At 35.4% G+C, this 57671-nt stretch carries 53 protein-coding genes, 2 pseudogenes, 2 riboswitches and 1 other annotated feature (2 of these 58 only partly in view); of the genes and pseudogenes, 15 read left to right on the top strand and 40 right to left on the bottom strand.

What is annotated here, in order from left to right; genetic code table 11:
* Both MHH42_RS02450 and MHH42_RS02445 read right to left on the bottom strand, forming a co-directional pair.
* Positions 1 to 1166 carry the 5' portion of an amino acid permease gene (locus MHH42_RS02450; protein WP_097873166.1) on the bottom strand. 274 nt of this gene lie to the left of the window's left edge, so 1166 of the gene's 1440 nt are visible here — the first part of the coding sequence; its start codon is at positions 1164 to 1166; the stop codon falls past the left edge of the window.
* 106 nt (positions 1167 to 1272) lie between these two features.
* Positions 1273 to 1527: a biotin/lipoyl-containing protein gene (locus MHH42_RS02445; RefSeq protein WP_000859494.1), complete on the bottom strand. Its 255-nt coding sequence runs from the start codon at positions 1525 to 1527 to the stop codon at positions 1273 to 1275.
* 301 nt (positions 1528 to 1828) lie between these two features.
* Between MHH42_RS02445 and MHH42_RS02440 the strand changes: the two genes are divergently transcribed.
* Both MHH42_RS02440 and MHH42_RS02435 read left to right on the top strand, forming a co-directional pair.
* On the top strand, positions 1829 to 3232 hold the full coding sequence (locus MHH42_RS02440; protein ID WP_000556687.1) for a sigma-54 interaction domain-containing protein: 1404 nt from the start codon (positions 1829 to 1831) through the stop codon (positions 3230 to 3232).
* Positions 3233 to 3313: 81 nt separating this feature from the next.
* Entirely contained in the window at positions 3314 to 3517 is a 204-nt protein-coding gene (locus MHH42_RS02435) for a hypothetical protein (RefSeq protein ID WP_000063850.1), read from the top strand.
* Between the two features lie 48 nt (positions 3518 to 3565).
* Here the strand turns inward: MHH42_RS02435 and truA are convergent, their stop codons facing one another.
* From truA to MHH42_RS02405, 6 genes are all read right to left on the bottom strand, one after another.
* A complete protein-coding gene (gene truA / locus MHH42_RS02430) occupies positions 3566 to 4303 on the bottom strand; it encodes a tRNA pseudouridine(38-40) synthase TruA (RefSeq protein ID WP_000553129.1) in 738 nt (245 codons plus the stop codon).
* 56 nt (positions 4304 to 4359) lie between these two features.
* Entirely contained in the window at positions 4360 to 5739 is a 1380-nt protein-coding gene (gene rlmD, locus MHH42_RS02425; protein WP_000615220.1) for a 23S rRNA (uracil(1939)-C(5))-methyltransferase RlmD, read from the bottom strand.
* 10 nt (positions 5740 to 5749) lie between these two features.
* The gene (locus MHH42_RS02420) at positions 5750 to 6613 is read right to left on the bottom strand and encodes a DNA-3-methyladenine glycosylase family protein (protein ID WP_000269448.1); all 864 of its coding nucleotides are present in this window, start codon (positions 6611 to 6613) and stop codon (positions 5750 to 5752) included.
* A gap of 59 nt (positions 6614 to 6672) precedes the next feature.
* Entirely contained in the window at positions 6673 to 7455 is a 783-nt protein-coding gene (gene pdaA / locus MHH42_RS02415; RefSeq protein ID WP_000875966.1) for a delta-lactam-biosynthetic de-N-acetylase, read from the bottom strand.
* Positions 7456 to 7581: 126 nt separating this feature from the next.
* Positions 7582 to 9102: a class I fumarate hydratase gene (gene fumA, locus MHH42_RS02410; protein WP_097895491.1), complete on the bottom strand. Its 1521-nt coding sequence runs from the start codon at positions 9100 to 9102 to the stop codon at positions 7582 to 7584.
* Between the two features lie 356 nt (positions 9103 to 9458).
* Complete coding sequence (locus MHH42_RS02405; protein ID WP_000513558.1) at positions 9459 to 9641, bottom strand: SE1561 family protein; 183 nt, start codon at positions 9639 to 9641, stop codon at positions 9459 to 9461.
* Between the two features lie 213 nt (positions 9642 to 9854).
* Here MHH42_RS02405 and yfkAB point away from each other — a divergent pair, with 213 nt between their 5' ends.
* Positions 9855 to 10982: a radical SAM/CxCxxxxC motif protein YfkAB gene (yfkAB, locus tag MHH42_RS02400; protein ID WP_000156031.1), complete on the top strand. Its 1128-nt coding sequence runs from the start codon at positions 9855 to 9857 to the stop codon at positions 10980 to 10982.
* Between the two features lie 39 nt (positions 10983 to 11021).
* Here the strand turns inward: yfkAB and MHH42_RS02395 are convergent, their stop codons facing one another.
* On the bottom strand, positions 11022 to 11819 hold the full coding sequence (locus MHH42_RS02395; protein ID WP_002093842.1) for a YfkD famly protein: 798 nt from the start codon (positions 11817 to 11819) through the stop codon (positions 11022 to 11024).
* An 81-nt stretch (positions 11820 to 11900) separates the two neighbouring features.
* Positions 11901 to 12956 carry a calcium/proton exchanger gene (gene cax / locus MHH42_RS02390; RefSeq protein WP_002093843.1) on the bottom strand — a complete coding sequence of 352 codons (1056 nt, stop codon included), beginning with the start codon at positions 12954 to 12956 and terminating at the stop codon, positions 11901 to 11903.
* Positions 12957 to 13135: 179 nt separating this feature from the next.
* Here cax and MHH42_RS02385 point away from each other — a divergent pair, with 179 nt between their 5' ends.
* The 3 genes from MHH42_RS02385 (at position 13136) to MHH42_RS02375 (ending at position 14388) form a co-directional block, all read left to right on the top strand.
* A complete protein-coding gene (locus tag MHH42_RS02385; RefSeq protein WP_000550219.1) occupies positions 13136 to 13552 on the top strand; it encodes a pyridoxamine 5'-phosphate oxidase family protein in 417 nt (138 codons plus the stop codon).
* Between the two features lie 154 nt (positions 13553 to 13706).
* Entirely contained in the window at positions 13707 to 13853 is a 147-nt protein-coding gene (locus MHH42_RS02380) for a BH0509 family protein (protein WP_000817786.1), read from the top strand.
* 106 nt (positions 13854 to 13959) lie between these two features.
* Complete coding sequence (locus MHH42_RS02375) at positions 13960 to 14388, top strand: EamA family transporter (protein WP_000100302.1); 429 nt, start codon at positions 13960 to 13962, stop codon at positions 14386 to 14388.
* 11 nt (positions 14389 to 14399) lie between these two features.
* Here the strand turns inward: MHH42_RS02375 and MHH42_RS02370 are convergent, their stop codons facing one another.
* On the bottom strand, positions 14400 to 14993 hold the full coding sequence (locus tag MHH42_RS02370; RefSeq protein ID WP_000434869.1) for a DedA family protein: 594 nt from the start codon (positions 14991 to 14993) through the stop codon (positions 14400 to 14402).
* Positions 14994 to 15394: 401 nt separating this feature from the next.
* Between MHH42_RS02370 and MHH42_RS02365 the strand changes: the two genes are divergently transcribed.
* Entirely contained in the window at positions 15395 to 18157 is a 2763-nt protein-coding gene (locus tag MHH42_RS02365; RefSeq protein ID WP_000151398.1) for a tetratricopeptide repeat protein, read from the top strand.
* A 42-nt stretch (positions 18158 to 18199) separates the two neighbouring features.
* On the opposite strand, the gene lepB is transcribed toward MHH42_RS02365, so the two are convergent.
* The 3 genes from lepB to MHH42_RS02350 form a co-directional block, all read right to left on the bottom strand.
* On the bottom strand, positions 18200 to 18736 hold the full coding sequence (gene lepB / locus MHH42_RS02360) for a signal peptidase I (RefSeq protein ID WP_000983289.1): 537 nt from the start codon (positions 18734 to 18736) through the stop codon (positions 18200 to 18202).
* Positions 18737 to 19013: 277 nt separating this feature from the next.
* Positions 19014 to 19694: a lysoplasmalogenase gene (locus tag MHH42_RS02355; protein ID WP_001102002.1), complete on the bottom strand. Its 681-nt coding sequence runs from the start codon at positions 19692 to 19694 to the stop codon at positions 19014 to 19016.
* A 123-nt stretch (positions 19695 to 19817) separates the two neighbouring features.
* Complete coding sequence (locus tag MHH42_RS02350; RefSeq protein WP_000845698.1) at positions 19818 to 20768, bottom strand: DMT family transporter; 951 nt, start codon at positions 20766 to 20768, stop codon at positions 19818 to 19820.
* 271 nt (positions 20769 to 21039) lie between these two features.
* Here MHH42_RS02350 and MHH42_RS02345 point away from each other — a divergent pair, with 271 nt between their 5' ends.
* Positions 21040 to 22965 carry a heavy metal translocating P-type ATPase gene (locus tag MHH42_RS02345; RefSeq protein WP_001083762.1) on the top strand — a complete coding sequence of 642 codons (1926 nt, stop codon included), beginning with the start codon at positions 21040 to 21042 and terminating at the stop codon, positions 22963 to 22965.
* 188 nt (positions 22966 to 23153) lie between these two features.
* On the opposite strand, the gene MHH42_RS02340 is transcribed toward MHH42_RS02345, so the two are convergent.
* Genes MHH42_RS02340 through MHH42_RS02330 form a run of 3 tightly spaced genes read right to left on the bottom strand, consistent with a single transcriptional unit; the run spans position 23154 to position 25060 of the window.
* Positions 23154 to 24020 carry a YihY/virulence factor BrkB family protein gene (locus tag MHH42_RS02340; protein ID WP_001226534.1) on the bottom strand — a complete coding sequence of 289 codons (867 nt, stop codon included), beginning with the start codon at positions 24018 to 24020 and terminating at the stop codon, positions 23154 to 23156.
* Positions 24021 to 24026: 6 nt separating this feature from the next.
* Entirely contained in the window at positions 24027 to 24542 is a 516-nt protein-coding gene (locus MHH42_RS02335) for a DUF4075 domain-containing protein (RefSeq protein ID WP_001085404.1), read from the bottom strand.
* Positions 24543 to 24595: 53 nt separating this feature from the next.
* On the bottom strand, positions 24596 to 25060 hold the full coding sequence (locus MHH42_RS02330; protein ID WP_000250904.1) for a low molecular weight protein-tyrosine-phosphatase: 465 nt from the start codon (positions 25058 to 25060) through the stop codon (positions 24596 to 24598).
* A gap of 175 nt (positions 25061 to 25235) precedes the next feature.
* Here MHH42_RS02330 and MHH42_RS02325 point away from each other — a divergent pair, with 175 nt between their 5' ends.
* Together MHH42_RS02325 and MHH42_RS02320 are read left to right on the top strand one after the other, a co-directional pair.
* Positions 25236 to 25460: a DUF1128 domain-containing protein gene (locus tag MHH42_RS02325; protein ID WP_000366197.1), complete on the top strand. Its 225-nt coding sequence runs from the start codon at positions 25236 to 25238 to the stop codon at positions 25458 to 25460.
* Positions 25461 to 25652: 192 nt separating this feature from the next.
* Positions 25653 to 28319: a cation-translocating P-type ATPase gene (locus MHH42_RS02320; RefSeq protein ID WP_000049586.1), complete on the top strand. Its 2667-nt coding sequence runs from the start codon at positions 25653 to 25655 to the stop codon at positions 28317 to 28319.
* A gap of 175 nt (positions 28320 to 28494) precedes the next feature.
* Here the strand turns inward: MHH42_RS02320 and MHH42_RS02315 are convergent, their stop codons facing one another.
* The 8 genes from MHH42_RS02315 to MHH42_RS02280 all read right to left on the bottom strand — a co-directional run bounded on the left by MHH42_RS02315 (position 28495) and on the right by MHH42_RS02280 (position 38755).
* On the bottom strand, positions 28495 to 29577 hold the full coding sequence (locus tag MHH42_RS02315; RefSeq protein WP_001064417.1) for a toxic anion resistance protein: 1083 nt from the start codon (positions 29575 to 29577) through the stop codon (positions 28495 to 28497).
* Positions 29578 to 29595: 18 nt separating this feature from the next.
* Positions 29596 to 31227, bottom strand: a complete 1632-nt coding sequence (locus tag MHH42_RS02310; protein ID WP_000492834.1) for a YceG family protein — start codon at positions 31225 to 31227, stop codon at positions 29596 to 29598.
* 109 nt (positions 31228 to 31336) lie between these two features.
* On the bottom strand, positions 31337 to 32128 hold the full coding sequence (locus MHH42_RS02305; protein ID WP_000025680.1) for a TerC family protein: 792 nt from the start codon (positions 32126 to 32128) through the stop codon (positions 31337 to 31339).
* A gap of 73 nt (positions 32129 to 32201) precedes the next feature.
* Positions 32202 to 32780 (bottom strand): TerD family protein, encoded by a 579-nt coding sequence (locus MHH42_RS02300; protein ID WP_000236645.1) that lies wholly within the window; start codon positions 32778 to 32780, stop codon positions 32202 to 32204.
* 80 nt (positions 32781 to 32860) lie between these two features.
* Complete coding sequence (locus MHH42_RS02295) at positions 32861 to 33445, bottom strand: TerD family protein (protein ID WP_000146728.1); 585 nt, start codon at positions 33443 to 33445, stop codon at positions 32861 to 32863.
* Between the two features lie 23 nt (positions 33446 to 33468).
* The gene (locus tag MHH42_RS02290; protein ID WP_001121599.1) at positions 33469 to 34065 is read right to left on the bottom strand and encodes a TerD family protein; all 597 of its coding nucleotides are present in this window, start codon (positions 34063 to 34065) and stop codon (positions 33469 to 33471) included.
* 128 nt (positions 34066 to 34193) lie between these two features.
* Positions 34194 to 35072 (bottom strand): ROK family protein, encoded by an 879-nt coding sequence (locus MHH42_RS02285; RefSeq protein ID WP_000759854.1) that lies wholly within the window; start codon positions 35070 to 35072, stop codon positions 34194 to 34196.
* Between the two features lie 62 nt (positions 35073 to 35134).
* The gene (locus MHH42_RS02280) at positions 35135 to 38755 is read right to left on the bottom strand and encodes an SH3 domain-containing protein (protein ID WP_340892856.1); all 3621 of its coding nucleotides are present in this window, start codon (positions 38753 to 38755) and stop codon (positions 35135 to 35137) included.
* A 232-nt stretch (positions 38756 to 38987) separates the two neighbouring features.
* On the opposite strand from MHH42_RS02280, the gene MHH42_RS02275 reads away from it, so the two are divergent.
* Complete coding sequence (locus MHH42_RS02275) at positions 38988 to 39758, top strand: LPXTG cell wall anchor domain-containing protein (protein ID WP_131202420.1); 771 nt, start codon at positions 38988 to 38990, stop codon at positions 39756 to 39758.
* Between the two features lie 115 nt (positions 39759 to 39873).
* Here MHH42_RS02275 and proS read toward each other — a convergent pair whose 3' ends face one another.
* Together proS and MHH42_RS02265 are read right to left on the bottom strand one after the other, a co-directional pair.
* Positions 39874 to 41304: a proline--tRNA ligase gene (proS, locus tag MHH42_RS02270; RefSeq protein ID WP_340892854.1), complete on the bottom strand. Its 1431-nt coding sequence runs from the start codon at positions 41302 to 41304 to the stop codon at positions 39874 to 39876.
* Between the two features lie 47 nt (positions 41305 to 41351).
* Positions 41352 to 41557 (bottom strand) — a binding site (T-box leader).
* Positions 41558 to 41650: 93 nt separating this feature from the next.
* A complete protein-coding gene (locus MHH42_RS02265; RefSeq protein WP_000383863.1) occupies positions 41651 to 41944 on the bottom strand; it encodes a YesK-like family protein in 294 nt (97 codons plus the stop codon).
* Between the two features lie 153 nt (positions 41945 to 42097).
* Here MHH42_RS02265 and MHH42_RS02260 point away from each other — a divergent pair, with 153 nt between their 5' ends.
* Complete coding sequence (locus MHH42_RS02260; protein WP_000356455.1) at positions 42098 to 43411, top strand: alkaline phosphatase family protein; 1314 nt, start codon at positions 42098 to 42100, stop codon at positions 43409 to 43411.
* Positions 43412 to 43518: 107 nt separating this feature from the next.
* Positions 43519 to 44802, top strand: coding sequence for an MFS transporter (locus tag MHH42_RS02255; protein ID WP_000738837.1), 1284 nt, complete (start codon positions 43519 to 43521; stop codon positions 44800 to 44802).
* 43 nt (positions 44803 to 44845) lie between these two features.
* Here MHH42_RS02255 and MHH42_RS02250 read toward each other — a convergent pair.
* The 8 genes and pseudogenes from MHH42_RS02250 to MHH42_RS02215 all read right to left on the bottom strand — a co-directional run bounded on the left by MHH42_RS02250 (position 44846) and on the right by MHH42_RS02215 (position 48658).
* A pseudogene (locus tag MHH42_RS02250) lies at positions 44846 to 45154 on the bottom strand (hypothetical protein).
* A gap of 48 nt (positions 45155 to 45202) precedes the next feature.
* Positions 45203 to 45454, bottom strand: coding sequence for a helix-turn-helix transcriptional regulator (locus MHH42_RS02245; RefSeq protein ID WP_080001328.1), 252 nt, complete (start codon positions 45452 to 45454; stop codon positions 45203 to 45205).
* Between the two features lie 56 nt (positions 45455 to 45510).
* Complete coding sequence (locus tag MHH42_RS02240) at positions 45511 to 46743, bottom strand: MFS transporter (protein ID WP_000645356.1); 1233 nt, start codon at positions 46741 to 46743, stop codon at positions 45511 to 45513.
* 67 nt (positions 46744 to 46810) lie between these two features.
* Complete coding sequence (locus MHH42_RS02235) at positions 46811 to 47392, bottom strand: TetR/AcrR family transcriptional regulator (protein ID WP_001231936.1); 582 nt, start codon at positions 47390 to 47392, stop codon at positions 46811 to 46813.
* An 80-nt stretch (positions 47393 to 47472) separates the two neighbouring features.
* On the bottom strand, positions 47473 to 47616 hold the full coding sequence (locus MHH42_RS02230; RefSeq protein ID WP_016107458.1) for a hypothetical protein: 144 nt from the start codon (positions 47614 to 47616) through the stop codon (positions 47473 to 47475).
* Positions 47617 to 47742: 126 nt separating this feature from the next.
* Entirely contained in the window at positions 47743 to 47982 is a 240-nt protein-coding gene (locus MHH42_RS02225; RefSeq protein ID WP_016107457.1) for a hypothetical protein, read from the bottom strand.
* A 12-nt stretch (positions 47983 to 47994) separates the two neighbouring features.
* A complete protein-coding gene (locus tag MHH42_RS02220) occupies positions 47995 to 48309 on the bottom strand; it encodes a thioredoxin family protein (protein WP_001091216.1) in 315 nt (104 codons plus the stop codon).
* Between the two features lie 15 nt (positions 48310 to 48324).
* Positions 48325 to 48658, bottom strand: a pseudogene (locus tag MHH42_RS02215) (DnaJ family domain-containing protein).
* Between the two features lie 371 nt (positions 48659 to 49029).
* Between MHH42_RS02215 and MHH42_RS02210 the strand changes: the two are divergent.
* Positions 49030 to 51054 carry a glycosyl hydrolase family 18 protein gene (locus MHH42_RS02210; protein ID WP_097854202.1) on the top strand — a complete coding sequence of 675 codons (2025 nt, stop codon included), beginning with the start codon at positions 49030 to 49032 and terminating at the stop codon, positions 51052 to 51054.
* Positions 51055 to 51618: 564 nt separating this feature from the next.
* Here the strand turns inward: MHH42_RS02210 and MHH42_RS02205 are convergent.
* The 5 genes from MHH42_RS02205 to MHH42_RS02185 form a co-directional block, all read right to left on the bottom strand.
* Entirely contained in the window at positions 51619 to 52368 is a 750-nt protein-coding gene (locus MHH42_RS02205) for an ABC transporter ATP-binding protein (RefSeq protein ID WP_000016055.1), read from the bottom strand.
* Positions 52365 to 53363, bottom strand: coding sequence for an ABC transporter substrate-binding protein (locus tag MHH42_RS02200; RefSeq protein ID WP_016107455.1), 999 nt, complete (start codon positions 53361 to 53363; stop codon positions 52365 to 52367). The genes MHH42_RS02205 and MHH42_RS02200 overlap by 4 nt, the downstream gene beginning before the upstream one ends.
* Complete coding sequence (locus MHH42_RS02195; RefSeq protein ID WP_016107454.1) at positions 53360 to 54133, bottom strand: ABC transporter permease; 774 nt, start codon at positions 54131 to 54133, stop codon at positions 53360 to 53362. The genes MHH42_RS02200 and MHH42_RS02195 overlap by 4 nt, the downstream gene beginning before the upstream one ends.
* Complete coding sequence (locus MHH42_RS02190) at positions 54105 to 54425, bottom strand: MTH1187 family thiamine-binding protein (protein ID WP_000082906.1); 321 nt, start codon at positions 54423 to 54425, stop codon at positions 54105 to 54107. The genes MHH42_RS02195 and MHH42_RS02190 overlap by 29 nt, the downstream gene beginning before the upstream one ends.
* 101 nt (positions 54426 to 54526) lie before the next feature.
* A riboswitch (TPP riboswitch) is annotated at positions 54527 to 54628 on the bottom strand.
* Positions 54629 to 54689: 61 nt separating this feature from the next.
* A complete protein-coding gene (locus MHH42_RS02185) occupies positions 54690 to 56429 on the bottom strand; it encodes a methyl-accepting chemotaxis protein (protein ID WP_340892848.1) in 1740 nt (579 codons plus the stop codon).
* 140 nt (positions 56430 to 56569) lie between these two features.
* Positions 56570 to 56654: riboswitch (cyclic di-GMP riboswitch) on the bottom strand.
* Positions 56655 to 56936: 282 nt separating this feature from the next.
* Between MHH42_RS02185 and MHH42_RS02180 the strand changes: the two genes are divergently transcribed.
* A protein-coding gene (locus MHH42_RS02180) for an anaerobic C4-dicarboxylate transporter family protein (protein WP_016107452.1) crosses the window boundary here: on the top strand, positions 56937 to 57671 show its 5' portion. It continues 579 nt past the right edge of the window; the window shows 735 of its 1314 coding nt (coding positions 1-735); its start codon is at positions 56937 to 56939; its stop codon lies beyond the right edge, outside the window.

The raw sequence follows: 57671 nt of genomic DNA, 5'->3' as shown, positions 1-57671 counted from the left end.
GTCCTTCTAGCTAATAAGTTAGATAAAGCAATCGATGCCCAAACTAATATTGCTCCGAACCCTGCAATTGAAAGAAGCCATAAATAAACTGTATCTTCCGCATAAATACCTGATAATAATGAGAGGCATCCTACAATCGTGCTTACAATCAACGCATAAATAGGAACACCGTTTTTAGATAACTTACCAAAAATCGTGCTAATCATTCCTTGATTAGACATAGACCATAGCATACGGGAAGTTGCATATAATCCTGAATTCGCAACCGATAATACCGCTGTAATAATAACAAAATTTATAATATCAGCCGCATAGGGAATACCAATTTTATCAAATACGACTACAAATGGACTTTCTATTACGCCTGCTTGCTGCCAAGGAAATAGTCCTGCAAGAATAAAAATAGATAGTACAAAGAAAACGAGTATGCGCCAAACTGTATTATTAATTGCCTTCGGGATCGTTTTCTCTGGATTTTCACTCTCACCAGCTGCAATTCCAACTAGTTCTGTTCCTTGGAAAGCAAAATTAACTGCAATCATTGTAATTAAAATTGCTGATAATCCATTTGGAAACAACCCTCCATAATCAGTAAAACTAGAAAACATCGGTGCTGGTTCGTTTCCTTTCATATCTAGAAAACCGAACATCGCTGCCCCGCCCAAAATAATAAATGCAATGATTGTAATTACTTTAATACTTGCAAACCAAAATTCAACTTCCGCAAAACTTCTTGAAGATAACGCATTAATAGCAAAGAGCAGTACTGCGAACACTACACACCAAATCCATGACGGTACATCGGGAAACCAGCGTTTCATCAAAATACTAACTGCAATTAATTCAATGCCTATCGTAGCAGACCAGTTTAGCCACGACATCCAGCCGACTACATAACCCGCTGCAGGCGAAATGTGCTTTGTTGCATACGTTTGATAAGATCCTGCATCAGGCATTGCAACCGCTAACTCTCCTAGACAGAGCATCGTTAAATACATAACAAACCCGCCAACAAGATACGCTATAATCGCTCCTCCAGGTCCAGCTTCATGAATTGTATAACCAGATCCTAAAAAAAGACCCGTACCAATAACCCCTCCGAGTGCAATCATAAATATGTGCCGACTTTTCAATTCCCTTTTTAATCCTTGGCTTTGATCCATCACATAAATCCCCCCTTTTCATTTTTTAAAACCCATTAATTGTAAGCGCTTTTAAAATTCTTCATCGTAAAATTAATTATTAAAAAGTGCAAAATACATATCACTTATATTAATCACTACCTGTTATTAAAAGGTCATCCCTTACTGTTATTAATAGTTTTTGATCAGCGATAGCTTGTCCTTCTACCACTTCTAAAGATTCGATATAACCACTGATGCCTACCTTAATTTCTACTTTCTGTTTATCTATCGTTTCAATTAACGCTAATTTCTCCCACTCATATACGTAAGAACTTTCAGTAACAAATAATTTCTCTACTTTCCCGTAACAAGGACTATACACGCCTTCTATAACCGTCTTCACTTAATAAATTCCTCCTCTTAATTAATTTGCACTGAAATGTCGCATACCCTATGAAAAGTTCTAATTCATCCACTCCTTTCATTTAAAGATTTCAATTATTATTTATGCAAGATACGTACCAACCTCAATATCTATATAAAAATTAAGATTTCGTACAAAAAAATCTACATAACCGCAAAATTTTTCTATCATTTAAAAAGTTTTGAAAGAAAATAGCAAAAAAATTTTGCGATTTTATGAGAATTTTAATAAAATTATAAAAAATCAGTCTTCATAGGGTGAAACGAGGAGAAGATGATACATGCATACAGAAGAAATTAATTTTAAACAAATTATTGAAATGAATGCGCTATATGAAGCTTTACTCAATGAACTCGATATCGGGATTCATATTATTAATGAGGAAAGTAAAACGATTATCTATAACCGCAAAATGATGGAAATTGAATCAATGAACCGCTTAGATGTGCTATATAAAAGTCCCTTAGAGGTATTTGCATTTGAAGAAAATAAAAATAGTACTCTTATAGAGGCATTAAAATTTGGAAAAACAAAAAAAAATATAAAACAAACGTATTTTAACAATAAAGGACAAGAAATTACGACGATTAACGATACTTTCCCTATAATAGAAAATGGAAAAATTAAAGGTGCTATTGAAATTTCAAAAGAGATTAGTCACTTAAAGCAACCAATAAAAATGAGCCCTTCTCGAAAACAAAATACTAAATTCACCTTTGACCACATAATTGGTGATTCTGGAGCTATTCAATCAATCATTGCAGAAGGAAAGAGGGTAATTCGTACATCCTCATCTATACTTCTTGTAGGAGAAACAGGGACTGGCAAAGAACTATTTGCACAAAGTATACATAATGAAAGTCAGCGTTCAACAAAACCGTTTATTTCACAAAATTGTGCAGCTATACCTGATACCCTAATGGAAAGCTTATTATTTGGTACGAATCGAGGTGCCTTTACAGGAGCAATAGATAAATCTGGTTTATTTGAAGAAGCAAATGGTGGGACTTTGTTGTTAGATGAAATCAACTCATTAAGCCCAACGCTTCAAGCTAAGTTACTACGGGCTATACAAGAAAAAACAATACGAAGAATCGGAGGCGCACAAGAAAAAGAAATTGATGTTCGTATTATAGCAACTATTAATGAAGACCCTCTTGAAGCTATTGCACACAATCGGTTAAGAGAAGATTTATATTACCGATTAAGCGTCGTTACTTTATGTCTTCCACCTTTACGGGAACGAAAAGAAGATATTCCAGCTCTTGTTCAGCACTTTATCGAAAAGTACAATATTCAATTCGGGCTCAGCGTAACGGATGTAGATGTACATGTAAGAGAATTCTTTTATGTATACGATTGGCCCGGAAACGTACGAGAATTGGAACATATAATTGAAGGTTCAATGAACTTAATAGAAGATGAAAATATCATTACAGCGTTTCATATACCCACTCACTTTCGCGAACGAATAAAAAAAGAATTCAATATGCAACCTTCACTAACTAATTACAATGCTGATACACCTAAAACTTTAAAGCACACGATAGAAGAAATAGAAAAAAACTACATCACTCAAATTCTTAAAGAGAATAATGGTAATATCTCACAAGCAGCAAAATTTTTAGGATTGAGTAGACAAAACTTACAATATCGAATTAAAAAACTTCATTTACAAATATGAAATGAACCTTTCTCCAATCGTAGAAAAATTGGTAAAATATGTTAAACTAAACATATAACATGCTAGAAAGGGGCGATATATATGAGTAATGATAAAAAATTAAAGTTAATACAATACTTATACTTTTTCCCTACTATTCTCTGTATGATGTTATTCATTAATGCCGATGTAAGCAGCTCTCCTTATGCAAAGCTATTAGGAACAATTTTCGGCTCCTTTGCAGCTATTATGCTTGCTGCTTTTTGGAATTTGAAAATACGTATGAAGAAAGAGAAATCTTCTTAACAGCAAAACATAAAAAAATCGAGCCTACACAGCTCGATTTTTTACTGATTAAAACTCAACACTCTCCAAATACAAACCACTTGCCTCAGCAAGACAATTAATTTGATTGCGCTGTTTTTCCTCTAAAATGTTCGGAATTGCTTCAGCATCTAATTGTCCTAATCCAACTTCAATTAATGCTCCAACAATTTTTCGCACCATATTATGAAGGAAGCCGTTACCACTTACTCTAATTTGTACAAATCCTGCCTCTTCAGAAACCTCAAGCGTATATACTTCTCGAACCATAGACTTTTTCTTAGATTTTGCATTTGAAAAAGCAGTAAAATCATGTGAACCAACTAAATGTTTCGCAGCTTTTTTCATGCTTTCCACATTTAATTTTTTATTCACGTGCATGCTGTGTTTACGCATGAATGGGTTCGTATGCTCTTCATTCCAAATCTTATAAAGATATGTTTTCGCCTTAGAGTTGTAACGAGCATGGAAACGATCTGGCACTTCTTCCACACTTGTAATACTAATATCATTTGGTAAATATTGATTTAAATACTTTTTCACTTTATGTTCCACTAACTTCTCATCACTCTTAAAGTTAGCCACTTGATTCAAAGCGTGTACACCAGCATCCGTTCTACTACAGCCGATAATTTCAATTTCTTTCCCGACCATTTCAGATATGACACTCTCAATTTTCCCTTGAATCGTATTATCATTATTACCGAGACGTTGCCACCCTTTATAACGCGCACCGTCATACTGAATCGTTAATTTATAATTGTGCATAGTATTCTCCTTCATAGAAAATATTCCCTCATATCGTGAGGGAATATGAATAAACTTTACTTTTTAACAAGTCTTACTACATTTTCTACATGAGCTGTATGTGGGAACATATCAACTGGCTGCACATATTCCACTTCATAACTCTTCATTAATGCATTCACATCACGTGCTAACGATGAAGGATTACAAGATACGTACACAACTCGTTTCGGCTGTACTTTTAAAATTGTTTCCAATAATTTATCATCGCAACCTGTACGTGGTGGATCGACAACAATTACATCTGGACGCCATCCTTCTTTTACCCACTTTGGTAACCATTGTTCAGCTTTACCTGCTTCATACTTCGTGTTTGTAAATCCGTGACGTTTCGCATTTTTTCTTGCATCTGCAATCGCTTCTGGAATTACATCCATACCACGTACTTCCGCCGCATCATTCGCAAGCCAAAGACCAATTGTACCAACACCACAGTACGCATCTACAATTTTCTCATTCCCTGTTAAAGCAGCTGCTTTTTTCGCTTCATCATATAAAACAACCGTTTGCTCTGGATTCAGTTGGAAGAATGCACGTGCTGATAATTCAAATGATAAATCACCAAGTGTTTCTTGAATTACTTCTTTTCCAGCTAATTTAAATGTTTTGTCGCCAAAAATAACAGATGTTTTACGCCAGTTTACGTTTTGCATAATTGATTTAACAGCTGGCATCTGTTTTTGTACTTCTGCAATAAATTGTTCTTTATTTGGCAGTTCTTCTTTTGTTGTAATAAGTGTAACTTGTACTTCCCCTGTTTGAACTGCAGTACGTGTTACAATTGTGCGTACTAAACCTTTTTGTTTTTTCTCATTGTAAATAGAAACATTTAGTTTTTCTAATATACGTCTTACAACTTTTGTCGCTTCATTCGTTGCTTTATGTTGAATCATACAATGGGCAATATCAATTAACTGATGTGAGTTTTGTTTATATAACCCTGTAATAACTTTCTCGTCTTTACGCCCCACTTGTAATTGACTCTTATTACGATAATGCCATGGATTTTCCATACCAAGCGTCGGACGAATTTTCTCTTCCAAAGTGTTATTCATGTACTTCTCAAATGCTTGTACAACGATATCACGTTTTTGATTTAATTGTTCTTTATAATCTAAATGTTGTAGCTGACAGCCACCGCACTCCTCATATACTGGACATGGCGCTTTCACACGATGTGGTGAAGCTTTACGAACCTTTTTCACTTTCGCTTCAGCGAAGCCACGCTGAATTTTCGTTGTCTCAGCAACGACTTCTTCTCCTGGTAATGCCCCTGGAATGAAAACAACTTGTCTCTTAAAATAACCAACGCCTTCTCCGTTAATCCCAAGACGTTTAATTGTCACAGGAAACGTTTGACCAACTTCCAACTTACTCTCATGTTGCTTTTGTATCATGATTACACCTCTACTCTATACTTTTCCATAAATATAACGCTGCATAACTGCAGTATGGTTCACACTCTTGTTTCACGTTTTCTAAAAATGCATCATCAGGTTTATCATCTAATTGAAATACACCTTGCACTGCACGCTGAATCCCAATGTCCGCTTTCGGAAACATATTTTTCCGCCCAAGCCCAAACATTAAAAAGTTTTGCACTGTCCATGCACCAATTCCCCTAATTGGCAACAATTGTGCTGAAACTTCTTCTTCCGTCCCAGTTTCTATACTCGCTAAATCTAATGTACCACGGGCAATACGTTCTGCTAATCCTACTATATATTCAGCCTTTCGCTGACTAAACTTCTGCTCTCTCAATTCTTCTATTGAAATATTTGCTACTATTTCCGGAGTGGGGAAAAAGAATACACCGTTCTTCTCTGTTCCATACCGTTTCACAAATTGTTCTGTTAGCACAGTAGCAAATTTCAAATTTATTTGTTGGTGAATGATACAGCGAAGAAGACAAGCAAAATAATCAAATTCTAAAATAATTGGAGTATAAGCATATGTTTCAAATAGTGGACGTAATGATGTGTTTAAAAAATGATTTTGTATATCTTGAAACGGTTCATTCCAATGAAAAATGGCCCTCATTCGTTTCATGACTTTCTCCGGATCTCCTGTCTGACTAGAAATCCAAAACTGTGGATTTTGAACAGTACCAATCCCTTGCAAGCGAACAACAACCTGTTCCTCGTCTATACAAAGCGGGACATAAATGACTTTCTCATCTAATTGAATGACGTTGAGAGGATCAAAAGATAAACGTTTTAATACTTCTTCAAAATGATACGGATACTCTAACGTAACATGTTCGCTCCACATACGTTTCCCCATCCTTTTTACACATCATTATAGCATGAGAAAACCGCAAGCATACATGCTTACGGTTGATTGCTTTTCACTAAGTCATCTAGACTTTTAAAATGATACCCTTTCTCGCGCAAATCATCAATGATTTTCGCAAGTGCTTCTGCATTATCTTTTGATATTGCATGAAGTAATAAAACAGATCCTGGATGAATCATCGTCATTACATTGTTATGCGCATATTGCCACCCTCTTTGCTGATCCACTTTCCAATCAAGAAATGCAAGTGACCAAAATACATTATAGTAGCCCATTTCTTTCGTAAGAGCTAATGTTCTTTCACTAAATACGCCGCGCGGAGGACGTACATATTTCACTTCTTTTTGCCCTGTTACTTTTTTTATTTCCTCTGTTACACTCGTTAATTCTTCACGAAGTTTTGCATCGTTTACTGCTGTAAAATCTGGGTGACTCCAAGAATGATTCCCAATAATATGCCCTTCATTTTTCATTCGTAACAACAAATCTTTTTGGGTTTTAATATAATGCCCTGTTACAAAGAAAGTGGCTGGTACCTTCTTCTCTTTTAATACATCTAAAATCTGGCCTGTATAACCATTTTCATATCCATTATCAAATGTTAAATAAATATCTTTTTTCTTCGTATCCCCTAAATAAAATCCGCCATTTTTTTGTAGCAATTCTGTATAAAGTTTCCCTGCATCTGGTACTATTTCATTTTTAGGACGCGGAATTCCCCAGTTATGTGGAGTGTTTGTATAAGCCAATGTTGAAACTGGAACAAGTGCCATCATAATTGAAAAAATGAGACCTATATATAACCATTTATATTTCATAAATAGTCTCCTTTCCATATATAATCGTACCTGTAGTTTCTGTTTCTCTGCTTTCTTTCATGCTGAACATGTTTTTCTATATATACCAAAAAAATGCACCTCGAATCATTCGAGGTGCATTTTTGTTTACTTAAATACTGGCTCTTTAAAGCTCGCTAATTTTTCAAGCGATGTTTTATCAACATCAGCATGTAAACTATTACCATGAGAGTCCATCGTTACAACTGCTTTAAAACTTTCAATGCGTAAATGCCACATTGCTTCTGGAATACCAAATTGTAAGAAATCAACATCTTTCACTTCTTTAATACATTCCGCATAATATTGCGCCGCACCACCAATTGCGTTTAAGTACACGCCGCCGTGTTCTTCTAATGCTGCTAATGTTTTTGCACCCATGCCGCCTTTACCAATTACAGCACGAATACCAAATTTCTTCATAATATCCCCTTGGTATGGCTCTTCACGAATACTTGTCGTTGGTCCTGCTGCTTTAATTTGCCAATTGTCATTCTCGTCTTTCACTACAACTGGACCACAGTGATAAATAACTTGTCCATTTAAGTCTACTGGACAATCGTTATCCATTAAATGTTTATGGATTGCATCACGACCTGTATACATCATGCCATTAATTGTTACAACATCACCAACGCGAAGTTCACGAATTTGCTCTTCTGTAATTGGTGCTTGCAATACAATTTCACGTTGCTCTGTTTTTTCTTGCACTTCTTGCTCCAGTGTATCGTCGCCTTCTTGATATAGCCAATCCATAATTTCTCCTGTTTCAGGATGGATTTTTACACCAAGGCGGCGATATGCCCAACAATTATACGCAACAGATACGTAGAAGCTAGCTGGCAGGCGATTATATACGCCAATTTTACAACCAAGTAAAGTTGTTTCTCCGCCGAATCCCATCGTACCAATGCCAAGCTTATTCGCATTTTCTAATACATATTCTTCAAGTTTTTGTAACTCTGGTACAGGATTGATGTCATCTAATGTACGGAATAATTGATTTTTCGCTAATTCGTAACCTGATGTTCGGTCTCCCCCGATACCAACACCAATTACACCTGCACTACATCCTTGACCTTGTGCTTGATATACAGCATGAAGAAGGCATTTACGAATTCCTTCTAAATCACGGCCTGCGCGTCCAAGTCCTTCTAATTCACACGGTAAGCTATATTGAATATTTTTATTCTCACAACCGCCGCCCTTTAAAATTAAACGTGCATCAATATAATCTTTTTCCCATTGCTCAAACTTAATAACTGGTGTACCTGGTCCTAAATTGTTTCCACTATTGTCTCCAAAAAGAGAATCAACAGAGTTGGGACGAAGTTTACCATCTTTTGTCGCCCGCTCAAGCGCACTATAGATAGCTTCCTTCAGTTTTAATTGATTCACACCAACTGGTGTATAAATTTTAAAAGTTGGCATCCCTGTATCTTGGCAAATCGGCGAGATGTTATCATCTGCCATTTTAATGTTATTCGTAATTGTGCCAAGTGCCATCGCTGAACGAGTCCCTGCGTTTTCTCGCTCTTTCGCTTGTTGAATCGCACGACGAACATCTTTCGGTAAGTTCGTTGACGTTTCAACAACTAGTTGATACATGCTTTCTTGAAGCTTTTCCATTGTTACTTCCCCCTCAATTGTGAACGCTACCAAAACGTTACGAGATGAAAATTCCATCGTTATACTCTTCAGCCCTTTATTTATCCCGCATGAACGGGCAGTAAGACTCCCACCTCGAAATTTGACTAGAGCAAAGAAGTTAGGTTGGAGCCCTACTGCCCGTAAACGCCCGATTGGTGAAGGCTAATAATCAGTGGGGAATAAACTTCCCCACTGATTAAAGTTTCACTTTATTTCATGCTATTAAAGTATAAATGAGATTTTTCACAACTTGATTATACCTTTTTTTCTATATTCCTTCTATTATCCGTACAGAAAAAGGCTACCAATTTTGTATTGGCAGCCTTTTTAATATATTATTCGTCTTTTTTAAATTGCTCACATTTTAATTCTAATTCATCTAACATCGCAAGAAGACGATCTACATCTTCTAACTCTACTTCTTCAGGTTCAATTGTATCAATTACTTCAATGAACATATTTAAACGCTCTTTTAAATATACTAATTGTGTATCTTTATCTTGAATTGCTTTTCCCATGAAGGCACTCTCCTTTTAATTCGAGTTGCTTTTATTATACCGCAAAAATGATTGCTATGGGCATGAAATTTCATCAATTTTGTCACGATTATCCGCTATAATGTAAGCCCTCTCTCTTTTTCCGCTAAAAAGTTTCACTTTATAAAAAGTACATATTCTTCTATTATAGAGAATGGACAAATTGTTATTTCAATAGTCAAAGGAGTATTTCATATGACGATATCACAAAAAATGAAGCCGATTACTCCTTCTTACGATCCATGGGAAGCGTATATGGACCTTGAAGAGTACGGCAAACTACTATTAACAAACGTTGAGTTTACAACGACAACGTTATGCAATATGCGTTGCGAGCATTGTGCTGTTGGTTACACATTACAGCCGAAAGATCCAAATCCGCTTCCGATGGAGCTTTTATTAAAACGATTAGATGAGATTCCTCATTTACGTTCTTTAAGTATTACTGGCGGAGAACCTATGCTTTCAAAGAAATCCGTCGACAACTATGTAACACCACTCTTAAAATACGCTCATGAACGAGGCGTTCGCACTCAAATCAACTCAAACTTAACTATAGATTTAGCACGTTACGAACAAATTATTCCTTATTTAGATGTGCTGCATATTTCTCATAACTGGGGAACAATTGATGACTTCGTTGAAGGCGGATTTGCAATGATGGAGCGTAAACCTACTTATGAACAACGTGCAAAATTATTCGAACGAATGATTACCAATAGTAAAGCTCTATCCGATGCAGGTGTACTCGTATCAGCTGAAACGATGTTAAACAAAAGAACTCTACCACACATTGAACATATTCATCGTCAAATCGTTGAGGAAATGGGTTGTAAACGTCATGAAGTGCATCCGATGTATCCAAGTGACTTCGCTAGCACACTTGAAATTTTAACAAAAGACGAAATTCGAAAAGCTATTGAACATTTATTAGAAATTCGTGACGAAAATGTATGGATGTTATTTGGAACATTACCTTTCTATGCATGTAGTGATGATGAACGCGATTTAGCTACATTTAAGAAATTACATGAAAGTAAAAATGTAACTGTACGTAATGATCCAGATGGCCGTTCTCGTTTAAATGTAAATATTTTCGATGGAAATATTATTGTGACGGACTTTGGTGATGTTCCGCTTCTAGGAAACATACAAACAAACACATTACAAGAAGCATATGAGAAATGGAGCGCTTCAAAAACAGCAAAATCATTAAGCTGTCATTGCCCTGCGGTGAAATGTCTTGGACCGAATGTTCTTGTAAAGAACAGCTACTATCCAACAGAAGATTTCTTATCAAAAAAATCAAACCTTATGTTATAAATAAAAACGTCAGCTTATATGGGCTGACGTTTTCTTATTTCATTGCGCATGCGACGAGGAAATAAATTTAAAAAACAAATGATCATGAATTGGAATAGCTGCTCCAATTCCTTGAGAGGTAACATTTTTTACAACAAGTCTTTTTTGATTTCCTTTTAAAACAAGGTACACTTCTCCAAACGTTACTTTTCCTTTTTCATTTACTGCTGGCGTATAAGCATATAAATATCCAAGTTGACTCGGACTAATATTATACACACGCTCATGTCCTGTACCATAACCAATGGTCGTTTTAAATGAAAGTGGCAACTGTACTTTTTCAAGCGCTTTTAGCAGCATCATTTTTTTCACATCTGTAGCATCTTTCATATCTGCTGTTAAATCGCCTTCAATCGTCTTTTGAGTTTCTTGCTTATAACGAAGTGGATATAAGCGATCTCCTCCTCGATTATCGTACACATTACGATTCACTTGTTTATATTCCCAATTAATCGATGTATCTACCGATTCATAATTTAAAGCCCATTGACCTAAATAAATTTTCGCGCGGTACCCTACTGCAAGCGGTGCATTTGAAATTGTCGTTTCATTAAACATCCGAATTAAGTCCGGATTTTCAATTTTAATATTTGCTGTTTTCAATAGTTCTTGAGCAAATTTACTAGGCTGCAAGCGCGGCAAATCTTGCGCATCGTTTGGAAACGTATTGTCTTTTGAAATATTTAAAACAGATGAAGGCATTTTTGTTTCTACCGTTGTCTTTGCAAAACTACTGTTAGGAAATAATAAAATAAACGAGACCATGGCTGAAAGACATATGCTGTATACTCGTTTCACCTGTCTGGCTCCTTCCTACATAAAGGTATATATACTACTTTGTTTATTGTTTTCTCTGAGCACAATTGTTATGCCTATTTTTCATAATAAATAAAAACCAATTCCCATAATGACGTACGCAGCTAATAAAGTGCCTCCTTCAAACCAGTTTGTATCCCCATCATTGGAGATTGCAATCGTTAAGAAAACAGCTGTAATCATGGACACAAGTTCTGGTATTGTAAACACTAAAGGCATCCTTTGTACAAAAAACATAGAAAGCAATACTAATACAGGAGCAACAAACATCGCAATTTGTAATGTAGAACCTACTGCAATTTCAACTGCAATATTTACTTTATTTTTATAAGCCATAATAATTGCAGATGCATGTTCCGCTGCATTTCCAACAATTGCAACGATAATAACCCCTATAAATAACTCTGACCAGCCAAATGACTTCGCAACCGTCTCAAATGTATGCACGAGAGCCTCCGACACATAAGCTACTGCAATCGTCGCTATCGCTAAAATAAGGAGTGCTTTACCTTTCGACCACTCTGGCTCTTCTTCATGCGCTACTTCGTCACTTTTATGTTGATATACACCACGGTGCGTAACTAACTTAAATAGCAATGCAGCAAGGTACATAATAATCATAATAATAGATACGCCAATACTTAATTGATACGTCTTTCCCGCATCCATCTTCATTGAAAAAATTTCTGGAATAACAAAGGCTACGACAACAGCAAAAATTAATAAAGCTGAATTATGTCTTGCGTCGTAAACATTAAAGCTTTGTCTTTTATATTTTAATCCACCTATAAAAAAGGACAGCCCTCCTACTAATAGTAAATTTCCAAGTACAGAACCCGTTAACGAAGCTAACACAACTTCAATTAATCCTGCCTGAAGTGCGAAAATTGAAATGATAAGTTCAACGGCATTACCGAAAGTTGCATTTAATAATCCACCTATTCGAGGTCCAGAGACAATTGCCAAACTTTCTGTTGCTCTCCCCATAAACCCCGCTAATGCGATAATTGTAATGCAATATACAGCAAACATAATCGTTTGAGGCCAATGCATTGTTTTTCCGAGTACAGAAAGTGGTACACCTATAAGCGCTACTATAAGAAATATTTTATTAAACATGCTTTCCATCCTTCCATCGTATGTATTTCTCCTCATCATTAATATTATTCTTCTCCTAACTTGTCCGATTTCATCACAATTACGTTTAAAAAATCAGATTGAAGAAAACAGTATGAAAGATATTTAATTTATCTTGTTTAAACGGAGAAAATTATAAATTATGAAAAGAGGTTAAAAGTATGCACTTAAAAGAAAAAATTGCAACGATTATTCAAGGACAAAGAACAGGTGTGTTATCTACTGTACGTAATGAGAAGCCACACAGCGCTTTTATGATGTTTTTCCATGAAGATTTTGTACTATACGTTGCAACAGATCGACAATCAAAAAAGATAACAGATATCGAAAACAATCCAAATGTACATGTACTGCTTGGACGAGAAGGAAAAAAATTAGATGAAGATTATATAGAAGTTGAAGGCTTAGCTTCAATCGAGGAAGACTCAACATTAAAAAACAAGTTTTGGAATAATAGCTTAAAACGCTGGTTACTTGGTCCTGAAGACCCTAATTACGTATTAATAAAAATCAATCCTGACACAATTTATTACATCGATGGTGCAGGTACCACGGAGCCCGAGTTTTTACGACTATAAAATAAAACAAGCCCCCCTTAGGTGGGCTTGTTTTGTCGAAAAGTTCTTCTGAAAAAAACAATAAAATAGGTGGAACTTTCTAAAGATTCTGTTATATAATAGCAGTAACTTAAATAAACTGTATTAAAACAGACTGAGAGGAGAAATAAAATTGATGAAAAGAGAAGAACGTAAAAACATGATTGAGTTTATTGAAAAGAAAAAAGGAATTGAGCGTGACGAATTATTGTTTATGACAGACGATGAAGTAGAACATATTTATAATGTAACGTACTTTTTATATGAGGAAATTGCAGAGTAGTATAATAATCCCCACCTTATTAAAAATATAAGGTGGGGATTATTTCGTTATTAATACATGAGAATGATTTTCATGTATAATAATGTAAGATTGGAGGAATTTTACTATGAGCTCATGGCTATTATTCGCATTATTATCAGCAATTGCTGCTGCCCTTGTATCTATTTTTGGAAAGATTGGTTTAGATGGAATCGATGCTAATGTTGCTACGACTGTTCGTTCTATTATTATGGCACTATTTATGATAGGCGTTATTATTATACAAGGTAAATTTCAAAATATCGGCGACGTACTGCTAAATAAAAAAGCACTGCTATTTATCACATTAAGTGGGGTTGCAGGTGCTTCGTCATGGCTATTTTATTTTCTTGCCTTAAAAACAGGAAAGGTCTCTCAAGTAGCCCCTATCGATAAATTAAGTGTAGTGTTTTCTATTATTCTTGCGATGATTATACTCGGTGAAAAGTTAAACTTTATGACTGGTATCGGTGTAGTCTTTATTACAGCTGGTGTACTATTTATTGCTTTCAGCTAAAAAAACCGCTATTAGCGGTTTTTCTTTTTCTTTATGTAAAACCATACAATGCATGTAACAACTGCTGAAATGATTAAAATCCATATTCCATAATGATGTAAACTATACTCGACAAATCGCCACTTCTCTCCTAACTTCCAGCCAAGTCCGATAAAAACACTTATCCAAATGAGCGCACCACCGTAAGCGTACAAGCAAAAACGCCAAAGTGTTAAATTCGAAACCCCAGCAAAATATGCTGTTAAATGACGTACTCCTGGTATAAAGTAACCAATCATTAAAAGAAATGGACCGTATTTTTCAAATAAAACATGTGTTTTTTCAATGTGATGTTCTTTAATTCTAACTTTCGGCCCATATTTTTTTAAAACAGGCAGACCGAGTTTTAAACCTAATATGTAACTTAATGTAATACCTAACATCGCACCCGCCATCCCACTTGAAAAAGCAGCAGTTCCTGACATAACGCCTTTTGAAACATTATAACCAACAAAGGTCAATAAAAACTCGTCTGGTATCGGTAATCCGACAATCCCACCAGCCAATGCTATAATAATTCCAAAATACCCATAATGCGCGATTAACTCGCCAATATGTTGTTCCATTCGGAAGACACATCCTATGCACGATCGTTATTCCACATTTTGCCCGTTCTCTCTTTAAGACAAACATGGTATACATATTCACTATACATTGTTTTTATAATGAACTCTACTTCTACCCATTCTTTTAACAGCGATCAAGTGAAACTTTAATCAGTGGGTATTTTGTCTATCTCCACTGATTATTAGCCCACACCAATCAGGATTAAAAAATAAAAATTCATATGCTTGTTTTTTTGTTACAATAAAGGAAAGCTACTTTTCGCAACGGTTTAACTCTCAAGAAAAATGATACATCTAGCAAAAACATAGTTTGGTCTATATAATACAACTTCTATCTATTAAAAAACATGTACCCTTTTACATACAACATCATTTTTCTAAATTATACAGGGGGAACGAACATGACCATTGAAAATCAATTTATCCAAAAAGTTTACTATAAAACATTTTTAACAGAAGAAATTTCTACTCCAGTATCGGAAGTACTCGGTGAAGCATACATAAATGAATCTAAAAATGAATTCTCCAACATTTCTAATATTCGCTTTGCTCAAGGTGAATTTTATTATCAAAATAAAGATTTTGAAGCAGCCATATTTAAGTGGGAGAAAGTAAATAACGACCTTGAACTTTGGGCAACCAAAAATATTGCTGATGCCTATTTTGAACTCGGATTCTTACCAAAAGCAGAAGAAATTTATCAATCTATTCAAACTGAAGGTACAACTCTTACGATGGAAGTTTCCTTGCAACTTCTTTCTCTTTATATCGAGCAAGATCGTTTAGGATTAGCTTTTAAGACGATTAGTGAAGCTGTGGCATTTCAACCAGACTATCCGAATATTACTGCAATCGCACGTTCTTTCTATGAAAAACAAGAAGATTGGAACAACGCTATCGAACTTGCAGTTCAAGAGGGAATTCGAACAAAGTCATTACATTGGTTCGATACTTTAATCCATTACGTAAACCAAGGATTTACTAAACAAATCAAACCAGAATATTTCTATGATTCTTTAAAAGCTTTATATGCAATTGACCAAGTCCAATTTAAAGAGTTTGTTATTGCCCTTTGGAACAGCTATCAAAATGAACCATTATACCTTTCTTGGATCCAAAGCATGAATCATTTATTTTTACATATTGAAACAGATAACAATGACAATTGGAATGAAATTTCTATCCGCTACCAAGAAACATACTTTGCATTAATTACTGGCGATCATTTTATGCATGAATTAAACGGTCTTGTTCCTGATTTATTAACAAATTGGTTTAGTTTAACAAAAGCAAAGGATTCCTTACTTGTTTCTGCCGCCGTATTAGCATGGAATGAAGTTGCACCTACAACTTTAGAATCATTACTCGTAAAAAGTGCTGGAGCCTTACTTTCTAATTCATCAGCTGAAACAAATGTAGATATGGAAACCGTTTCTCATCTATTCGAAACAATTGCTGAATGGGCCGAGAAAAATGATGTAGATTTAAGTCATCAATTTACGCTACTCGTCCATGAACTATGTGATTTACATGTTAATAAACTACTAATAGCTGGAACAAGTGACCATGATAAAGCGTCATTCGTTAATTCAATATTAGGAGAGAACATCTTAACTGAGACTTTAACAGCTCCTATTCTATTTAAAGACGATAGTCAAACTGCAATAACGGAATTCAATGATCTAGATGTAAAAAACATCTCGAACTTTGATGAAGTCCATCAAATAATGGATACATCTTCCCAGTCAGAACTTGAGAAAAAATGTATAGAAATTAAGTTACCAAGTAGATTTTTAAGAAAAAATAAGTTTGCATTTCTTGTTACACCATCTGTTCAAGGACAATTGGATAAAAACAGCTCATACTTTGAATACTTACAGGCAGCAGAGAGCCTTATTTACATATTAAATTCTGCCTCACCATTACATGGCGAAGAACTTGATACATTACTTTATTTACGTGAACAAGTGCCAAACTTACAAATTCATTTCGTATTACACACAAATAATACGACTACCAATGAAAATCTAATTAGTAAACTTACAGTCCATTTCCCAAATGCAAAATTCTTCCCGTACTCTCCTTCCCAAGAGAGTAGCCAGCAACTTGGGGATGTAACAGAGTCCATTCTCTCTAATCTTGCAGAACGTGACATAGAGAAAGAACGTATAGAAAAGCTAATATGGTTTACTCAAAAGACAATCGCTTACCTTGTAAATGAACGTGTAGAATTAGAACATACATTAGTGAAATCAGTACGCTGGAATAAACATATATCTGTAAAACTTAATGGATTTATTAACAATCTTACCGCTCTTGAAAAAGACAAAATCCGTTCTATTACAGAATCTTATCTTTTAACGAAAGAAGAAATTACACAAGATATACATTCTCAAATTCCTGAATTATTACAGAGCTGTTCTGACCTTGTTCAAGAAGATAGTGATTTCAAATTAGTTCATGAAGAATTAAATGCTGCGATGAACGAACGAATTGACAAACATGTACAACAAGTGCTTCTTCCTAAATTTACTGGGTCTATTCAAGACTGGATTGAAACAGCACATAATGAATTTATTCAAGCTCAAGCTTATTTAGATGAAATGAGTGAAACGTTCAATAAATTATATAAAGAAGAACGTATGAAACTTCCTTGCGATTTCAAATTACTAGATGATTGGCATCGAGATGTCGTACGAATGACAAATAGAATTACAGTAACGAACATCAACATTTTATTACGCTTCACACCGACACAATTTTTCTTAAAGAGTGCCGGAAAATTATTTGGTAATATGCAAAAAAACCAATCTATGCTCGCAAACAAATATAAACAATATATTGAAACGGAAGACTATACAGAAATTGCCCAAACAATTTCAAAACAATTCTTCCTTCAATTTGAAGTATTTGAAGGTGCACTAGAGCGTGATATCATGATGTTCTTTAAAGATCCACTTAGCGTATTGAAACAAAATGTAGAAGCCGCTCAACTTGAAATACAAGAAGACGAACAAACATTAGCAACGCTAAGAAGCAACCCAGAAACTTATCATGATCCTTTAGCATTATTTAAACTACAACTATTGCAACACAAATTTGTTATAAGTACTAACCAAAACAATGAAGACGTCTTTGTATCTAACGAGTCTCCTACTGTTTAACATAAAAAACCAAGCAAACTGAAATTTGCTTGGTTTTTTACTTTAATTTATTATTTTCACATGTTCAAATGGATAATAAATTGCCGCTAACTTTCCTAATACATCTGCTCTATCAATAAGTCCTAAACCATTTCTACTATCCCTACTGATTAAGCGATTATCTCCCATAACAAAAATCTTATTTTTAGGGATTGTAATAGGTCCAAAGTCCTCTGTTAAATTCATCAGTTTTTTTTCAGCTTGTTTTTTATTACTATGCAAATACTCCTCATTTTTCACCTCATGATTCACATATAATTGGTCATTTCTCATCTCAATTACATCACCCGGTAACCCAATCACTCTTTTCACATAAAAATTATCCGTCTTCACAACAATAATGTCTTCTCTACCATAACTTTCAAATTGCTTTGCCAACTTATTAACAATTATCTTATCCCCATCTTGTAACGTTGGCCTCATAGATGCTCCTTTTACAGTTGTAGGGAAAAACAAAAAGATTTTTGCCAAAAACGCTAATAAACATGCACTTGCAATTATTCCAAAGAACTCACGCAAACGTTTTTTCTTTTGCATCATTCCACCATCTCATTGTCTTTTTATTTATATTATAAATACTTCAGATAGTTGTTTTCCATAAAATTCTAAATTATATAATTATAATATTACAAATTTTAAAACGCTATTCCTTACAAGTTTATTATTTTGATATATCATATTTTATATTTATTAAGCAGAAATTTTCCTATGAATTTTACACTTAACAAATACTAAAACTAATTAAACAAATATATTAGAATATCAAAGAAAAAGATACTCTCAAAATAGTCTATCTACTATTTTTGAGAGCATCTTTTTATAGTCCTACATATACAATACACATCTGAGCAGCGACATATGTAAACCAAATCCAAAGTGGTTCATACTTCAGCTTGCGGCCACCAATATCTGTCACACCAATAATAAAATCAGAAATCACAAACAGCAAACCACCAAGCGCTGGTATCCACCATATTCCTGTATTCTCATAGTATAAGGCGAATGCAAAGCAAGCCATTCCCCCAACCCACAAGCCGTAAATTAGGGCTCCTATCGTAAACAGTTTGTCCTGTTTTTCATTTCGAATAAAAAAGAACCACCCTATAATTAGAAAGAGTCCGTATACGAGTAAACCAATCCAAAAACCATTCCATGAAATACCTGTTTGCAAAAATGCTTTTACATAAAAACAATGGGCAAGAGCAAAAGTAACCATCCCTCCAATTAATCGATGGCCAAAGGGAATCAAACCTGCCATAAATAAATCTCCTAAAGTCGATAAAGTCATTCCTAATGCAACCCAGCTGCTATACTCTATCGATGGATCTTGTAGCCATATCCAAATCGCACTACCTGTTAAAGAAAAACTAAGAATAAGACGAACTGCTAAAGGTAACGGCATATTTTCTCTTGTTCTTTTTGTCTGTCCTATTGCATAAATTGCTCCTGTTAAAAAAATAATTATTTGTCCGATTAACACAATGTAAAGTACATTCATAATATGTTCTCCTCAATAAATGCTTTAATGTATCTTTTTTCGTTATATATAGTCTGTTCTCCTTTTTCTACATAAAAAAAGAAGAACAATACTGTTCTTCCATTTTAATCGCTTTTTTGTTCTCTACGCTACTTGTTTTTTTTGCTCCATTTTCTGCTTAGCCGGGGTACGATTTACGACAATGATTCCCGCTGCTACACATGCTAGACCGAATAATACAAATGAATGAATTGCTTCTCCTAAAATCATGCTCGATAATAACACACCAAAGACAGGTATGAAGAACATATACATCGAGACTTTTCCTACTTTGTTATACTTCATAATTGTATTCCATATACAAAATCCCGCTGCCGATAAGAACGATAAATATATGAGCATAAGTATCGTATATAGGTTAAAAGTAAATGGCATCGCTCCAACTTGTAATGCACCTATACATAGTAACCCAACTGATCCAAAAATCATTTGGTATGCTGTCATATACCCAATATCTAACGTTTTACTACCCTCTTTTGCTAATATATTTCCATACGAATACATCATCGCTGCCCCAAGAAGTAATAAGCTACCTATTCCAAAATGGAATGATAAACTTCCATCACTCGGTACATTCACTAAAATGACACCACAAAATCCGATTGATACGCCCATTATTTTTCTCATATTGAGAGCATCATCTTTATATAAAAAGTGTGCGAGTAAAATTTGAAAGAATGATGATGTTCCTGAAATAATCGCTCCTTCAATTCCTGAGCTATAACTCATTCCAATATAAAAACATATATATTGAAGAAAAGTTTGGAACAAACCAATTTGAACTAACTGCTTCCCTGTTCCTTTTTTGAACTGCATATCTTTTCCTAGCGCTTTAAAAAATAATAAGAGCATTATACCAGATAAGAAAAAGCGATAACCAGCAAATAATATTTGTTCTCCGACTTCTTGTGGCCGAATCCCAAGTTCAGCATAGCTTAATTTAATAAAGGGAAATGCGCTTCCCCATAAAAAGGTTGCTACTATCGCAGCAATAAATACACCAATCGGATGAGTAAAAAATTTCTCTGTCTTCACTTGTTGTCTTCCTTTCCGATCTTTTTATGAACAATATTCATATATACCAAAGGAACTGTAAAAACACAAGTTTTCGGTTTATACTTGAAACAAAAACATATCATCTCTCAAAAACATATGCTATACTATAGAATAATTACAACATAATAACTATTAAAATCAGATTTAACAGAAATGCTGCTATCCGTTACGGATGGCAGCTTTCGTCGTTTTATAGGGGTTTCGATTTTGATTCTTTTTCTCAATAAGAATTTGAAAGGGGCGAGTAATAATGAACTCGGAAGTAAAAACATTACCATCAAAACAGAACGTACCTAATCCATCTTGGATTCAAACACTAAAAAAGCACTATGAACTTATATTTGCAATCTTATCTGGTATTTTCATTTTAGCTGGCTGGTTATTCACAAAAAATGAGGCGATAAGTGTAGGTATTACTTTCTATATCCTCGCTTATGTAATTGGAGGATTTGCAAAAGCGAAAGAAGGCATTGCAGACACAATTGAAGAGAAAGAGCTAAATGTTGAAATGCTCATGCTCTTTGCTGCTATCGGTGCTGCCATGATTGGCTATTGGGCAGAGGGTGCTATTTTAATCTTCATCTTTGCGCTAAGTGGTGCAATGGAATCTTATACGTTAAGTAAAAGTCAAAAAGAAATTTCAGCACTTCTTGATTTACAGCCTGAAGAAGCATTACGTATTTCAAATGGAACCGAGGAACGTGTTCCTGTTGGAGAATTACAAATTAACGACATTATTTTAATTAAACCCGGTGAACGTGTTCCTGCTGATGGCACAATTCATAATGGTGAAACAAATATTGATGAAGCTGCTATTACAGGAGAACCTATTCCGAATGAGAAAAAATTCGGCGATGAAGTGTTTGCTGGAACTGTGAATTTACGTGGTGCTATTGAAATTACAATTACAAAGCCGAGCGATCAAACATTATTCCAAAAGATTATTCGTCTCGTTCAAAGTGCACAAAGTGAAAAATCACCATCACAACTATTCATCGAAAAATTTGAAGGAACATACGTAAAAGGTGTACTACTCGTTGTTGCGCTTATGATGTTCGTTCCTCACTTCTTACTGGATTGGAGTTGGAATGAAACATTTTATCGCGCTATGATTTTACTTGTAGTCGCTTCTCCTTGTGCACTAGTTGCAGCTATTACACCCGCAACTTTATCTGCAATTTCTAACGGAGCGAGAAACGGTATTCTCTTTAAAGGCGGCATTCATTTAGAACGTCTAGCTTCAGTAAAGGCGATTGCCTTTGATAAAACAGGAACATTAACACAAGGAAGACCTACTGTAACAGATGTATATGTTCGAGAAGGTATAGCAGAAAGTGAAGTACTTTCTATTACAGCATCAATTGAAAGTCACTCTACACATCCTTTAGCTGAATCCATTGTTAAATATGCAAAACATGCTTATGATATTTCGATAAAAAAACCCGAAAACGTTGAAGATGTAACTGGTTTTGGATTAAAAGGAACATTAGAAAATAAAGCTTATAAAATTGGTAAAGCTGATTTTATCGGGGAAGAAACAAAGACATTTCATAATGGTATTTCTACCTCCCTTGAAAAAGAAGGGAAAACTGTCGTTTATATAAGTGATGAAGATGGTATCCTTGGACTTATCGCTTTAAAAGATACACTCCGCCAAGAAACCATTGCTGCTATTCGCGATTTACAAAGCATTGGTGTGGAAGCAATCATGATTACTGGCGATAATGAAGAAACCGCAAAAGCCATTGCTGCTGAAAGCAATATAAAAGAATATTATGCATCCTGTTTACCAGAAACAAAAGTTGAAACGATTAAAAAGTTAAAAGAAAAATACGGTACAGTAGCAATGGTCGGAGATGGTATAAATGATGCACCCGCGCTCGCTACTGCTAGCATTGGTGTTGCAATGGGTGAAGGAACAGACGTAGCTTTAGAAACTGCAGACGTTGTACTTATGAAGAACGAATTGTCTCGACTTTCCCAAGCCATCCGTTTATCAAAACGAATGAACCGTATTGTAAAGCAAAATGTAGTATTTTCTCTAGCTGTAATTGCACTGCTAATCTGTTCAAACTTCTTGCAATTTTTAGCTCTTCCATTTGGTGTTATTGGGCATGAGGGAAGTACAATTCTTGTCATTTTAAACGGGTTACGATTATTAAAAGGAAACAAATAAAAGCGGGTCCCTCATAGAGGACCCGCTTTTTTTAATGGTAGCTATTATGCCCGTTCGCACTACTACTTGTTTTATGCTTCGGATGCGAACTGCTCTTTTGTTTATTGTTGTTTTTATTATTGTGGTTCTTTTTATTATTACTCATGAAATATCCCCCCTGTTCCTTTTTATTATGGAACAAGAGCTCATTATTCATTACGGGAATTATTGTCACCCGTTCTATAGTGATGGAGTAGACCATTAATTTCACCGCCAAGTAAAATTACCCATCCAGTTAAGTAAAACCATAACATTAAAATAATAATTCCACCGAGACCACCATATGTATTGGCGTAATTCGCAAACTTATCTACATAATAAGCAAATGAGTACGATACCACAATCCACCCTACAGTAGCAAATATTGCTCCTGAAATGACTTCTCTTCTTTTTAACTTTCGATCTGGTGCAAATGTATATAAAAAACTAAACAAGGCAAATAGTACGAAGAAACTCGCTACTAATCGTGTAATACTCCATACGTAAGAAAAACTATCCGATAAACCAATTGCTTTAAATACCGCTGCCCCAATCACTTGTCCGAACACTGGGACAATTAGAGCAAACACAATCATAAAAATGATGGCTAATGTAAACACAATTGATAAAGCTCTTGTTTTAATAAAGGAACGTGTTTCGGTTACATCATACGCACGGTTAAAAGCATTCATAACCGCATTTACTCCATTTGAAGCAAACCATAGCATCGACAGTAAACCAAATGATAATAAACCACCATTTTGCTCATTTACAACTTTATCTACGTTTACTTCAATTAAGTACATTGCATCTTCAGGTACGTACGGTTCTAATAAATTGAGCACACTTTCTGTTTGAAGGTCAATAAATCCAAGAAGCGTAATTAAGAAAACAAGCCCAGGAAAAATAGCAAGTAAGAAGAAATAAGCGAGCTGTGCTGCCAAGCCCGCTACATCATCACGCATCGTCCGATCGTATAAATCTTTACCGAACGAATAAGTGCGATTTCTTCTTACCTTTTCTAAAATTTTTCTCATATATGTTTAAACGCTTTTCTTCTCTTCTTTATCTTGCTTTAACTCAATGTACGCTTCAGTTTTTTTTTCCTCTGCATGTGAGTCTTTCATAAATAATTCACGTGCTTCTTTCATACCACCATCTTCAGCAACTACTGGCTCTTCTTCTGCTTTAAGCTCATCTACCTTTGGAGATACAGCTTGAATTTCAATCGTTTCTGGCTTTTCTTCTCGCTCAATTTTTTTCTTACTAAAAATTTCTTTCGTTTCTTTTAACGTCTCTACAACTGACGGCGTCAATTTTTTAATTTCTGCTACTTTCGCTTTCACTACATTGAAATCAGCAAGTTCGCGTCCTTTATCTGTAACAGTTTGCACTTTTTCTTTAATCTTTGCATTTTCACCAATTTCAATCATCTTTGTTTTTGCTTTTTCAGCAGTGTTTTTTACCTTTTCACGGTTTTCTTTCTTTAACATGGATACAGCTACACCTGCCGCTACACCAAGCGCAATGTTTCGAGCAATATTATTTTTCTTTGCCATATTCCTTCACCCTTTCATTTCTTATGTTAGAAAGTATTTCTTTCTAAGCTTCCTCATATTCCTTGTTCATTTCGAATGAAAGCTAATAGCTTTGCACACCCTTCTGTTACAAGGTCATACACTTCTTGAAAGTTCCCTGTATAGTAAGGGTCAGGAACGTCTGTCCAGCCACCGTCTGGAACAAAGTCGGACAGCCTACCAATATAGCCTCCAGTTTTACCTAAACTTTTTAAATCTGCTATATTCTTGTTGTCCATGGCAATAATATAATCAAACTTTGTTAAGTCTTCTTTTTCTACTTGCCTTGCTTTAATTCCTTCAAAAACGACTTCATTTTCTTTTAAAATTTTTTGTGTTCCTTTATGTGGCGGATGACCAATGTGCCAATCTCCAGTTCCTGCAGAATCAATGACAATTTTCTCTTCAAGTCCCTCTTTTACGACAAGATCTCGAAAAATCGCTTCTGCCATTGGAGAACGGCAAATGTTCCCAAGACAAACAAATAATACTTGAACCATATTTTTGTTTCTTCCTTTCTTGGTGCATTTCTTAATATATACTTATAGTATAAACAACCAATTATTAAATATAAAGGAAATCCCTACTAATTTAATAGGATTGAAAAGATTCATTAACGAAAATGATAAAAAAATGTTAAGATAGCCTTATGTTATTTTAAAGGGGGACACTTCGGTGGATTTATCCGTAAAGTCAGAAGAAAACGTTGAATATATGGTCGAAGCTATTAAAGAAAAATTACGTATGGTTAATGCTGGAGCGATGAGAGCTGCTAGCTTTAACGAAGAAATGTACGAGGACTTACGTGACATCTATGAGCATGTTATGAAACGTGAAACATTCAGCATTAGTGAAATGCAAGCTATTACAGAAGAATTAGGTACATTAATTAAAAAGTAAAAAAGCCTCTCTTATATGAGGCTCTTTTTTATTTCCAACAAATTCATGACAACTCTTCTCTTTTCCTCAACCAACTGTAAAATATTGTACAATAGAAGTAGAAGCTCATCTTAGATTTTTTCTCCGTACATACTACTCACAAATAATAGCAACACTACCATTGCTAACTGTTTTTACTGGAGGTGCTTACTTATGAGCAAATGGTACAGTAAGACGAAAGATCAAATATTAACGGATCTTAAAACAAATGAACAAAGTGGTTTAACCGCTGACGGTGTAAATGAACGCTTAAAACAATTTGGTTCAAATGAATTAACAGTAAAACAAAAACGTACTTTATGGCAGCGGATTTTTTCCCAAATTAATGACGTCCTCGTATATGTTCTTCTTATAGCTGCCCTTATTTCTGCCTTTGTAGGTGAATGGGCAGATGCAAGCATTATCGCGCTCGTTGTCATATTAAATGCAGTTATTGGTGTCATCCAAGAGTCAAAGGCTGAGCAAGCTTTGGAAGCACTAAAAAAAATGGCAACACCTAAAGCTATCGTAAAACGAGACGGCGAACTAAAAGAAATTCCATCTGAACAAGTCGTTCCAGGTGATATCGTCATGCTCGATGCTGGACGTTATATACCATGTGATTTACGACTTATCGAAACAGCAAATTTAAAAGTTGAAGAATCTGCTCTAACTGGTGAGTCCGTCCCTGTTGATAAGGATGCACTTTATCATCCTTCTATGCAAACTGATGAACAAGTGCCACTGGGCGATCAAAAAAACATGGCCTTTATGTCGACGCTAGTAACATACGGACGTGGCGTTGGTGTTGCTGTTGAAACTGGTATGAACTCACAAATTGGTAAGATTGCTACCCTTTTACATGAATCAGATGATGATATGACACCACTTCAAAAAAGCTTAGCACAAGTAGGAAAATATTTAGGCTTTGTCGCTGTAGCCATTTGCGCTATTATGTTTCTCATCGGTTTTTTACAAGGACGCGATACGTTAGAAATGTTTATGACTGCAATTAGTTTAGCTGTAGCGGCTATTCCTGAAGGACTACCAGCTATCGTTTCCATCGTTCTTGCAATTGGCGTGCAGCGTATGATTAAACAAAACGTTATCATTCGTAAACTACCAGCTGTTGAAGCTCTCGGGTCTGTCACAATTATTTGTTCAGATAAAACAGGTACATTAACGCAAAATAAAATGACCGTTACTCACTTTTATAGTGATAACACATACGCTCAGTTAGAAAATTTGAATGTAAATAATGATGTACACCGTCTATTGTTAGAAAATATGGTGTTATGTAATGATGCGTCTTATAGTAGTGAATCCCAAACTGGGGACCCTACTGAAATTGCCCTTCTCGTTGCTGGAAGCACTTTTAACATGCAAAAAGATCATTTAGAAAATAAACATGAACGTGTTAACGAGCTACCTTTTGATTCTGATCGTAAAATGATGTCAACAGTGCATACATACGATGAAAGCTACTATAGTATGACGAAAGGTGCTATTGATAAACTTTTACCTCACTGCACCCATATCTTTATAAATGACAAAGTTGAGGTCTTCACAAATTCTGATAAAAATCAAATATTAGAAGCTGCCGGGGCAATGTCTCAAGAAGCTTTAAGAGTACTTTCATTCGCATTTAAACAATATAATGCGAACGATGTGGATATTAATCATCTCGAAGAAAATCTCATCTTTATCGGTCTTGTCGGTATGATTGATCCACCACGCACAGAAGTAAAAGATTCCATTACAGAGTGTAAAAAAGCTGGTATTCGTACAGTTATGATTACTGGTGATCATAAGGATACCGCCTTTACAATTGCCAAAGAACTTGGTATTGCTGAAGAAAAATCTGAAATTATGATTGGAACTGAACTAGATAACATTTCAGATACAGAACTAGCAAACAAAATTAATCACTTACATGTATTCGCTAGGGTCTCTCCAGAACATAAAGTGAAGATTGTAAAAGCATTACGTGCGAAAGGAAATATCGTTTCTATGACTGGTGATGGCGTCAATGATGCTCCATCTTTAAAACAAGCAGATGTTGGCGTAGCAATGGGCATTACAGGGACAGATGTTGCAAAAGGCGCAGCAGATGTCGTTTTAACAGACGATAACTTCTCATCTATCGTTAAAGCCGTTGAAGAAGGCAGAAATATTTACCGTAACATAAAAAAATCGATTCTCTTCCTACTCTCTTGTAACTTCGGAGAAATTATCGCTTTATTTTTAGCTATTTTACTTGGCTGGGCGACACCATTACGCCCAATCCACATTTTGTGGGTTAATTTAATTACCGACACACTTCCTGCATTGTCACTCGGTGTTGATCCTGAAGATTCAGATGTGATGAAAGAAAAACCACGACGTGCGAAAGAAAGTCTATTTAGCGGGAGCGTCCCTTTTCTTATTTTCAATGGTGTTGTAATTGGATTTTTAACGTTAGCTGCCTTTATCGTTGGGGCGAAACTCTATGCTGGAGATACAAACTTATTTCCACTTTTCCCAGAGCAAATTGATGAAGATGCTCTATTACATGCTCAAACGATGGCATTTGTCGTTCTTAGTTTTTCTCAGCTCGTTCATTCATTTAACTTGCGTTCAAGAACGAAATCGATTTTCTCAATTGGGATATTTACAAATAAATACTTAGTCTTCTCACTTCTTATTGGTGTTCTTATGCAAGTATGTATCATCTCCATCCCTCCTCTAGCGAATATATTCGGTGTACATGCATTAACATTACGCGATTGGGGATTTGTTCTCTTGTTAAGTATCATTCCGCTCGTTGTGAATGAAATCATTAAATTAGTTAAGAGAAACTAAAAGGCAATGAGGACTGTTCCTCATTGCCTTTTCTTTATCCCACTATTTTCCCGGTAGTAAAACTCCCACCTCAAAATTCAGCTTGAGGTGGGAGATCAACTGCCCATAAACGCCCAATTGGTGAAGGTTAACAATCAGTGAGGATGAACAAAAACCCACTGATTAAAGTTTCACTTTATCCTTGTAATTCTTTTTTGATGTTTTCTGTTAGTGTAGCCATGCGCTTACGACTTTCTTCACGCTCACGTTTATTTTGCTCTTCAATTTGTTGTGTTTCTTGCATACCTCTTGAAATAATGTTCCAAGTTTCTTCAAGTGTTTCCATCTTAATACTAGAAGAACCTGATAATCTCGCTACTTCCACACTTTGAGTTGCGATATTTTGTGCATTTTTCTTCAGTAACTCATTTGTACGACGATCAAGTTCAGCCATAGAATCTGCAACAAGCTTTTGACGTTTCGCATTTACCGCTTGAATGATACCATTTTTAAAGATAGGAATCGTTGTAATAAATGCTGTATTAATCTTACCTATTAATTTATTGTTACCACGTTGAATCATACGAATTTGTGGTGCTGTAAGTAGAGCAACCATACGTGCCTTTTCTAAATCATCAATACGTTGCTCTAAAATTTCAACAGAGTTTTTAAGTGATTCTAATTCAATACCTGCTAGTTGATCATTATTACGTACGCGCTCTTCATACATCGGGACTAACTCTGTATTTAAACGCTCTAATAACATTTCTCCTGCCACTACGTACTTTTCTAAATCTAAATAATACTTTAAGTTTTGCTCATACAAGCCATCTAACGTACCAATTGATTTTTTCATTTCATCTTGATACTTCGTAATTTCTACGTATACTTTATCCATTTCGCGACCCATTGTCTGATACTTACTAAAGATTTGTTCAATCATTTTATCTGCTTTTTTGAACATACGTGAGAAGAAACCACTTTTCTCTTCCGCAAAATCTTTACTATCAAACCTGTCCATAATTTTACCAAGCTGTTTTAATAATTCACCAGAGTCTTCTATTTTTGATAAAGACATTGTATGTAAAATTTGATCAGCGAAACGTGAAATTTCCATAGACGGTTCTTTTCCAAGCTCGATTAATTCTAACTGATCTTTAATATCTACCGCATTATAAATACGTTGTACTTCCGCATCTTGTCTAAGTTGTAAACGGACATCTTGTGCGGTTTGCTCATTTAATTCTGTTTTTGAATCTAGTACGACTGGGTTATTCATATGGTATTCTCCCTTTCCTTATAAAAATGGACGAAATAGTCCTTTTATTGTTTGTGATAAATTTTTATAGGCTGATGAACCATGAAACTCAAGATCAAAATTAACTTCCTCAAGCCAATGTGAATCAAATGCGCCTGCTTCAATATACGGTTCAATATCGTTTCTCCCCGTTGGATTGAAATGGAATACATCTACTCCAATTTGATTTAAAAATAGTAGTAAAACAGCATCGGAACGAGTTAATTCTCCACTCTTCTCATTATTAAATATAACAATTTTCGGTACATCTTGTGAATAATCAAATTTCTCAAGCTGTTCTAAAATATTCGGTGGTATTTGAGAGAGCTGCGCGAAAACATATAGTGCTACCTCTTGTTTCATCTCTTTCCCAACTGGTTTACACATTTCACTTTCACACGTATGGATGATTGCCTCTGCAATACCATGCTGTAAACCTTCCGGTAAACGCTTATGCGGCCACCAATGGCTATTCATAATTAAATCCGGGTGTAACTTTCCTCCGCGGTCCAATGCATCTCGGTAATGATATTGGAAATTCGCTTTTTGTTCTTTCGTAAACGGGAATGTATTAATTAATAAACTGTTATCGAATGATGTAACTGCCTTTAATCGTTGAAAATATTCTTTATCGTTCTTTGAAACGCCTGATATTTTTGCAAATAAAGAAGGGATATAAATGTGTTTATTTTCAACAAAGAATGTTGGGCGTACAAACGACTTTTCTTTCGTAATTAAAAAGAGTTCATCATATGTCGTTTTTAATGTACGTGCTACAGGTGTATACGAACGGAATTGCCACGGCTTATACAGTAGTGAATTATCATGGTGAAGTACTTGCTCAATTTCCTTTGAAGCTTGGTACGCTACTGTTGCGACGCGTTCGCGACGACGATCGGGAAATGGTTCAAGAGAAATACGGCTTGAATGAGACACAACAAAAGTTCTTCCCGCTTCATCGATATTCTCAAAGCCATCTTTTCCTTCCGGGTGATAATAAAGTACATCACAGCCGAGCATAATAAGAAAGTATAAGAAATATATACGACTTTCCTGTGCATCACCATACCAAATGATACGCGGCATTTGTTTCTTATAATTAATCGTAGAAAACCACTTCGTTACATAATTCTCACTTAACTTAATCATATCGATTAAGAAACGACGGAATCCTTCTGTCTTTAAAGATTGATTATGTTGTTTCTCATACAATTTCAATACAGAAATAAACGTCGTATGTATATAATGTTGCAAATCAGGATTGTCTACTTGCGGTAATAGTTGCTTTCCAGACAAATGGGCTACAAGCCTATTTACTGTAAGTCCATTTGGTGCTTCTTGATGTAACGCAAAAACTTCTTGAATATGACGCAGTTTTTCGGAATCAATCACCTTATTTAAATTTTGTTCATGCAAAACCTCAATCCCTTTTGCTTCACTATAATCAAATAAATCATTGAAATATTCATCTACATCATTAGGAACACCAAGAATACGCGTTGCTATATAACTAAATTTCATTTCATTCTCTGTCAGTTCATATTGTGGGCGTTTTTCTAAAAGCGCTTCAAATTGTTTTAAATCTGATTCTTCTTTTAATGCACATGGTTGAAGTGTAAAACGTGAAAACACAACAGTTCACCTCCAAAAACATTTACGTTTTTATAAAGTCTCTCTTCTATTATAAACTATTTTTAGTTATAAAAAATGGGCGCTCGCATAACGAGCAAACCCATTTCAATTATTTATGATTATTTTTAGTAGCTGCAACTTCTTCTTTAGCCTGTCCAGAATTCTTCATGTAGTGAATTATAAATGTTGCTCCAAATGCTACAAGTAAAATAATAAAGAACAGTGTATGACTAATGTGAATATCAATTAGAGACAATAACATTTTCGCTGCAATAATTAGAATTAAAATATACGCTGTTGTTTCTAATTCTGGAATACGCTCTAACAATTTTAAAAATACGCCAGCAATACCACGCATCATTAAAATACCGAGCATTCCGCCTAATAGTAAAATCCAAACTTCATTTGATACACCAAATGCAGCAAGTACGCTATCTACAGAGAACGCGATATCCATTAATTCAACCATCGCAACCGTTCCCCAGAAGACACCGAACATTCTAAAGAGAATACTATTTTGATTCATACCATGAGCTTCCTCTTCTTCACTTGCACCTTTACGCTTATCAATAAAGTATTTCACTGATAACCAAGCAAGGTAAAGCGCACCAAGAAGTTTTACCCACCATAATTTAATTAAGAACATTCCAATTCCAATCGCAATAAAGCGGAACACATAAGCTCCAATAAGTCCGTAGAATAATGCTTTTTTACGTTTCTCTTCCGGAAGATGTTTTACCATTACCGCTAACACAAGTGCGTTATCAGCAGATAGTAACCCTTCAAGTACAACAAGTGTACCAATTAATCCCCAAGATACTGGATCTTGCAACACTTTAATCCACATATCTAAGTCGAAAAACTGAGCATACGTATTAATGATTTCTTGCAAAATGCTCATCTTACCTTTATCCCCTATTCTTTGCTAGATTTATAGAAAGGTCAAAAAAAGGAAACGAATGTCGTTTCCCTTCTTATGCATCCAAGCCATACGCTCTTACAAGCGCACCTAATCCACCTTGGAAACCGCTTCCTACTGCATTAAACTTCCACTGTCCATTATGACGGTATAATTCACAAAAGACAACTGCTGTTTCAATGGAGAAATCTTCCCCTAAATCAAAACGAAGAACTTCTTCGTTTGTTTCCTCATTCGCTAAACGAACGAATGCGTTTCCGACTTGTCCAAAGTTTTGATTACGGCCTTCACCATCATAAATTGTAACTGTGATTGCAATTTTATGTACATCTGCTGGAACTTTCTTCAAATCGACAACAAGTTGCTCATCATCGCCTTCACCTTCACCTGTACGGTTATCTCCTGTATGCAGAACAGATTCACAAGGAGACTGTAAATTGTTATAGAAAATAAAATCAGTTTCCTTCGTACATTTTCCGTTCGCATCTAATAGAAATGCCGATGCATCTAAATCGAAATCAGATCCACCATCATAAGATTTAATATCCCACCCAAGACCAATTACCGCTTTTGTTAAACCAGGGCTTGTCTTACCTAAATCGATCTTCTGTCCTTTTTGTAACTGAATAACCATTTATATTCACCTCTATATTTTAATCTTTAAAAATATATCCATCAGTAAACATGCGTTTCACCGATGGATATATAAATCTATTACTCTACATCTAAACCAAAGTTATTACATAGAGAACCTAATCCACCTTGGAATCCACTTCCAATTGCATTGAACTTCCATTCACCTGCATGACGGTATAATTCACCCACTACTACCGCTGTTTCAATAGAGAAGTCTTCTCCTAAATCGTAACGAATTAATTCTGCATTTTTCTCTTCATCTAGAATACGTACGAAAGCGTTAGAAACTTGTCCAAAGTTTTGGCTACGGCCTTCTCCATCATAAATTGTAATTGTGAAACAAATACGTTCGATGTGAGCAGGAACATTTTTCAAATCTACTTTAATTGATTCGTCATCGCCTTCACCTTCGCCTGTGCGGTTATCTCCTAAATGCTCTACAGCACCATTCGCACCTTTTGGATTATTGTAGAAGACGAAATCCTCTGCGCCTGAAACTTTACCATTCGCACCTACTAAGAAAATACTAACATCTAAATCGAAATCGTTTTGTCCGTCATAACGATTCGTATCCCAACCAAGTCCTACAAGAACTTTTGAAAGACCTGGATTCGTTTTTGTTAAATCTACCTTTTGTCCCTTTTTCAACGAAATTGATGCCATATACAATTCCTCCTCGGTTTATTTTATTGATAACGTGATACAATCTCACTTAAATTTTTATCTTGTGTTCCTTCTCCAACCGCTGAAAACTTCCACTCACTTCCGTGTCGGTACATTTCTCCTGCAATTAGAGTCGTTTTGCCAGCATAGTTATCTGACAAGTTATAACGTGCTAATTCTTCACCTGTTTGCGGGTTTTGAATACGAATATATGCATTACGAATCATCCCAAAATCTTGACGACGATTTACACAGTCATAAATATTTACAACGAATACTAAACGATTAATACGGCTCGGAACTTTATGTAATTCTACGAAAATTGTTTCGTCGTCACCAGCGCCTTCACCTGTTAAATTATCTCCTGAATGAATAATACTACCACAAGTAGAAAGTTTGTTTCCAAAGTAAACTAAATCATTTTTATTTAAAAAACGCTCTCCTTCTAACATAACAACTGATGCATCACAATCTACATTTGGTTTACTTCCAAATAATGAAGACAGAAACCCACCTGATTGCCCAATTGGATCCCAGCCTAAGCCAACCTGTAGTTTTGCTACTCTCGGTTGTCCTTTCGTTAAATCGATCTTTTGTCCTTTTTCTAAAATAATAGGCATGAAGTTTCTTCCTTTCTACAAAGCATTTTCCTAATCGGAAAATATTGTATTCTTCTCTTATATTGTAGCATTATTTATCTATTGAGAAAAAGAATAAATTCTCAATTATATGAAAACACCTATATCATTTATTTATATTGATGTAAGAAGTGGTAAATCGAACCAATCACTCCTGCGTGATTACGATTTTGTGCGATTTTAATCTCGCAATTACTATAAATCTCAGGATTTAAATATTTTCGTACCTCTTCCTTTACTTCTTCTAAAAATCGATTACCTCTATTAGTAATCCCTCCACCAATAATAATTACTTTTGGATTGAAGATATAAGCAAGATTACTAATTCCAATGGCTAAATGTTTAAAGAATATTTGAACGGCATGTATAACTTCTTTATCCTTCTGATCATATAATTCAAAAATTTTTTCACCGTTCCAATTCCCGCTACCTTTATACTTCCGCACAAGAGAAATTAACCCTGAAATCGAGGCAACCTCTTCAAATTGTTTCCCTTCGATCAACATATTGCCCCATTCACCAGCACTAAATGAATGACCTCTGTACAGTTTTTTATTAATAACAATAGCTCCCCCTATTCCCGTTCCAAGGGTAAGCATAATGCAATTATTTTCATTTCTTCCAACACCTTGCCACATCTCTCCAAACAAAGCACAATTGACATCATTTTCAATGGATATAGGAACTTTTAATACAGCTTGTAATCTATCAATAATAGGAATACCAGCATAGCGTGGAATATGATCCACGCCGCCAGTTATGATTCCTCTATGAATATCTACAATTCCGGCTGTACTAATACCGATTCCAGAAACAACATGTTCATTCATTAATTGCTCCGCCAAGCTAATAATCTTTTGAACGATTTGTTCCCCACCTAAATGGGCCTCTGTTAATGTAGTTTCGTGATTTAGTAATATCCCAGATTTTGAAATAATCCCATATTTAATCTGTGTACCACCAATATCAAATGCGATATATTTTTTCACACTGTCACTTCCTCTAACATTATGAACTTCACTTTTCTGCATTGAAATGATGATGTTTTCCTTTAATAAGAGTTCACAAGATTTACAGATCCAGCTTTTACGTAGACACTGTTGTATTCTTTATTATCCGAAACAATTTCATAATACGATCCTTGTGGTGTATTAACTGTTTTCTTAATGGCTACCATAATGTTGCGAGATGTCATTCCAGTCTGACCTTCAGCCATACTTTTGAATATCGGAGAACCTGCCGTTAACGTTCCAAGTCGATATTTATTTAAATCTTTACTTCCATTCATTGCATCAATTCTATACATAAGCGAGGCAATTTGCTGTCCCCAATTTTCATCACTTGCATACATGACGTTCATTCCTTGTGCCTTATCTCCTAAGTTTCCACCATTATATGTATTTCCACTTGGATTTAAGTAATGCTTATCTATATATGCCGCACAAAAATCAATACCTTCTTCCCATGTTTTGAATCCAGTTGCACCATTATATGGATCTGAATCTACCGCTCTAAAGCCAAATAAATTTTTCTTATCTTGCGCGATACGACTTGTTCCCCATCCTGATTCTAAAATTGCATGTGACACTAAGTAACCGGCATTCATCTTATATTTCTCTGCTGCACTTACAAAATATTTTCCTAATCCAATAAGTGGACTCTTTGCATTCGATTTACGTAAGAAATTATCAATTTCATCTCCTGTATAAGTAGATGTTGCACGAAGTGGCATATACTCAAAGTATTGATAACTATCTTGTCCTCCAATTTGCTTCTTATCAAAAGCCTCGTAACGCTCTCCTTCTTTTAAATGTTTCGGAGCATTACCAATTTGATACGTTGCATGTTTACCATTTTCCGGATTGTATACATAATGATATAACTTGCCATTTTTAGTTGCATAATACGACGTTTTCTCACCAGTCATTGTCGGATGTAATGTAACATCATTTATATTCACATAACCTGTCATACCATCAATTTGGACATGAATACGATCATCAACAGCTTTTACAAATTTCAGGTCAGCTCCACCCTTTACATATGTGAGCTTTTTACCCGTCGTAATATCATAAATATTAATAACACCATTTGCACGAACGAAACCTTGCTTCATATTTACAACTTTACCGTCACTTTTAATGTAAGCATCTTCTTTCATATTCTGCATAATTTGTGTTGCTTCCGCTTCATTTGGTTTTTGAACCTTTTGTGATGAGGTAACAATTTCATAAGAAGACGAACCTTGTTTAACTTTTAAGAACTGTAACGAAACATAACCCTCTCCGCCATTAAAACGGATTTTTGCCCAGCCATTTTCTTTTCCTATGATCGTAACAGTCTCTCCATTTTTCAAATGACCGACAGCTGCCGCACCTGTTGATGGACCTTTACGTACATTTAATAAAGATGCATTTACAACTGCTCGTTCTTCTGTTACCTGTCCAGGGTTTGTTGGGTTTGTTGGATCTATGGAATCTTTACCAATCGTTATAAACTCTAACGACACATAACCTTCTTTTCCTTGGTAATTGATTTTCGCCCAGCCATTTACTTTTCCTAGTACTGTTACTTTTTCACCGTTTTTTAAGTTTCCTAGAACCGAGCTACTTGTATTCGCCGCACTTCTTACTCGGAGACTTGTCGCATTGATCGTTCCTACTTCTTGCGTTCCATTCGTAATGTCTTCCGCTGGCTTTTCTTCTTGTTTTCCTGCTTCTAACTTCACAAACTCTAACGACACATACCCTTCTTTTCCTTGGTAATTGATTTTCGCCCAGCCGTTTGCTTTTCCTAGTACTGTTACTTTTTCACCATTTTTTAAGTTTCCTAGAACCGAGCTACTTGTATTCGCTGCACTTCTTACTCGGAGACTTGTCGCATTGATCGTTCCTACTTCTTGCGTTCCATTCGTAATGTCTTCCGCTGGCTTTTCTTCTTGTTTTCCTGCTTCTAACTTCACAAACTCTAACGACACATACCCTTCTTTTCCTTGGTAATTGATTTTCGCCCAGCCGTTTGCTTTTCCTAGTACTGTTACTTTTTCACCATTTTTTAAGTTTCCTAGAACCGAGCTACTTGTATTCGCCGCACTTCTTACTCGGAGACTTGTCGCATTAATCGTTCCTACTTCTTGCGTTCCATTCGTAATGTTTTCCGCTGGCTTTTCTTCTTGTTTTCCTGCTTCTAACTTCACAAACTCTAACGACACATACCCTTCTTTTCCTTGGTAATTGATTTTCGCCCAGCCGTTTGCTTTTCCTAGTACTGTTACTTTTTCACCATTTTTTAAGTTTCCTAGAACCGAGCTACTTGTATTCGCCGCACTTCTCACTCGGAGACTTGTCGCATTGATCGTTCCTACATCTTGCGTTCCATTCGTAATGTTTTCCGCTGGCTTTTCTTCTTGTTTTCCTGCTTCTAACTTCACAAACTCTAACGACACATACCCTTCTTTTCCTTGGTAATTGATTTTCGCCCAGCCATTTGCTTTCCCTAGTACTGTTACTTTTTCACCATTTTTCAAGTTTCCTAGAACTGAGCTACTTGTATTTGCCGCACTTCTTACTCGGAGACTTGTCGCATTAATCGTTCCTACTTCTTGCGTTCCATTCGTAATGTTTTCCGCTGGCTTTTCTTCTTGTTTTCCTGCTTCTAACTTCACAAACTCTAACGACACATACCCTTCTTTTCCTTGATAGCTGATTTTCGCCCAGCCATTTGCTTTTCCTAGTACTGTTACTTTTTCACCATTTTTTAAGTTTCCTAGAACCGAGCTACTTGTATTCGCCGCGCTTCTTACTCGGAGACTTGTCGCATTGATCGTTCCTACTTCTTGCGTTCCATTTTTAATCGTTGCATCTGATGTTTTCGGTTGTTCCGGCTTTTTTATCTCTTCTGTGTTGCCATCAATTTTCACAAACTCTAACGATACATACCCTTCTTTTCCTTGATAGCTTATTTTTGCCCAACCATTCGCTTTTCCTAGTACTGTTACTTTTTCACCATTTCTTAGGTTCCCTAAAACCGAGCTACTTGTATTCGCTGCGCTTCTTACTCGTAAGCTTGTTGCATTGATTGTTCCTACTTCTTGTGCTCCATTTTTGATTGTTGGTTGCAGTTGCTTTTGGCCAGAAGTGTCAGGTGTTTGAATTGCATCTCCAAATTTTAAAAACTCTAAAGATACATATCCCTCTTTTCCTTTATATTCAATCTTTGCCCAGCCGTTCGCTTTTCCTAATACCGTTACTTTTTCATTTTTTTGAACATAGCCAATCATTGAACTACCTAGAGTTGGACTATTACGTACATTCAAACGAGTTGCCGTAACAATTCCCTCTTCTTTTTGTCCATTATTAATCGTTAATTGTTGTTTTTGTTCAACGTTTGGATTTCCATTCGAAAATCCTAAAAATTGTAATGTGACATACCCCTCTTTTCCATCATGAGAAATTTTAGCCCATTCTTTTTCCTTACTTAAAACTTGTACATTTGTTCCCTTTTTTACTGTTCCTATAACTTTCCCTTGAGTTGTAGGTTGTTCACGTATATTTAAATTTGTTGCATTTACTGTCGCTAAATTATCACTTTCTGCAAAGGCATGCGTCGAAATAAAAGATGTTGCTGTCGCTAGAAATGTACCTGTTATTATTTGTTTTGTTGTTTGTTTCATAATTTTTTATAAGAATATAAGAAATCCTATATTCTTCAGCCCTCCCTTTTTTATTCTTCTTACTATTAATCTTAACATATCATTCCGAAATATTTATTTTGAATATCTAAATATAGCCATAAAATTTGTGAACATCTTATCTATATAGTTTTTTGCATAAAACTATATCTCCTATGAAATATTACAAAGGGATGTATTTTAGATGGAATATTAATTTTTCAGGAGGAAAACAATGACGAAAATCTTCATTTTAGCATCAACACTTTCTTTATCTTTTTTTAGCGGCTTGAATATCGGTAATGCAGCCACGGAAAACTTCTCTCCAACAAACGCTATTGTACAAAACAGCGATCATTTAGCAGAAGGAAACTCAAAAGATAATAATAAACCTCCAGGAAGCAACGGTTCTGGTGGTAGCGGTTCTGATGACAGCGGTTCTGGTGGCAGCGGCTCTGATGGTAGTGGTTCTGGTGGCAGTGGTTCTGGTGGTAACGGTTCTGGTGGCAGCGGCTCTGATGGCAGTGGTTCTGGTGGCAGCGGCTCTGGTAGCAACGGTTCTGGTGGTAGCGGCTCTGGTGACAGCGGCTCTGATGGCAGTGGTTCTGGTGGCAGTGGTTCTGGTGGTAACGGTTCTGGTGGCAGCGGCTCTGATGGCAACGGTTCTGGCGGTAGCGGTTCTGGTGACAACGGTTCTGATGGCAATGGTTCCGGTGGCAACGGTTCTGATGGCAGTGGTTCCGGTGGCAACGGCTCTAGTGGCAACGGTTCTGGTGGCAATCGAGTTAAGGGCGATAGCAGTTTGCAAGATGGCAAAGGCTCCCAAGATGGCAATCGAGTTAAAGGGGATAGCAGTTCACAAGGTGGTAACGTAAAAGATAATGCGACAAAACAAGGTGATAAGTTACCTAATACTGCAGCACATTATCCTGCATCTATTTTAATAGGACTTTCAACATTCCTAATTGGTATGTTATTGTTTATTCGCCGTAAAAATGCAAAATAAAGACCAACATCCTTCCATCTAAAAAATACATGAAACCAATATAAAACTAAAAAGGGCTTTGGATTGCAGTTTATTATGCAACCCAAAGTCCTTTTGGCATCTATCAGAAAGCGTATTAATATGCTTTTCCCCAATAGACCATGTGCTTTGCTTCTTTACTACAGCAAATACATTCGTCAGCTAAATGTTCTTGCTCAAAAGGCATACAACGTGAAGATACTCCAACTTCTTCTTTTAATTTCTCTTCACAAGCTAGTTCTCCACACCACATCGCCTTAATAAACCCTTGCTTTTCATCAGCTGCTTTTTTCATCTCTTCGAAATTCGTCACACTATACGTATTCTCATCGCGAAATACTTTTGCTTTATTAAATAAAGAATGATGAATTTCCTCCAGTAATGATGGAATGCGTTCTTCTAATTGATCCATTGATATACATTCTTTTTCTTTCGTATCTCTTCTTACAAGTACAACTTGATTCTTTTCAATATCCTTTGGACCCACTTCTAATCGAATTGGAATTCCCTTCATTTCATACTCATTAAATTTCCAGCCCGGTGTTTTAGTGCTAGCATCTATTTTTACACGCGCAACCTTCTGAATACGTCCTTGTAACTCTGTTGCTTTTTCTAACACACCTTCTTTATGCTGAGCAATAGGTACAATAACAACTTGTACTGGAGCGACTTTGGGCGGCATTACAAGTCCGTTATTATCACTATGGACCATAATAAGTCCACCTATCATTCTCGTTGATACACCCCACGAAGTCTGGTGTACATATTGCCACTTACCGTTACGATCTAAAAACTTAATATCAAATGCTTCAGAGAAATTCGTTCCAAAGTTATGAGATGTTCCTGTTTGAAGTGCTTTTCCATCATGCATTAAACTTTCAATCGTATAAGTTGCCTTCGCTCCCGCAAACTTTTCTTTTTCTGTTTTTTGTCCTTTAATTACTGGTATCGCTAAGTATTCCCCACAGAAAGAGGCATATAGATTTAAAATATTTAACGTTTCAGCTTGCGATTCTTCTGCCGTTTCATGAATCGTATGGCCTTCTTGCCATAAAAATTCAGTCGTACGAAGGAATGGTCTCGTTGTCTTTTCCCAACGAACTACTGAACACCACTGATTATATAACTTTGGCAAATCATTATATGATTGAACAATCTTTGAGAAATGCTCACAGAATAAAGTTTCCGATGTAGGACGTACACAAAGTCTTTCCGCTAACTTTTCATCCCCGCCATGCGTAACCCATGCTACTTCAGGAGCAAATCCTTCAACATGATCCTTCTCTTTTTGCAATAAACTCTCTGGGATAAACATTGGCATATACACATTCTCATGACCAGTTTCCTTTAACTCTTCATCCATCACTTTCTGCATATTCTCCCATAAGGTATAACCGTACGGACGCAGAATCATACACCCTTTTACACTTGAATAGTCAACAAGTTCAGCTTTTTTTACAATATCGGTATACCACTGCGCAAAGTCCTCTTCCATCTTCGTAATGGCTTGCACTTGTTCTTTTGCCATAGTCAGTCTTCCTCCTTTTAGAAAATACAAAAAAGCCCGCGCCCCTAAATAGGGACCGAGCTTTGCCGGCGTTACCACCCTGATTCATACACAAAAATTGTATATGCTCTCTTTTTGATAACGGGAATTTCCCGCTGCATATGCAGAACTCAAAGGTAGGTTCCATATCGCCCTTTAAGAATCTTTCAGCCAAACGGATTCTCTCTCTGCAAAAAAGGTTGGACATGTACTAGTCCTTTTTCAGCGTTATAACGAAATAAATTTGTTGATTATCATAATACAAATTCTTTTTTAAAACAATAGCTAATTTTCTTATTTTTATATATTCTTTTCATTTTTTGTAGTTTTATACGTAGCTCTTTCGAACGATTTTCACAAGTTGATGTGCAACCATACCGATAAGTGTACCAAGTAGAACGAAGAAACAAATAAATCCATATCCCATTCCTTCCCACCCACCAATAGCTATCATTGTTACAGGAAAGAAAGCTAAACAAAGAAGTACTAAACTAAGTGAAAATATAATATCAAACTGTTTGTCTGGAAAACGTTTCTTTAGTAAATATGAAATAGCAAATACTAGGAGAATCGTGATTCCACCAATGATGTAAAAAATACCAAATCCATCTAGCCAGTCCATAGTATTCCCTCCTTTCATTCAATCCCTTATACTTATTATATGTTTAATTTTTCTGAAAATAAATAATAAATTTTATTCAGAAACATATTTTTATTACTAGGTATTAATAGTAATATATAAGAATAGGTTTTATATAATTAGGAGGATTACTTTATGGATAAAGCATTAACTAATCGTGTCATTATTTTATCATTCGACTGTTTATCAGCTTTAGATTTTCCTATACTACAAAAATTACCTAACTTCCAATCTCTAATAAAAAAGGGCGCGGTTGTAGAAAAAGTAGAACCAATTTATCCTTCTGTAACATATCCAAGCCACTCAACAATCGTTACTGGAAACTACCCTAATAAACATGGTGTTGTTACCAATACTTTACTTCAACCAGGACGTGAATCACCAGATTGGCATTGGTACCGGAAATCGATAAAAGGAACAACATTATATGATGAAGCACGCAAAGCAAATTTAACGACAGCAGCCCTTCTTTGGCCTGTTACTGGAAGAGCAAACATTGATTACAATTTACCGGAAATCTTTCCAAATAGACCGTGGCAAAATCAAATTTTAGTTTCATTATTTAGCGGTAGCCCGCTATACCAATTAGATTTAAATCGACGGTTCGGTCATATACGAAATGGATTATCACAACCTGAACTCGATGATTTCGTTCTTGCTTCTGCTGTACATACAATCCTTACAAAAAGGCCTAATGTCATGTTTGTGCATTTCACTGATTTAGACACACAAAGACACTATCATGGCTTTGAATCTAACGAAACAATAGCAGCTATCCATAGGCACGACGAACGTCTAGGAAAAATTATTCATGCATTAAAAGAAAGTGGAATATACGAAGAAAGTACAATTATTGCCCTTGGTGATCATAGCGCTTTAAGTGAAAACAAATCAATTCAATTAAATGTGCTATTCCATCAAAAAGAGCTTATATCTCTAAATAAAGAAGGTAAATTAGTAGACTGGAAGGCCTACTGTCAAAGTTGCGACGGTTCTGCCTATGTATATGTGAAAGACAAAAACGATACGGATACCATTCGGGAAGTACAACTACTTCTTGAAGAACTGCTTCAAAATAAACAAAATGGCATTGAATTTATACTTCATGATGAAGCGGCGAAAGAATCCGGTGCAGATGGTAATTGTTTATTTATGTTGGAAGCACAAGAGGGGTATTATTTCACTGAAAATTATACCGGTGATTTTATAAAAGAAATTACTAAAAAAGATGTTACTTCTAGTAAAAAATATACATTTGGAACTCATGGTTACTCCCCAACAAAGCCTAACTATGAAACAATTTTTATCGCTGCTGGAAAAGGTATTCAAAGTGGCGTTACAATCCCGTATATGAGACTTATTGATGAAGGTCCGACTATCGCAAGATTACTCGGTTTGCACTTAGGCGAAACAGACGGATCCATTATAGAGGATTTACTACAATTGTAAAGAACTGTGTATATTTGTAAAAGTTATGTAAAAATCATCACTGTTTCTCTTTTTATAATTTTTATTTTTGTACACTGTTAGTAGAACAATTTAAGGGGGAACATTATATGAAAAAAATGTCCAGACAAGAAAAAAGCTGGATATTATATGATTGGGCGAATTCGGTATATTCGCTCGTCATTACAACTGCACTATTCCCAATTTACTTTAAAGCAGCTGCAAAAGAAGCTGGACTATCTGGTGCAACTTCAACAGCATATTGGGGATATGCAAACTCATTCGCTACACTTTTAATTTCTATACTTGCTCCTATTCTCGGCACAGTTGCTGATTATAAAGGGTTTAAAAAACGATTTTTCACATTCTTCTTTGGACTCGGCATCGTATTTACAAGTATGCTAGCAGTCGTCCCAACATCCCAGTGGTACTTATTACTAGGTTGCTATATGCTAGCACTAGTCGGTTTTGCTGGAGCAAACATTTTTTATGATGCATTTTTAGTAGATGTTACCTCTAAAGATAGAATGGATCGAATTTCTACACGAGGCTTTGCATTAGGCTATATTGGGAGCACAATTCCTTTTATCGGTTGTATCGCTCTTATTATTCTTGCTCAAAAAGGCACTATCCCTTTATCAGTCGGCATTGCCAGTCAAATTTCATTCGCAATAACAGCTCTTTGGTGGGGATTATTTACAATTCCAATGCTAAAAAACGTAGAGCAAACACATTATATTGAACGCCATCCAAGACCAATTGCAATGAGCTTCAAACGCCTTGCTGATACTTTTAAAAATATTAAAGAATATAAAACAGTCTTTATGTTCCTAATCGCCTATTTCTTCTACATTGACGGGGTCGATACAATTATTACTATGTCTACCGCTTACGGAACAGATCTCGGTATTAGTGCAACGAATCTATTAATCATCTTATTTGTCACACAAATTGTAGCTTGTCCATTCGCTTTATTATACGGAAAATTATCAGAAACATTTACAGGGAAAAAAATGCTATATGTTGGTATTATTATTTATATCATCATTTGCACATATGCTTATTTCTTAAAAACGACACTCGATTTCTGGATTTTAGCAATGTTAGTTGCCACTTCTCAAGGTGGTATTCAAGCACTTAGTCGTTCCTATTTTGCAAAACTAGTACCTAAAGAATCGGCAAATGAATTCTTCGGATTTTATAATATATTTGGCAAGTTTGCCGCGATCATGGGTCCAGTATTAGTCGGTGTTACAACGCAATTAACGGGAAAAACAAACGCTGGTGTCCTTAGTATTATCGTATTGTTTATTATAGGTGGATTCTTATTAACTAGAGTTCCTGAAAATGATACACCCGTTACACCACCTAATCCGAAAACTAAAACGCTATAAAAAGAAGATCCCCTTCACACAAGAAGAGGATCTTTCTTTATTTTTAACGATAACGCTTTACAAGTAAAAACTCTACAGCTGGCTTTACAACTCTAGCGGCACATAACGTAAGTAAAAGCGGTACATCATGAAAATCTATCCATTTATTAAAACCTACCGATGCGAAAAAAAACCAAAAAATAAATACAATGCGTACATAATATGTAACATTTGCACTTGTTTTTCATACATGTTTTTCTAAATCTTTCTTCTCCTCATTTGCCCTTCAACATTATGCGATGCTACAAATAAATAGTGCATACCAGTTTACTTGAAGTTCAATTAACCAATAGTAAAGTGCAAATGCTAGCATACTTATAACTACTAATGTCGTAACTAAAAGACTTATTTTCTCTTTCCCCTACAGCTTATACAAAAATAGTTTATCAACAGTTGTTCCCAATACTTCCGCTAAACGAAAAGCTAACGCTAAGCTTGGATCATATTTATTATTCTCAATTGCATTTATCGTCTGTCTTGATACGCTACACTTATCAGCTAATGCACCTTGTGAAATATTATTTTCAGTGCGTAATTCATAAATTTGATTTTTCACATCTTTTCTCCTAACATGTAAAATCGTTTTTACAACATTAGTATATAATCGGTACATTTCATTGTCAAAAGACTGCCACAAGAAAAGGGAGCAATTCTGCTCCCTTACAATGGTTATTTCGAGGCTAACGAATTTGTTAGTTCCTCTTTATTAGCGACATCTTCTTTATTTATTTGCATGCGTAGAACTGGTCCAATCGCTAATAAAATAAGTGACATCGCTATACAAAATACAATAACTAATGAAGTCATTTCCTTCAATCCTCCAGCTAGTGATGTTCCAATTAACATTGCCCCCATAAACATTGGTAAAATGGTTCCATTTACTCTTCCAATCATATTTTCTGGTACAAGTTGAATCATAAGCGTACCGACAACGATATTAACACAAGCTAAACAAATACCTGTTCCAAATCGCATCAAACTAGTAATCCAAAATGATGTGGACAACCCTTCGACTAAAAATGAGATTGCTAATATACTCATACCAAATACAAACATCTTTTTCGGATTTACTTTTGAAGCGAAAACCGCAGCAACAATACCACCGATTAGCATACCTATTCCATCCGCTGCTGCTAAATATTGAACTGCTTCCTTTTCCATTCCAAGACGTTCTATTACAAGAAACACCTCTAATGGATTCGTTAATCCAACAGCTAAGCCCATAATTGTGAAAGTGATCGTAATCATACGTAAATTTTTCGTATGAAGAACGTATTTCCATCCTTCTTTTATATCATTTTTTAATGATCCCTTCACTGCTTGCTCTTGTTCAATCCATTTCGGTAAAAATGAAAGGGCGATAGCAGATAATAAAAATAAAATGATTAAACTATATAGTGACGTAAATAAACCAAGTTGTGTATACACAAGCGATCCTACAACTGGTCCGAAAATCATAAACAATGACTGTAATGTTTGGTTAAATGCAATCGCATTTGCTACCTGTTCTTCCTTTACATAGCGCTTAAATATGCGTGAAGATGAAGGCTGAGAAAACTGACCTACAATTGCGGAAACGAGTGTCGCAAAAAATATTGCCTGCCAGTAATCAATCTTTAACAATAAAACAATCCCTATAATAGACAGTACACTTAACACATCCCCAGCAACCATTGTTCTTTTCGGGTTCCAGCGATCTGCTAACGCGCCACCAATGAAAGAAAAAATAAAAATAGGTGCATATTCCATGACCGATAATAGTGAGACTGAAACTGGATCATTATTCGTCCGCTCCATTATGAAATACAATAGGGCCATATTTCTGATCCAAATCGCAAATTGTTGTAAAATATCGGATGCCATAACGAGCATAAATGCTCGATTTTTAAATAAAGCTTTCATTTCCGCTCCTCCTTTTATAAACCGACCATTCGGTCTAATTCATTTTAAAAGAAAAGCCGCTGACTTATTATTCAGCTGCCATCCCTTTTAACAATACATCTATTGCCTTTTTATAAACTCGCTTTAACTCGTTATAATCTAGCTCATAGTAAAGCACTCCAAGCCCTGATAATAAGCCATGTACAATATACATCAAATCGCGCGCATTTTCTTCACGAAACTCTCCAGACTGTATACCTGTTTCGATTAATCTCTCAAACATAACATATGATTCTCTAGTTAAAGCTAATAATTCATCTAGAACCTCTTTGCTCACAACTTGGCTCATAGAAAATTCCTCTATTGCACTCGAAATAGGTTGTTGTATATCCTCTACATAATATTCTGCGAGACCATATAATTTTTCAATACTAGTACTATACAACTTCTCTTTTTCATTCCATTTTTCAAGCCAATCATACGTATGCTGTTTTACTACAAATAAAAATAATTCTTCTTTACTTTTAAAATGGTAATAAATACTCCCTTTACTTCGCTCTGTAATTTCACAAATATCTTCCATAGATGTGGCTGCATAGCCTTTTTGTGAAAACAGATTTTCTGCTTTGTATGCAATTTCCTTCTTTATCTCTTCTGCGCTTTTTCTCATACTCACACCTCTTTAAACCGACCGTTCAGTCTAATGATAACAAATGAAAAACCTCTTTCGCAAGAGGCTATATTCCTTATTTACGAAAACGTACTTTCAAACCAAGTTCGGATCATATGTATTGTTCCAAATTTAAATCCAAGTTTAACAAGAAATACACCTCCAGCAACTAATAAAAACAATGCTACTTTCCCTTTATTTTTCATTTTCGGTTCCCTTCCCATTTCCATTCTCCTTATCATGTTAAAAATATTAAACAAACGTTTATTTAACTGTTAGTGTGCGTATGTAAGCCAACTAATCAAACGTTTGTTTAAAAAAGAAATACGCCTATATAAGGCGTATTCTTATCAATCACCGCAACTACCTCCACTATCTCCTCCAAAAGACCCTCCACAGTCATGTGAACTGCTATCATGTGAGCTGTCATTATTATCAGATCCAGCAAAGAAAAAAAGCGGTGATGAGTTATTAGACGAATTATGTATGTTATTTTGTTTCGTAAGGTTTACTTTCTTTTTGTTTGATCGAACAGCTATTACAATTATTCCAATGACAACAAATAATAGTATGACAATAATAAATTCCATATAAAAACCTCCCTAATTCTCGAATAATTGAATGGTTCTCTCTAAATTTTCAAGTGAAATAAAGCGCGATTCACGAAGGATCTCTTTTCCATTATGAAATAACAAAATTGTCGGCCCTGTAAATACTGCATATCGCCCCGCAACTTCTTGCATGTCTTGTAGTAATATCTCTATTTTCTCTACGTAATCATAATTCTCTAATACGTAATTTACTTTCCTTAACATGACATCACAAACACCACAATTTTCTGTTTTAATAAATAGAAGTACTAATTGCTGTTCTTCAATATATGTTGCTAATTCTTCTATCGTTTCAAATGTATTCATCTTATCCCTCTTAACTTAATTTACGAAATGCTGAACTATCTTTCTCTTTTCCATTACCTGCTGAAAACACAACGTTTTTGCTGTTAACCCTTCTTGTAATTTTTTCCTCTCTACTTCATCATAACAGCAAGCAATTAAATCTTCTATTTTTAATATATCTTTTGTAATTCCATTTCTGCTGGAATCATTCCCGCATTTTTTAAATTTTATAGCTCATCCTTAACTCTAGAGGTACCATTAAAAGATCTTCTAATTGTAGTGGTTTTCCTTTTCTCGAAATATAATCCAGATCACCATTCCAGATTGCTTGTCGAACCTTTTCTTCAGCAATGTTCAAAAACACATCCACACTATCCTCTCACTTACATATTTTTACTATTATTTTATATGAAATTTCACCATCTTACCACACCATTACAAGTTGACTTCATACAATTTTTTCTCAAATTTATTTATAATAAGCTATTTTCTTCCTCACCGGTCTTTCATTTTCATATGCAGTTTGTATTAAAGCCTTTTTGTATTGAGAAAGTCTTTCTTCATACAATAAAGCGTTTACACTAAATCTTACATTTGTTACGATTTAATCACCCCAGCTCCCTTGTATAGACTTCGTGATGTCTGATCATTTTTATCTAGACGTTTCATACGTCTAGATTCACTTTGATTTATCGGCAAATGCCTTTAAATATATCTTTTACCTTGAAAGGGGAAATGACTATGAGGTCAAAAAAATTCACATTACTATTGCTATCTCTACTACTCTTCTTACCTCTTTTTCTCGCAAATTTTATTACTCCAAATCTCGCATCAGCAAATTCACCAACGCAAAACCAAAAAATTATTGGGTACTTTCCTTCGTGGGGCATCTACGGACGTAATTATCAAGTTGCAGACATCGATGCATCAAAGCTCACTCATTTAAACTATGCGTTTGCTGATATTTGCTGGAATGGAAAACATGGAAATCCTTCTACACATCCCGATAATCCAAATAAACAAACATGGAACTGTAAAGAATCTGGTGTACCGTTGCAAAATAAAGAAGTTCCTAATGGTACTCTCGTATTAGGTGAGCCCTGGGCTGATGTCACAAAATCTTATCCAGGATCAGGTACAACTTGGGAAGATTGTGATAAATATGCCCGTTGTGGCAACTTCGGAGAATTAAAACGACTAAAAGCTAAATACCCTCATTTAAAAACCATTATTTCCGTCGGAGGCTGGACTTGGTCTAATCGATTTTCTGATATGGCAGCTGATGAAAAAACTAGAAAAGTATTCGCAGAATCAACAGTCGATTTCCTACGTGCATACGGATTTGACGGCGTCGATTTAGACTGGGAATATCCAGGTGTTGAAACGATTCCTGGTGGTAGTTACCGTCCTGAAGATAAACAAAATTTCACGCTCCTTCTTCAAGATGTCCGAAATGCTTTAAATAAAGCCGGTACTGAAGATGGAAAACAATATTTATTAACAATTGCTTCAGGGGCAAGTCAACGTTATGCCGATCATACAGAGTTAAAGAAAATCTCTCAAATACTCGATTGGATTAATATTATGACATATGATTTCCACGGCGGTTGGGAAGCAACTTCTAACCATAATGCCGCATTATATAAAGATCCGAATGATCCAGCAGCTGATACGAAATTTTACGTAGATGGAGCTATTGACGTTTATAAAAATGAAGGTGTACCAGCTGATAAACTCGTATTAGGCGTACCATTTTACGGACGTGGTTGGAAAAGTTGTGGAAAAGATAATAATGGGCAATATCAACCATGTAAACCAGGTAGTGATGGCAAACTAGCATCTAAAGGTACTTGGGATGATTATTCTACTGGTGATACGGGTGTTTATGATTACGGTGATTTAGCAGCGAATTACGTAAACAAAAATGGTTTTGTACGCTATTGGAATGATACAGCTAAAGTACCTTATTTATACAATGCTACTACAGACACATTTATTAGCTACGATGACAATGAATCTATGAAATATAAAACAGATTATATAAAAACGAAAGGTTTAAGTGGAGCAATGTTTTGGGAACTTAGTGGTGACTGTCGCACAAGTCCAAAATATAGCTGTAGTGGTCCAAAATTGCTTGATACGTTAGTAACCGAATTACTTGGTGGACCTATCAGTCAAAAAGATACTGAATCACCAACGAACGTAAAAAACATTGTGGTTACTAATAAAACCTCAAGCTCAGTCCAATTAAGCTGGACTGCATCTACTGATAATGTGGGAGTTACTGAATATGAAGTTACTGCTGGGGAAGAAAAATGGAGTACAACATCAAATAGCATTACAATTAAAAATTTGAAACCTAATACGGAATACACTTTTTCAATACTAGCAAAGGACGCTGCCGGGAATAAATCACAACCTAATTCTATTATTGTAAAAACTGATGATGCTAACACAACGCCTCCTGATGGTAATGGTAAGGCTACATTTTCAGTTACTTCAAATTGGGGAAGTGGCTATAACTTCTCAATTGTAATTAAAAATAACGGCACAAGCCCTATTAAAAACTGGAAGTTAGAATTTGATTATAACGGCAATTTAACACAAGTTTGGGATTCTAAAATTAGTAGTAAAACAAATAATCATTATGTAATTACAAATGCCGGATGGAACGGTGAAATTCCTCCTGGTGGATCCATTACAATAGGAGGTGCAGGAACAGGTAACCCTGCCGAACTTTTAAATGCCGTTATTAGCGAAAACTAGACGTAACATTCTTTAATTGTTTCACTAAAGTTTGAATTTAGGTTTGAATAATTTTTCCTAAATTCAAACTTTAAATTTTGCGAAAAATCACAAATTAAAATTACAATAACCGATTATAATTATATTTAGTTTTCAATATGAAGTTTGCGTGAAGTTCATCTGAATTTTACATGAATTTCCTTTAATTTCTATTGTCTTCCCATACTAATCACCTTATTCTTTATATATAGGAATAATTTTTATTCCATTTCAAGCTATCTATATATACAAAAAAGATAGTTGCCTATTAGGGAAAGGCGTCTAATATTATTATAAATATAAACATAATCGCAGAAAAAGCACGCTTATAAGCGCACCATAAGAGTGCTTCTTCATACAATTCTCATGTAAGAGTTCTCGAAAATCATGTTAATCACAAAGAAAAGGCCGTAGCTTATATAAGCTACGGCCTTTTCTTTGTGATTATTTTTAAACGTTCCATTCTTCGATATTCCATACTTTCGTTATCCACGTTTCATAGAAAGAAGCTCATGTGAAACGATTAAAACTGTTAAAAGACTTTTTCTATTTTTTCATATAAGGAGCTAATACACTTAAAATTTCTTCCTTATCCTTCTTTAACTCCAATGATGTTAACATATCCATCGTTCGAGGACGAGGTAATTTCACTTGCACTTCACCAACTATTGATGCTGGTCTTTGAGATAAAATAAATACGCGATCAGAAAGCAAAATTGCTTCATCTAAGTCGTGTGTAACCATAACAATTGTTTGCTTTTCTTGATGCCAAGAATTTAAAAGCCAACTGTGTACTTCCATTTTTGTAAATGCATCTAATTTTCCAAAAGGCTCATCAAGTAGCATAATTGGCTTCTCACATAAGTATGTACGAAGAAAGCTAATTCTTTGGCGCATACCACCAGATAATGCATCAGGATAATGATCCGCATATTCATCTAACTCAAACTGCTTTAATGCTTCCATTCCTTCTGTTAACCTTTGTTTTTTAGATTTCCCCTCAATTTCTAATGGAAGAACAATATTTTGTAAAGCCGATCGCCACGGTAATAATAAATCTTGTTGTGGCATATAGCTTACAACATCTTGTTTTCTCACATGTTCCTCGTTATAAAATACCTCTCCACTCGTTGGCTCTTCAACACTCGCAATCATATTTAACAATGTGCTTTTCCCACAACCACTTGGACCGACAAAAGAGACAAACTCTCCCTCCTGTATAGAGGCACTAATATTTGCTAATACATTCTTTCCATCGAAAGATTTCACAATATCTTTTATTTGTAATCCGCTCATTTTTCACTTGGAAGGAATTCATTTGTAAAAGCATCTTTTACATCAATTTTCTTTTTAATAACTTTGTTGTCGTATAAGAAATTCATGTAATTCGTCCAAACTTCTTCCTTCTGTACTCCCCACGCTTTTGCATCATCTTGATACTTCGTACTTAACCACTTTTGACTTTCTTGTACTAATTCCTTATTCACATCTGGAACAGCTTTAATTAAAATATCAGCAGCTTCTTTCGGCTCTTTAATTGCAAAATTATAACCTTCTGTCGTTGCAGTCATAAACTTTTTCACGAAGTCTTTATCTTGCTTCGTATGTTTTTCACTCGTAATAATAACAGGACTATAGAAATCAAGCGCTGGATCTAAGTCTTTCACCATAATCGTATTTAACTCTTTTCCTTGACGCTTCGCTTCAATGCCATCCCATCCATAATAAATCCATTCAAAGTCCGCATCACGACCGATTGATTTGAAGAAGTCTGTTTGTCCTAAGATGATTTTTTCGACTTTATTAAAATCAGCTTGATTTTTCTCCATAATTGTTTTTAACGTCGCTTCTTCTGCTGGTCCTCCCCAGCCGCCATAACGTTTACCTTCAAAGTCTTTCGGTGACGTCATATTATCTTTTTTTAGTGATGCAAAAGCAGAGGTATTATGCTGAATAATTGCACCAACAGAAACAACTGGGATTCCTTCAACACGAGCTAATGTTACATTTTCCTGTGCACTTATCGCAAAATCTGCTTTCCCAGAAGCAATCATCTGCTCTGCTGTTACATTATCACCAGGCTGGATAATTTCTACATCAAGCCCTTGTTTTTTGTAATAATCTTTCGTTTTCGCTACATATAAGCCAGTATGATTCGTATTTGGAAACCAATCTAAAACAACTTTTACTTTTTTATCTTTACTTGCACTTTCTTCTTTCTTCGCCGGATTACACCCAGCCACACTTACTGCTAATAAAGCAGCTAACATAATTTTTAAACCTTTTTTCATTTTCTGCCGTCCTTTCTATATATCCATGGTGCTGTTATTCTTGCCATAAACTCCACGATAAAATACAGGCATAATGTCACCATGACGATAATTGCTGCAACACCAAATACTCGAGCAGTTAAAAAGGATTTTGTAGCTCTCGTAAGCATAACCCCTAACCCTTCACTTGCACCGAGCCATTCTCCGATAATTGCCCCCATCACGCTATATGTAACTGCAATTTTTAAACCCGAGAAAAAGTATGGGAGCACTGCCGGAAACTTTACTTTCTGGTAAACTTGCCATTTCGTTGCTTTCATTGTTTGCAACAATTTCAACATATTTTTATCTACAGTTTGAAAACCTTCTAAAATACTAAGCGCAATTGGGAAGAAACAAACGAGTATGACGACCATTACTTTCGGCAACATCCCATATCCAAACCAAATAATAAATAACGGTGCAAGTACAACGATTGGAATCGTTTGCGAAATAACGAGCAACGGATTTATTAAAATACGAAATAAAGGTATCACGTCCATAATAATTGCAATGCTCGTCCCAAGTAAAATCGCAAAAAATAGTCCGATTATAACTTCCTGCAGTGTTTGCATCGTATTTGGTAATAGTAAATCCTTCATTCCAATTAATTCTTGAACAATGGCAGAAGGCTTTGGTAAAATCCACGGTTCGATTTTAAATAATGAAACAGATCCTTCCCATATCACAATGAGAAGGATAAGCCAAATTGTTGTAATAAGTTTAGATTGCTTCTGGTTTTGCATATTCATCACGGTACTTCCAAACCTTTTCATCTATCGTTACACCAGTGCTTGGACGATAATGGATTTTAATAGAAGTAATCACTTCTTCAGCTCCAGCATCGACGCAAGCTTGCTGCGCACGTTTCACGACATCAAGAAGTACATCTAATTCTCCTTCCAACGTTGTTTCCATTGCTCCTACTTCATAACGAACTCCCGATTGTTGTACAACTTCAATTGCTTTATCAACAACAGAATATACATCTTTTGTTTTTGCTTGCGGTACTACTGAAAATGACATTGTAACTTGTTGTGACATAATAAAATCCCCCTTATAAAATATGTTTCCCAAAAAAGAAAAGGCTTTCCTACCATGTAGGAAAGCCTTGTATACAAGTTATTCTATAATAACTTATGCTACATCACTTTAAAGTAACTCCCTACGCTGGCATTATCCAGATCAGGTTGAGGGTCGATGTATACTTACATCCTCTCAGCCAATTGGCTCCCCGGTTCTTAATTCGTTCTCATTGTAGCATGATTTATTTTATTGAACAAACAAAAGCATGTATAATCATTTCATTTAACTTTTAAATTCCCCAATTAACTCTTGTAACTCCTGTGAAAGCCAGCTTAAAGAACTCGCTAATTCAGCAATATCTTGTACAGACATTTCCTGTTCTTTCATACTCGCTTCAATATTACTACTACCATTCGCATACATATTTGCGATATGTGATAGTTCATTTACAACACGAACAATATTTTTGCTATTTTGCAATATATCACTTGAATTGCTAGAAACAGCTCTAACTTGATTGGTAACAGATTGTGCTGATTTTGAAATTTGTTCAAAGAAAGCATCACTACTTTGAACAAATTTAATTCCAGATTCTACTTCTTTTGAAGCCTTTTGCATTAAAACAACAGCTTCTTTCATTTCAGCTTGTGTTTCCCCTATTAATTTTGCTATATCTTTTGCTGGTGCTTTCGTCTGCTCTGCTAATTTACTCACTTCATCAGCAACAACAGCAAATCCCTTTCCGGTTGCCTCAGCACGTGAAGCTTCAATAGAAGCATGTAAAGCTAACGAATTAGTTTGATTAGAAATACCTGTAATTACAGTTACAATATCACTAATTTCTTTTGATCTTGTTTCCAATGAATAGATGATAGAAGATACATCCTGTACTGCATTTTGTATTATGTTCATTTGATTCATCACCTGTTCAATAACACTATTTCCTTTTACTGAATGATGCTCCATACCTTCAGACTCTTTCGCCATTTGTTCTGCAGCATTTTTTATCTCTTCTATCTTTTCTTCCATTTCATATACAATACCTAAATACTGTGGTACTGAAGTTTCTTGTGACTGAGCGCCAGCTCTTAACCCAACCATAGAACTTACGATTTCTTGAACTGCCATGCTATTCTCTTTCGTACTCACTGACAATTCTTTTGAAGATGAGGAAACCTGTTCTGCTGTCTGCTTCACTTTATCTACAATTCCTTTAAACTTCTCGATGGTATTATTAAAATACGCATTAATAATACCAATATCATCTGATCTTTCCTCTAATTTAATACTTAAATCACCTTCACCGACTTTGCGCAATCCTTCACGTAAATCTCGCAATGGAGCAAGTGCGTTACGTACAATTAAGAATTGAATAACAGTTGCAATTAAAACAGAAATACAAATAAACATTAAACCTTGTATAATGAACTTTTCCTTTGTACTAGGAACAATAGAGGCATCTACATCAGCTGCAACAAGTGCCACAATATTTCCGTCTCCATCTTTAATTGGCTCTAATATCGTTACCCATGACCCTAATTGATCTTCATATACTTCTGTCATGTTCGCTTTTTTCGTGTTCATTACTTTATCATATGCTTTCATCCAAAGATCTGGTTGTTTATAATATTCTCCCGGCCTTACTTCAACAACCTTTGCTAACCCTGTAGCCAAATCGACGATTAGTAACTCACCTTTTTCATTTTTTTTTGCTCCAACAATATAGGTTTGTCCAACACTATTCAATTCTTCCGTTGCTTCATCTAATTTGTCTGTTAACTTCTCTCTCTTTTCTCTTTGTGCCACTGGGTCTTTTGTAACATCTCTCACTATTTCTTCGTCTAATTTATGTAATACCGTATCTCCTGTTTCAAAAGAATGTCTTTCAAATATAGACATCATACTATTTTGAAACATGTTAAAACTTAACGCTCCCATAGTACCAACAAGCGTCAAAATAACTAACACAGTTAACAATACATTCTTTTGAAGAAACGACAACTTATGCCAATACTTTTTCATCAACATCACCTTTCTTAATTAATATAATATAAAGTAAAACTATTAAAATATAAATCCCAACAAATGACAATGATTCTCATTTGTTTACAAATAAAAAAAAGACCAATGAAAAGAGCATTGGTCAAGAGCAACCCTATCCGTCCGGTAACTGGCTAGCATAGCCTTTCGGCCTTAGCTCCTGTAGTTTTGCGTACTCATGTTTCCATCAGTTTGCCTTTCTCGCTGAACGAGTTGAACGATATGGGAGTTCTATGAGAATTAAATTATTCTCTTTCCAAGGTTACAACATTCAAATTAAAATGTCTACTTATTTAGAGATATAAATATAAAATTCCAATGTATTATTTTTTCGAAATAATTTAACAAAATACGTGAATGTTACTTTTTTTATGTTATATAATAAAAAACGTATATAAACCAAAGATTCCTTCGGATATTTCATTAATTTTCATTTAAATTAAATTATTCGAATATATCTTAACTTATGAATTTCGGAGGTAATTTATCATGTTTTGGCTACAATTTCTTACCTTATTACTCTGCATTTTTATTGGTGCACGCCTAGGCGGAGTTGGCTTAGGAGTAATGGGTGGAGTTGGTATGGCAATACTCGTTTTTGTCTTCCACTTACAACCAACCGCTCCTCCTATCGATGTAATGCTTATGATTTTAGCAGTAATTACTGCTGCTGGTGCTTTGCAAGCCGCTGGAGGAATGGACTATCTTGTTCATCTAGCTGAGAAAGCTTTACGAAAAAATCCAAAGCGCATTACATTTTTCGCTCCAATTGTTACTTATTTGTTCACACTATGTGCTGGCACTGGTCACGTTGCCTATTCTGTACTTCCTGTTATCGCAGAAGTCTCTCGTGAATCGGGAATTAGACCCGAACGACCAATGTCAATTGCCGTAATCGCTTCTCAACAAGCAATTACAGCTAGTCCCATTTCAGCTGCCACAGTTGCCCTTTTAGCAATGTTAGCTGACTATAAAATTACTTTATTAGATATTTTAAAAGTAAGTATCCCTTCTACTTTCATCGCTTGTATGGTAGCTGCATTCGTTGCTAGTAAAATGGGGAAAGAACTAAATGAAGACCCTGAATACTTAAAACGATTAAAAGAAGGTATGATTCCTAAACTTGAAGAGAAAAAAGAATTTGTAGGTGTAAAAGGCGCTAAATTATCAGTTATTCTTTTCCTAGTAGGAACTTTCCTTGTCGTACTTCTTGGTTCATTTGAA

The sequence above is a fragment of the Bacillus sp. FSL L8-0099 genome, assembly GCF_038006385.1.
Classification (GTDB): Bacteria; Bacillota; Bacilli; order Bacillales; family Bacillaceae_G; genus Bacillus_A; species Bacillus_A toyonensis.
The sequence above is the reverse complement of the archived record's forward strand: the minus strand, read 5'-3'. Positions and strand labels throughout refer to the sequence as shown.

What these genes read in the sequence shown, in the direction of transcription:
- MHH42_RS02440 (WP_000556687.1), top strand. Translation starts at nt 1,829, where the DNA reads ATGCATACAGAAGAAATTAATTTTAAACAAATTATTGAAATGAATGCG.
- MHH42_RS02435 (WP_000063850.1), top strand. Translation starts at nt 3,314, where the DNA reads ATGAGTAATGATAAAAAATTAAAGTTAATACAATACTTATACTTTTTC.
- truA (WP_000553129.1), bottom strand. Translation starts at nt 4,303, where the DNA reads ATGCACAATTATAAATTAACGATTCAGTATGACGGTGCGCGTTATAAA.
- rlmD (WP_000615220.1), bottom strand. Translation starts at nt 5,739, where the DNA reads ATGATACAAAAGCAACATGAGAGTAAGTTGGAAGTTGGTCAAACGTTT.
- MHH42_RS02420 (WP_000269448.1), bottom strand. Translation starts at nt 6,613, where the DNA reads ATGTGGAGCGAACATGTTACGTTAGAGTATCCGTATCATTTTGAAGAA.
- pdaA (WP_000875966.1), bottom strand. Translation starts at nt 7,455, where the DNA reads ATGAAATATAAATGGTTATATATAGGTCTCATTTTTTCAATTATGATG.
- fumA (WP_097895491.1), bottom strand. Translation starts at nt 9,102, where the DNA reads ATGGAAAAGCTTCAAGAAAGCATGTATCAACTAGTTGTTGAAACGTCA.
- MHH42_RS02405 (WP_000513558.1), bottom strand. Translation starts at nt 9,641, where the DNA reads ATGGGAAAAGCAATTCAAGATAAAGATACACAATTAGTATATTTAAAA.
- yfkAB (WP_000156031.1), top strand. Translation starts at nt 9,855, where the DNA reads ATGACGATATCACAAAAAATGAAGCCGATTACTCCTTCTTACGATCCA.
- cax (WP_002093843.1), bottom strand. Translation starts at nt 12,956, where the DNA reads ATGTTTAATAAAATATTTCTTATAGTAGCGCTTATAGGTGTACCACTT.
- MHH42_RS02385 (WP_000550219.1), top strand. Translation starts at nt 13,136, where the DNA reads ATGCACTTAAAAGAAAAAATTGCAACGATTATTCAAGGACAAAGAACA.
- MHH42_RS02380 (WP_000817786.1), top strand. Translation starts at nt 13,707, where the DNA reads ATGAAAAGAGAAGAACGTAAAAACATGATTGAGTTTATTGAAAAGAAA.
- MHH42_RS02375 (WP_000100302.1), top strand. Translation starts at nt 13,960, where the DNA reads ATGAGCTCATGGCTATTATTCGCATTATTATCAGCAATTGCTGCTGCC.
- MHH42_RS02370 (WP_000434869.1), bottom strand. Translation starts at nt 14,993, where the DNA reads ATGGAACAACATATTGGCGAGTTAATCGCGCATTATGGGTATTTTGGA.
- MHH42_RS02365 (WP_000151398.1), top strand. Translation starts at nt 15,395, where the DNA reads ATGACCATTGAAAATCAATTTATCCAAAAAGTTTACTATAAAACATTT.
- lepB (WP_000983289.1), bottom strand. Translation starts at nt 18,736, where the DNA reads ATGATGCAAAAGAAAAAACGTTTGCGTGAGTTCTTTGGAATAATTGCA.
- MHH42_RS02355 (WP_001102002.1), bottom strand. Translation starts at nt 19,694, where the DNA reads ATGAATGTACTTTACATTGTGTTAATCGGACAAATAATTATTTTTTTA.
- MHH42_RS02345 (WP_001083762.1), top strand. Translation starts at nt 21,040, where the DNA reads ATGAACTCGGAAGTAAAAACATTACCATCAAAACAGAACGTACCTAAT.
- MHH42_RS02340 (WP_001226534.1), bottom strand. Translation starts at nt 24,020, where the DNA reads ATGAGAAAAATTTTAGAAAAGGTAAGAAGAAATCGCACTTATTCGTTC.
- MHH42_RS02335 (WP_001085404.1), bottom strand. Translation starts at nt 24,542, where the DNA reads ATGGCAAAGAAAAATAATATTGCTCGAAACATTGCGCTTGGTGTAGCG.
- MHH42_RS02330 (WP_000250904.1), bottom strand. Translation starts at nt 25,060, where the DNA reads ATGGTTCAAGTATTATTTGTTTGTCTTGGGAACATTTGCCGTTCTCCA.
- MHH42_RS02320 (WP_000049586.1), top strand. Translation starts at nt 25,653, where the DNA reads ATGAGCAAATGGTACAGTAAGACGAAAGATCAAATATTAACGGATCTT.
- MHH42_RS02315 (WP_001064417.1), bottom strand. Translation starts at nt 29,577, where the DNA reads ATGAATAACCCAGTCGTACTAGATTCAAAAACAGAATTAAATGAGCAA.
- MHH42_RS02305 (WP_000025680.1), bottom strand. Translation starts at nt 32,128, where the DNA reads ATGAGCATTTTGCAAGAAATCATTAATACGTATGCTCAGTTTTTCGAC.
- MHH42_RS02300 (WP_000236645.1), bottom strand. Translation starts at nt 32,780, where the DNA reads ATGGTTATTCAGTTACAAAAAGGACAGAAGATCGATTTAGGTAAGACA.
- MHH42_RS02295 (WP_000146728.1), bottom strand. Translation starts at nt 33,445, where the DNA reads ATGGCATCAATTTCGTTGAAAAAGGGACAAAAGGTAGATTTAACAAAA.
- MHH42_RS02290 (WP_001121599.1), bottom strand. Translation starts at nt 34,065, where the DNA reads ATGCCTATTATTTTAGAAAAAGGACAAAAGATCGATTTAACGAAAGGA.
- MHH42_RS02280 (WP_340892856.1), bottom strand. Translation starts at nt 38,755, where the DNA reads ATGAAACAAACAACAAAACAAATAATAACAGGTACATTTCTAGCGACA.
- MHH42_RS02275 (WP_131202420.1), top strand. Translation starts at nt 38,988, where the DNA reads ATGACGAAAATCTTCATTTTAGCATCAACACTTTCTTTATCTTTTTTT.
- proS (WP_340892854.1), bottom strand. Translation starts at nt 41,304, where the DNA reads ATGGCAAAAGAACAAGTGCAAGCCATTACGAAGATGGAAGAGGACTTT.
- MHH42_RS02265 (WP_000383863.1), bottom strand. Translation starts at nt 41,944, where the DNA reads ATGGACTGGCTAGATGGATTTGGTATTTTTTACATCATTGGTGGAATC.
- MHH42_RS02260 (WP_000356455.1), top strand. Translation starts at nt 42,098, where the DNA reads ATGGATAAAGCATTAACTAATCGTGTCATTATTTTATCATTCGACTGT.
- MHH42_RS02255 (WP_000738837.1), top strand. Translation starts at nt 43,519, where the DNA reads ATGAAAAAAATGTCCAGACAAGAAAAAAGCTGGATATTATATGATTGG.
- MHH42_RS02245 (WP_080001328.1), bottom strand. Translation starts at nt 45,454, where the DNA reads ATGTACCGATTATATACTAATGTTGTAAAAACGATTTTACATGTTAGG.
- MHH42_RS02240 (WP_000645356.1), bottom strand. Translation starts at nt 46,743, where the DNA reads ATGAAAGCTTTATTTAAAAATCGAGCATTTATGCTCGTTATGGCATCC.
- MHH42_RS02235 (WP_001231936.1), bottom strand. Translation starts at nt 47,392, where the DNA reads ATGAGAAAAAGCGCAGAAGAGATAAAGAAGGAAATTGCATACAAAGCA.
- MHH42_RS02230 (WP_016107458.1), bottom strand. Translation starts at nt 47,616, where the DNA reads ATGGGAAGGGAACCGAAAATGAAAAATAAAGGGAAAGTAGCATTGTTT.
- MHH42_RS02225 (WP_016107457.1), bottom strand. Translation starts at nt 47,982, where the DNA reads ATGGAATTTATTATTGTCATACTATTATTTGTTGTCATTGGAATAATT.
- MHH42_RS02220 (WP_001091216.1), bottom strand. Translation starts at nt 48,309, where the DNA reads ATGAATACATTTGAAACGATAGAAGAATTAGCAACATATATTGAAGAA.
- MHH42_RS02210 (WP_097854202.1), top strand. Translation starts at nt 49,030, where the DNA reads ATGAGGTCAAAAAAATTCACATTACTATTGCTATCTCTACTACTCTTC.
- MHH42_RS02205 (WP_000016055.1), bottom strand. Translation starts at nt 52,368, where the DNA reads ATGAGCGGATTACAAATAAAAGATATTGTGAAATCTTTCGATGGAAAG.
- MHH42_RS02200 (WP_016107455.1), bottom strand. Translation starts at nt 53,363, where the DNA reads ATGAAAAAAGGTTTAAAAATTATGTTAGCTGCTTTATTAGCAGTAAGT.
- MHH42_RS02195 (WP_016107454.1), bottom strand. Translation starts at nt 54,133, where the DNA reads ATGAATATGCAAAACCAGAAGCAATCTAAACTTATTACAACAATTTGG.
- MHH42_RS02190 (WP_000082906.1), bottom strand. Translation starts at nt 54,425, where the DNA reads ATGTCACAACAAGTTACAATGTCATTTTCAGTAGTACCGCAAGCAAAA.
- MHH42_RS02185 (WP_340892848.1), bottom strand. Translation starts at nt 56,429, where the DNA reads ATGAAAAAGTATTGGCATAAGTTGTCGTTTCTTCAAAAGAATGTATTG.